Consider the following 57671-nt stretch of genomic DNA (forward strand, 5'->3'; position numbering starts at 1 on the left):
TGGTCGGCAACACTCTATCTACAAATTTAAGTATCTCATAAAAATAGATACTCTTGGGTTTATAGGTACATCCCGTCCCTAAAAAACCTAACTTAATCATACGAGGAGGTGCGGTAATATGAAACGATTTATAAGTACGGAAATAACCACCACCTGCATGACAAAAAAGCAGAGTAAGGTGATTTATAGATGTAACAATTAAACTTTTAGGAGGAGATTAGAAGATGAATAACGTTATAAATGTTGGGGTATTAGGTTTAGGTACGGTCGGAAGTGGTGTTGTTCATATTTTGAAAGAACATTATAAAAAAATCGCACTTGATACAGGATACGAAGTGAAAGTGAAAACAGTCGTTGTACGTGATTTGGAAAAAGAACGCGATGTTTGTATTGATGGAATTGCAGTAACAAGTCATGCAGATGAAGTTCTAAATGATTCAAATATTGATATTGTAGTAGAGGTAATGGGCGGAATTGAAGAAGCAAAACAGCATATTGTTAAGGCTTTACGAAATAAAAAACATGTCGTAACAGCAAATAAAGATTTAATGGCTGTATATGGTGCAGAGCTTCTTCAACTGGCGAACGATAATGATTGTGATTTATGTTACGAAGCGAGTGTAGCGGGCGGTATTCCAGTGTTAAGAGGACTAACTGATGGGTTAGCATCAGATCAAATTGAAAAAATAATGGGAATTGTAAATGGTACAACAAATTATATGTTAACAAAAATGAGTCAAAATGGATGGTCTTATGAAGAGGCTTTACAGGAAGCACAAAAATTAGGCTTTGCAGAATCGGATCCGACAGCAGATGTAGATGGACTAGATGCGGCGAGAAAAGTAGCAATTCTTGCAAACTTAGGTTTTTCGATGAATGTTTCATTAGATGATGTGCAAGTAAGAGGGATTCGAAAGGTCGAAAAAGAAGATTTACAAATGGCTGAAAAGTTAGGATTTACTATGAAGTTAATTGGTAAAGCTGAAAAACAAGGACCAGCCATTCATTTAAGTGTAGAACCGACGCTTTTACCGAGCCAGCATCCATTATCAAATGTGAATAATGAATTTAATGCGGTGTATGTCCATGGCCAAGCGGTAGGAGAAGTGATGTTTTATGGACCCGGAGCTGGGAAGTTACCGACTGGTTCTGCTGTAGTAAGTGATATTATTTCAATCGTTAAAAATATGAATCAAGTTCCGAAAAATAAAAGTGCGTTAAAAGAACCAGTTCCTTATGAATTACAAGGTGATGAAGAAGTAGTTTCGAAATATTTCTTACGCATTTCATTACAAGATGAGCCTGGGATGTTACAAAAAATAACAGAATGTTTCGTTAATTATTCTGTAAGTTTAAAAGAGGTTATTCAATTACCTTTAAACCGTGAACTGGCAGAAGTCGTTGTTGTGACACATCGAACTTCCAAGTATCAATTTGAACGAGTTTTAGAAGCGATAGAAGCTGTCGCAAGTGAAATAAACAGTTACTACATTATTGAGGAGGAAAAACAATATGTATAAAGGACTATTAAAACAATATGCGTCTTATTTACCGGTGAATGAAAATACACCTGATGTCAGCTTAATGGAAGGAAACACACCACTTATTCCATTATTAAATATATCAAAACAATTAGGGATTCAGCTATATGGTAAGTACGAAGGAGCGAATCCGACAGGTTCTTTTAAAGATCGTGGTATGGTCATGGCAGTTGCTAAGGCGAAAGAAGAAGGTTCAGAAGCAATCATTTGTGCATCAACAGGTAATACATCAGCGTCAGCTGCAGCATATGCGGCACGTCTTGGGATGAAATGCATTATCGTAATACCAGAAGGAAAGATTGCACATGGAAAATTAGCGCAAGCGGTCGCTTATGGAGCTGAAATTATTTCAATAGAAGGGAATTTCGATGATGCGCTTAAGGCTGTAAGAAATATTGCTGCAGAAGAGCCGATTACGTTAGTAAACTCAGTAAATCCTTATCGAATTGAAGGGCAAAAAACAGCAGCGTTTGAAATTTGTGACCAATTGCAAAATGCACCAGATGTTCTAGCTATCCCTGTTGGGAATGCAGGGAATATTACAGCGTATTGGAAAGGCTTCTGTGAATATGAGAAAGAAAAAGGTTATAAAAAGCCAAGAATTCATGGCTTTGAAGCGGAAGGAGCAGCTGCAATTGTAAAAGGGCATGTAATTGAAGAGCCTGAAACAATTGCAACAGCGATTCGCATCGGTAACCCAGCAAGTTGGTCGTATGCAGTAGAGGCTGCCGAGCAGTCTCGTGGTGAAATAGATATGGTATCAGATGAAGAAATTTTACATGCGTATAGGTTATTAGCAAAAACTGAAGGAGTTTTCGCTGAACCAGGATCAAATGCTTCATTAGCCGGCGTAATTAAACATGTTCAATCTGGGAAAATCAAAAAGGGAGAAACAGTTGTTGCGGTATTAACTGGAAATGGTTTGAAGGATCCTGATATCGCTATTTCTTCAAATCAACTAGACATCGCAAGTGTGTCAAATGATATAGAACAAATTAAAGATCATATTAAAGGGGTGATTATGTCGTGATACCATTTAGCGTTCGTGTCCCTGCTAGTACGGCGAATGTTGGTCCTGGATTTGATTCAGTTGGAATAGCTTTGTCATTGTATTTAGGTGTGGTGGTTAAAGAAAAAGCTGATAAATGGCAAGTAATCCATTCCTTTGAAGAATCAATTCCGACAGACGATAAAAATTTAATCGTTAGCACGGCATGTAAAGTATGTCCTTCTATATCACCCCATATAATAGAAGTTACTAGTAATATCCCATTAACGAGAGGGCTAGGAAGTAGTGCATCAGCGATTGTAGCTGGGATAGAGCTTGCGAATCAACTAGGCAATTTGAACTTAACTGCTGATCAAAAAGTTCAAATTGCTACAAATTTTGAAGGACATCCTGATAATGTTGCTGCTTCTATATTAGGTGGAACTGTAATTGGAGCACTTGATGGAAAGGATGTTTCCGTCGTAAGAATTGAGAGCAAGGAATTGGGGGTAATTTCTCTCATTCCGAATGCAGAATTAAATACAGATGAAAGTCGATCTGTATTACCAAAGATGTTTCCGTTTCATGAGGCAGTTAAAGCTAGTGCGATAAGTAACGTATTAGTAGCTGCATTATGTCAAAAGCGGTGGGAAGTTGTAGGTGAAATGATGGAGAGAGACCATTTTCACGAACCATATCGTTTAGAACTCGTACCATTATTACCATCTATTCGTAAATGCGCAAAAGAATTTGGTGCGTACGGCACAGCACTTAGTGGTGCGGGGCCATCTATTTTTATATTAACGCCATATGAGAAGCGTCAAGAAATCGCTGAGCAATTAGCGAGAGTATTTACAGATATGAAAGTATGTGAGCTTGAAATCGACCATAAAGGTATTATTGTAAATAAGGAAGAGCATATTGGATCGTAAAGAAAGCTGGCATGGCTAGCTTTCTTTACGTTGCAAACCTATTTTAAATTAGGTTTTTTCGGAAAAATATAAAACAAATGTTGATTTTGAATAATGTAAGTAAAGAGTGCATTCATTTTGGAGGTGATTAAATGAATAAAGAGTCACCAGAAGAAAAAAGAGAGCGTATGAGACAAAGTGAATTAAAAAGTAATCCTACGGGTTCTTTACGTGACGGACTCAATAGAGCGGAAACGGGTAGTCCAGTTGATATAGCAGGCGGTATGAATCGGAAAGGTACAGGAATAATCATTTTAGTACTACTTTTAGGATATATTGTATACACTTATTTTTTCAGTTGAAGAATGCTTGTTAAAATTTTGATTTGTTTAGTTTCATAATTGTTGAGAAAAAATGTAGTTACTGTATTACATATCTTCTAAGCGAATTATAGTTGTTCATATCAACTTTTAATACTCCAAACAGAGCTAGCAAAATGCTAGCTCTATTATTTTTTGCCACATTCCTGTAACAAAGCATCTGTATATTCATTGGTGGAGGTGCAGAGGATGAAAAAAATGATAGCGATATGTCTTCTTACAACTATGTCGTTTTCGACTTTAGTCGGTTGTGACGTAAAAGGTAGTAATGCTGTACAAGAGTCTAAAATAAAGAAAGCGACGTATAAAGATTTTACTTATGATGTAAATCCAGAAACATTCACATTAACTGTAGAACATGAGGGGGCAAAGGAACAGGCATCACAACCCCTACCGAAAATGAAGGTATCGAATGTAAAAAAAGAAAAGGATCGTACATCGTGGGAATATCCAGATCAAAAAGTAAAAATAAAATTAGAAAAGAAAAAAGACCACTTAAACATTGAAGTGGAATCGACTGGTGCAGAAAGCTTTACATGGCCGAAAGTAGAAGCTGAAAATTATACACTTCCGTTATGGGAGGGTAAGCAAATTCCGAGCAATGATGAGAATTGGAAGAAGTTTTTAAAGGATGATGCATATTCATTTGCTGAATCATTTTCTATGAAGTTTTTCGCATTAAATGGTTCGAGATATTCAATTGTATATATTGCAACGAATATGTTTAATAATGAATTGAAATTTCATTCGGATCCGAAAATAGGATTTGATTTTACACATGAATTTCCGAGCATAAATAAAAATAAAACATATGGATTTCAATTATATGTGACAAATAATGATGCGGTAAGCATTGCTAAACTGTATAAGGATGATATTGTTCGAAAAGGTGAATTTAAAACATTACAAGAAAAGGCTAGAAAAAATAAAGAAATCGAAAAGTTATATGGAGCGGCGCATTTTTATTTTTGGAATCAAAATGGTTTATTAGAAAATAATATAAATTGGCCAAAACTAAGGGAGCAAATAAATAGCCCGCTGTTTAGTCATATAAAAGAACTTATTCAAAAGAATAGTTCCGAGCCTGGGGAACTGAATGTATTGGATCAAGTAAGTAAACAAGATTTCATTGATAAGTATCAAAAAAATGTTATTTTACGTTATATAAACGAAGTATTATCGATGAAGGAATTTTATAAAGAGGATATTTTTCAAAACGTTAATCAGGAAGCTAGTGTGCTATTAAAGAAAGGTGTAGGTCACTTAACGAATACAGAATTGTATAGCTTAAATAAGCATTTATTAAAGTCGCTACTTGGTGATGCGGTTGAAGAGGTAAGTAAATGGGGTAATGCAGATGGAACGGATATATTAAAGGAAATGAAAGAGGCAGGAATAGAAAAAGCGTGGATTGGTCTGCCGAACTGGGAACAAGGATTTATGCAACCTAATTTCGTGACAAAAGCTAAGGAAATGGGGTATTTAGTTGGTCCGTATGATTCGTATCATTCCATTCACGAAAAAAGTGATAAAAATTGGAACACAGCATCCTTTAATGACCCGTCATTATACGAAGAGGCTACTGTAACGAAGAAAAACGGAGAAAAGGTGCAAGGCTTTTTAGGAAGAGGTCGCAAGTTAAATCCGACTTTATCGCTGCCTAGTGTAAAGGAACGCATGAATGATATATTACAAAATGGTCCTAAATATAATTCATGGTTTATTGATTGTGATGCGACAGGTGAAATTTACGATGACTATTCAGCGAAACATATAACGACACAAGAGCAAGATTTAAAAGCACGTTTAAAACGAATGGACTACATTGCGCAAGAAAAGGGTATGGTCGTTGGTTCTGAAGGCGGAAATGATTTTGCTAGTAGTACGATTGCATTTGCACACGGAATTGAAACACCTGTTATTAAATGGGACGATGAAGATATGCGGAAAAATAAAACAAGTCCGTATTATGTCGGTGGATATTGGTCACCAAATCAAAATGTGCCTGAAAAATATGCAAAACAAGTACCATTGAAAGAAGAATATAAACAAGTATATTTAAACCCAGTATATTCGGTACCATTATATAAATTAGTATACAATGATTCCGTTATTACAACGCATCATTGGGAATGGGGAAGTTTAAAGGTAAAAGATGAAGTTGGAAATCGAATGCTGTCTGAATTATTGTATAATGTTCCTCCGTTGTACCATTTAGATGAAGTAGAGTGGAATAAGCATAAAAAAGAAATTACAGAGCATCTAAAAGTTTGGAATGAAGTTCATGAAAAAGCAGTAAAAGAAGAGATGACGAATTTTGCGTATTTGTCAGAAGATAAGCTAGTACAATCTGTTTCTTATGGAAAAGATATTAAAATCATTGTGAACTTCTCAAATGAAGACATGGAAGTAGAAAAAACGAAAATAAAAGCAAAGTCGGCTTACATTGATAATCAGGGGAAGAAAAGTGTGTATACGCCGTTTGAGAAATAATAAAGTTAAATATACTGTATTCATAGAGATTTTATAATTAGCTGGATTCTTTATTCATATCGTTTGTTAGGAAAAAGACATTCTAATTTAAAATGAAAGAGTTAATAAATTTGTAAATCCGTATGTTGCGAAGTGCTAAATTTTTGAAATTGGTAAATAGTGACTTGCCAAAAATAAGTACGAGAGTATAATGTGAAATGGAATACGTATTGGGTTTAAGTAGTAACCTTACAAAATTGTAAGGTTAGTGAAAGGAAATTCAATATGAAGATAAATAGACTTACATTATACTTGGTAAAGAGAAAGAGAGGCGAATGGGTATGAGCTCTGAATTAGAACAAAATACGAGAAGTAATAAAAAGCGTTCTAAAAGAAAGTCAATGAAATGGTTCATATTAATTCCATTTTTCCTACTTATTTTTGGAGGAGTAGGATATGGTTCGTTTATATATAATAAAGCAAAAGCTGTTGTAAATGATGCGTATGCAAAAATTGATAAGTCATCAAAGCGTGATAAAGAAGTTGAACCTTTAAAGGATAATATTTCAATATTAATCATGGGTGTAGATGGAAGTGAAATGAGAAAAAGCCAATATGGCGAAGCAGTTCGAACAGATGCACTTTTATTAGCAACAATTAATAAAGATGATAAGTCTGTTAAGCTAGTAAGTATTCCACGTGATTCACGTGTTTACATTCCAACTAGAAAAAAACTAGATAAAATTACTCATGCTCACGTATTTGGTGGCGTAGAAAGCACACGTGATACGGTGGAAAGATTTTTAAATGTCCCTGTTGATTATTATGTGAAGTTTAACTTTGAATCATTCGTACAAATTGTCGATTCAATTGGTGGTATTGATATTGATGTACCAGTTACTTTCACTGAACAAGATAGTAAAGACCAAGCTGGTATGATCCATTTAGAAAAAGGTTACCAACATTTAAATGGAGAACAAGCACTTGCACTTGCAAGAACGCGTAAAATTGATAGTGACGCAATGCGTGGACAGAGACAGCAACTTGTAATAGAAGCAATTGCTAAAAAAGCGATGTCTGTTCAATCAATTAGCAAAATGGGCTCTTTACTGGATGCGGTTGATAAAAACATGAAAACGAACTTAACATTTGACGATATGCTTGCTATTACAAAAAATATGGCAGGATCTAATTTGGAAATGGAAAAAATGCAAATAGAAGGTACAGATAAACGTATCGGTGGTATTTATTATTACATTCCAAATGAAAAAAATGTAAAAGACATTTCCAAAAAATTAAATGATCATTTAGGTGTAACGCCAAAATCAGTCCGAAACGAATAATAAAAAAAGATTGGCTTTTGCCAATCTTTTTTTATGGGAATGTATTTGTAACTTTTCTGTAACGATTTTTTAGTTTAGAAAAATTATACTCATATGTATGAGTATAATGGATAGGTAAAAAAGTAAAAGGACATATTCAAAATTTGTGGTAAGGAAAGATATCATATGCAGAAATGGTTAAGCATGATGGGAATTATCTTTATATTGACTGGATGTAAAATGTCTGAGGCTCCAACAAGTCTAATGGAAGCTCCTACAAATGAAAAATGGATTAATGAATTAAAGGAACAAATTGATAAAGATTTACCTGTTAATTATCGCTTACTTACTCCAATGTCTAACAAAGATAAACAGATGATTTGGTCAATGAATTTTAAACAAGATAATAAGAAAGAAGCCATCTTATTTTATAAATTGCCGAATGAAGATCATAGCGTATATTTAGCCGTATATGAAGAAATCGGAAATGGCTGGAGAATAAAGTCCACACATAAATTTGATGGTGGAGATGTAGATATCGTTGAAGTCGGTGATTTTACAGGGAACGGGAAGAGAGAGTTGTTAATCGGAATCTCTGTAAATCGTGAATCGTTAGAACATGTTATGTATGTTTTTTCGGAAGAAAATGAAGATATGAAGGAAATATATAATCGAAGTTATACGAAGTTATTCATAGAGGATCTAAATGAAAATGGACTGAAAGATATAAGCCTTGTTACATTTGAAAAAGATGAGAAGCTGACAGTTGAGTTCATGGAACAATTTAAGACTTTATCTGAAGTGTCATACGATCCATTTATAAATAGTATTCAAAGAATACAAATGGGTCGTATATCTAAATCACTAAAGGCGGTGGTAATTGATGCAGGAGTTGGCGCTCATTCAGGTATAACTTATGTAGCAAAATTTGATCAGGATCATTATGAAGTATTACCTATAGATGGGAAAGAAGATTTATTTAATGAATATGTTGTAGAAAGTAAAGATGTTAATGAAGACGGCATTATTGAATTTGTTCGTACTGTACGTCCAAAAGGTTGGGAAGATAAATCACATGGTGATAGTCCGCTTTTTGAACGTTACATACAGTGGAGTGAATCTGGAATTAAACCAATTGAAGAACGATATATAGATATAGAAAAAGGGTATTATGTGAAAATTCCTAAAGAGTTAATAGGGAAAATTACAATACCAGATCAGCAAAAAGAATCAAATTCTCAAAAGTTTTTGGATACAAGAACAAATGAAATATGGCTTGAAGTTCATATTTTTAAGCGGAAAGAATGGTTCAATATAAAAGGCTACAGCGCAGCAATTAAAACAGCTTCTCACGTATATGCAGTACCGAAGCAATCGAAATTTGAAAAAGTGAAAGCATATATAAAACCGCTAGCGGATTATCAACAAGAGTAGGAGGTGGGAATTATGTCAAAAATTTTAGTTTTAGAAGATGAATTAACAATCCGTAGCTTTATTGTTTTAAATTTAAAACGTGCTGGATTTTATGTAATAGAAGCTACTACTGGAGAAGAAGCGTTACAGATTTTGAGTGAACAAACTGTTGATATAGCACTGCTGGATGTAATGTTACCGGGGATTGATGGTTTAGAAGTTTGTAAGGCTATCAGGAAAGAAAATAAAAAAATGGGTATTATTATGTTAACCGCACGTGTACAAGATGAAGATAAGGTGCAAGGACTAGGAATAGGTGCAGATGATTATATTGCAAAACCGTTTAGTCCAGTAGTATTAACTGCACGTATACAGTCTTTATTAAGAAGAATAGAAGTACATGAAGAAAAAACGAATATTGTTACGTCAGGTCCATTTTCGTTAAATATTATAGAAGAAAGATTGTATAAAGATGGACAATTAGTCGATTTAACACCTACAGAGTATATGATATTACAGTATTTAATGAATCAGGCTTCAAAGCCAGTTTCGCGTGATGAAATTTTAAATATGATTTGGGGAACTAATTACGTAGGTGAAACGAAAGTAGTAGATGTAAATATGAGACGGTTACGTCAAAAAATAGAATGTAATCCATCAGAACCTGAATTTATTCTTACGGTGTGGGGAAAAGGATATGTGTGGAAGGAAAGTATAAGATGAAACGGAAAGTGACTCTATATTTTATGACGGTCATTACACTTATGCTTGTATTATTTGAAGTTGTATTTTCAGTCTCAATTTATCGATACTATTATAATGGTATTGTGCAATATATAGAGTCTCATGCGAAAACGAGTACACGTTTTTTTTCAGAATACAATTCACTATACTTTATTCGATTACAAGAATATAGTGGTGACATAATTAGTAGCTTTCAATTAGAAGGAACAGAATTACAGTTAATTGATCGTCACGGCTCGGTTATACAATCTTCAAGTGGTGAAAAGGTAGAAGGTAAAGTGAATATTCCACAATCATTATTAGAAGGTGAAATGTATAATCAAGTTACTACGAAAGGTAATAAAAAACAACTAGAGGTGCTAAGCCCACTTATACATCAAGGACAAACTATTGGTGTTTTAAAATACACGACTGTTTTAACAAATGTAAATAAAAAGATTATTGAAATTATTACGTTTACTATTTCTGTAGGTATTGTTATTTCGGGAGTTGCCTTCTTAATTAGTAGACGTTTGGCAAATTCATTTGTTGAGCCAATTGAATCCATTATTCAAGCCTCTTCACAAATTGCAGAAGGCACATTAAAGCAAAAAATTAAAGAAGATTATCCTGGAGAATTAGGTGACTTGGCACATAGTTTAAATTATATGGCCTATAAAATAGATAAGGCTGAGCAGATGAAAAATGAATTCATTGCTTCTATTTCGCACGAAATACGAACGCCTTTAACAGGAATTAAAGGTTGGAGTGAGACGTTAAAAACAGTAGATCATTTAACAGAAGAAGAAATAAAGCAAGGTATGGGCATTATTTCAGGTGAGACAGATAGGTTAATTCATTTAGTAGAAGAATTGCTAGATTTTTCAAGATTACAATCAAATCATTTTAATTTATATAAACAAAAGGTGCAATTGTACGATATACTAGAGGAGACGATTTGGCAATTAACTCCTAAATCGGAAGAGAAGGAAATTCAATTTATTACTACTATAGACCGAATTGAATTGATGGGAGATCGAAATAGGCTAAAGCAAGTTTTCTTGAATATTGTTCAAAATGCAATTAAGTATTCACATGAAAAAAGCACAATACACATTGAAGCGACTAAAATAGAAGGACAAGCAGTGATTAAGGTAAGAGACGAAGGTATTGGAATTGCTAAAGAACATTTACCATATATTGAGCAATCATTTTACCAAATTAATAATCATGCTGCAGGTGCAGGTATTGGTTTAGCTATCGTTAAAAAAATGGTAGAGCTTCATGGCGGTGCGCTTAGTGTTACAAGCAAAGAAGGAATAGGAACAACAATTTTGATAAAACTCCCATTATAATACAAATAAAATCTATTTATATGGTGAAATAAAAATAAATAGATGTATAATTATATTGGGCGATTTATATATAAGATTAATAGGGAGAGGAATTCGATAGAATGGAAAAAGCTTTAAAAATTAAACAAATAGTAGTCGTTTTAATAGCGATTGCCGCAGTAGCTATTGGGTATTACATGTTTCAATCAATTACTTCACCAGCAAAAGCTGTTGCGAAACAAGAAAATGTAGTGCAGCTTGCAAGTGAACAGCCGAAAGTTGAAATGAATAAAACGGCACCAAGTCGTTTTAATGGAAAAGAAAGAAAAGTTGCTTATCTTACATTTGACGATGGGCCAGGGAAATATACGGCTGAATTATTAAATACGCTAAAACAACATGATGCGAAGGCGACGTTCTTTTTAATTGGAGCGAATGTAAAAGAATTTCCTGATTTAGTGAAACGTGAAAATGCTGAGGGTCATTATGTAGGCATGCATAGTATGACACATAATTTCGCAAAGTTATATAAAAATGGCGAGTATGTAAATGAGATGAAAGAAGATCAAGGTTTAATCGCTAATATTATTGGGAAATCACCTAAATTAACACGTCCTCCATATGGTTCGATGCCTGGATTAAATGAAGGTCTTCGAAATAAAGTGGTAGAAGGCGGATTTAAAGTATGGGATTGGACAATTGATTCATTAGATTGGAAATACAATAAAATGCCAGTTGATGCAGCTGCAGCACAAATTGCTCAAAATGTATTAACAAACGCAACAAAACCACAAGAAGTAATTTTAATGCATGATATTCACCCGCAATCAGTTGCTGCTGTGCCAGCAATTTTAAAAGGGCTAAAAGAAAAAGGTTATGAGTTCGAAGCTTATCATGAAGAAAGTCACTTCCCAGTGAACTTCTGGCATGATAACCGTATGTAATGGAGGAATGAACGTTGAAGTATGGAAAAGTAGCAGTAGTTGGAGCATTATCAGTAGGACTTTTAACAGGTTGTTTCGGTGAAAAGCCAGAAGAAAATCTATATACAGCTTTTGAAACAGCAGCAACACAAGAAAAATCTTTAGTGGATGAAGCAAAAAAATTAGAGCAGTTAGAGAAACAAGGGCAAGAATTATATGCTCAAATTTTGCAAGAAGGTAAAGATCATAATGAAGCAGTTGTGAAGAAAATAGAGCAAGCTACTGCAAATGTAGATGATCGTGAAAAAGTATTGAAAAGTGAGAAAGAAATGCTAGAAAAAGCACAGAAGGAAACGAAATCTGTTCAAAGTAATATAGAGAAGATTGAAGATAAGAAGTTACAAAAACAAGCAAAAGCAGTAGAAGAGTCGTATAAGAATCGTTATGATGCATTCCAAAAGATGAATGAAAATTACACGAAAGTGTTAGCGACTGAAAAAGAACTGTATGAAAAATTAAAAGTAAAAGAAACGAAATTAAAAGAAATCGGTGAAAAAGTTAAAACTGTTAATGAATTAAATGTGGAAGCACAAAAGTCGAAAGAGCAGTTTAACAAATTTACAAAAGAGTATAATGACAGTAAATTAGCATTCTACAAAGATGCAGAAATTAAGATTAAAGATCAGAAATAAAGAAGAATCTAAAGTGTAATAAAAAGCCGGAGAAACATCGTTATAAATGTTTTTTCGGTTTTTTACGTTAAATGAATAGAAAAGACTGGAATTGATATCATAAAAGAGTTATAGTGAGTTATTCTAAGGGAAACATTGTAAAGTAAGGAGAATGGGAATATGTCATATGAATTTTTACTCAAATTAGGTTTAGCACTCTTTTTAGGATTATTCATCGGGATAGATAGGCAGCTAAAGAATAAACCACTGGGTGTGAAAACAAGTATGGTTATTTCTGTAGCAAGTTGTTTAATTACGATGGTTTCAATTGAATCTGTGCATGTATATTCTGTTCCAGGACATACAAATATGGATCCGATGCGACTGGCCGCTCAAATTGTTAGTGGAATTGGTTTTCTTGGCGCAGGTGTCATTTTACGAAGAAGTAATGACGTTATTTCTGGATTAACAACAGCTTCTATGGTGTGGGCTGCTTCAGCTTTAGGGATCGCAATTGGTGCAGGATTTTATTTACAAGCGACAGTTGCTATGGTTTTAATTATTTTAGCGATTAATGTACTTCCGCAACTTGTGAAAATTGCAGGACCGTATTCATTAAGACAAAAGGATTTATCTATAAAAATTACTGTTAAAGAGCATCATGAGTTAGATGGTATATTTAAGCAAATTAAAAATTTAGGCATGCATGTGAAACGCGTGAAAATTAAAGATATAGATAGTGGAGCATTTCAGCAACTGGAGATGGTTATTTTAGCTCCAGAAGATTTATATACAACAGAGTTATATAGTTCCCTGAAAGAGATTGATCGAGTAGTTTCAGTTGAAGTGGAAAGTAGATAATTGTGATAAAAAAGAGTGAAGTGAATTCACTCTTTTTTATTTGGATTTTTAAGGAATGAAATTGATATAATGATGAGTAATAAGGGGGGAGAAATGATGGGAATACATATTAGAAGAGCAATAAAGGATGATATACCAGGTATAGCAAAGGTGCATGTTGATAGTTGGAAGACAGCGTATAAAGGGATATTTGCTGACGAAATTCTAGATAATATAGCATATGAGAAACGAGAAAAACAATGGGAAGATATTTTTCAAAAAGAAGGTAATCATCAATTTAGATTTGTAGCAGAGAATTTAAATGGAGAAATAGTTGGATTCATCGATGGGGGAGTAGAAAGAACTGGTACATATAATTGTGATGGAGAATTATATGCAATCTACCTTTTACAACAGTATCAAGGAATGAAAATAGGACAAAAGTTATTTCAAGCTTTATTATCGGATTGTATAAACAATGATATGCAATCACTTTTAGTTTGGGTTGTTACGAATAATCCTTCTAAAAAGTTTTATGAAAAATTTACCCCTGAAAAAATTGATACGAAATTTTTAGAGAGAGTAAGGGTAGAAGAAACAGCGTATTGTTGGAGAGATTTAAATTTGTTACAAAAACAAACAGCTATATAGATTTATACATATAATAATATTATGTAAACATATTATAGGGAAAGGTATACCTCATTTGGTGTACCTTTTTATTAATCCATCAAAAAATGGATTAATAAAAAATAGTAGGTAATTAGTTTGAAAGCAAGAAATTTTCTAGTGTACTTTTAACTAGATTAAAGAAAAGAAAGAAAAAAATAAAAATTTAATTTGATAAAAAAATTCTGAAATATACTCTTGAATTGAATATCATTATCAATTAGAATCATAATTGATAACGATATTCAATTATCAATTATAATATGAAATTCCGATAGCGTTAATATAAAGAGGAGGAACTAACAGTAAGTGAAAACATAAGTAAACGTGGATATGCGTAATGAAAAATATAAGCTCGATGACTGCATGGAGAGAAATGTTTCAACCATCACCATCGCACACAAAGATAGGGTTTTCCGTTTTGATTATGATTGGTTTGATGGATTTCTTCATAAGTTGGGAGTCAAAGTTATCATTGTTACTAATGAAAGGTTGTCTCCACAAGAAGAGTTTGCTTAGTATTTGATATCTGTTATTCACATATTTAGTTGTAGGATATACAGATTGAGGAAATACAAAAAGAGAATGTCGGAGGATGAAGATCTATGAAAAAAGCATATCTAATAGAGATTAAGCCGACAAATGAACAAATAACCAAGATCCATCAAACGATTGGAGTGTGCAGGTATGTTTACAATCTATATCTTTCAAAAAACAAAGAGATATATGAATCCGAGGGGAAATTTCTTAGTGGCTATGAATTTTCTAAATGGCTAAACAACATTCATACAAAAGAATGTGACCAGTGGATAAAAGAAATATCAAGTAAAGCTGTAAAACAAGCGATTATGAACGGAGATAAAGCTTTTAAGCGATTTTTTAAAGGTTTATCTAAGTTTCCACGCTACAAGAAAAAGAAAAATGAAGATGTAAAATGTTATTTCCCTAAAAACAACAAAACAGATTGGATAGTTGAAAGACATAGAGTAAAAATCCCTACGATTGGATGGATGAGATTAAAAGAGTATGGATATATTTCAAAAGATGCGGTTGTAAAAAGCGGAACGATAGCTAAAAGAGCAGGAAAATATTTTGTATCTGTGCTTTGTGAATTGGAAGAAACAAAAGCGAAGCCAACACTCCATTCAACGGGTGTAGGCATTGATTTAGGCGTGAAAGATTTCGCTGTACGTAGCGATGGGAAAATTCACAAAAATATAAACAAAACAGGAAAAGTAAAAAAGATAGAAAAGCGGTTAAAACGTGAACAACGCTCTTTATCACGTAAATTTGAAAATCTAAAAAAGAGAGGTGAACACTCTGTTACTAATAAAAGAGCGAATATAGATAAAAACATTCTTAGGGTGCAAAAACTACATGCCAAGTTAGCAAACATTCGATTAGCGTATGTAAAGTCTGTTGTAAATGGTGTGGTGAAAACCAAGCCAACGTTTATTACAGTAGAAGATTTGAATGTGAAAGGTATGATGAAGAATAAACATCTATCTAAAGCAGTTGCTAAGCAGTACTTTTATACATTTAAAACATGGTTATTGACGAAGTGTGAGGAATATGGAATTGAACTGCGTCAAGTAGACAGGTTCTATTCATCTTCAAAGCTATGTTCATGTTGTGGTCAAAAGAAAGTAGACTTAAAGCTATCCGACCGAGTATATGAATGTGACTGTGGAAATGTAATGGATAGAGATTTGAACGCGTCAATCAACCTTTTACAAGCAAAAGAATATATAATACTAACGTAAATAGATTGTATATATGTACGGTGGGCTACATCGGAATTTACGCCTGTGGAGTGTTACAGCAAACTGTAGTAGCGAGTGATTGGCGAGACAGGACACGTAGAAGCAGGAATACTCTAAGAATGTACATTTATCTATATTTTTAGTAGCAGGACCAACATGCAGCATGCGAAACAAATCGCAGAACATGCAACATTACAAAGCTTTTTAAACTGTTATTTAAGAGAAACAGGGAGTGGAGAATGGATTACAGAGGATGAAAGAATGAAAAGTATCTTCAGTAATACGTTGAATAGAGATACAGTCCCCACATATTTATGTTGTCGGCTATCGGCACAGAACGTTACTTTGTATGGAGAAGTTATATATAAATCATCAACAGATCGCCATTTGTTTGGAGAACAATTTTATTATCAAATTGGAGATAGTAATTCCGTTATTACAGCAGATTACGTTACAGTTATTACGTTTTTAATAAAAGAGATGTCGATCAACTACGGAGAAGGAACGAATCCTGCGGAACTTATGCTTCGAGTTATCCGTAGTTGTCAAAATATTGAGGAATTTACAAAAGAGAGAATAGAAGATACATCCGCATTATACGGTTTCCATACAACTTTTATAGAAGCGGAGCAGTCTTTATTATTTGGGCATTTAACTCATCCTACACCAAAGAGTAGACAGGGGATATTGGATTGGAAAAGTGCAATGTATTCTCCAGAATTAAAAGGGGAATGTCAGCTTCATTATTTTCGGGCACATAAAAGTATAGTAAATGAAAAATCATTATTATCAGATTCTACAACAACGATTATAAAAGAAGAATTAAGTAATGATGAGATGGTTAGTAAGGAATTTATAGCGAAGTACTGTAAGGAAGATCAATATGCATTAATTCCAATTCATCCGCTTCAGGCAGAATGGCTCTTGCATCAAGCTTACGTACAAGATTGGATAATTCAAGAATTGCTTGAGTATATTGGTCCTGTAGGTAAGTATTATATGGCAACATCATCACTAAGGACGCTATATCATCCCAATTCGAAGTATATGCTTAAGTTTTCATTTCCGGTGAAAGTAACGAATTCAATGCGTATTAATAAACTGAAAGAACTTGAGAGTGGTCTTGAAGGGAAGGAAATGTTAAATACGGCTATTGGTGAAGTACGAGAAAGATTTCCAGGATTTGATTTTATTTGTGATCCAGCCTTTATTACATTAAATTATGGAACACAAGAATCTGGATTTGAAGTGATTATTCGTGAGAATCCTTTTTATAGTGAACATGCAAACGACGCAACATTAATTGCTGGGCTAGTTCAAGACGCTATACCTGGGGAGCGTACGCGGTTATCGAATATTATTCATCGCCTAGCAGATTTAGAAAGTAAAAGCTGTGAAGAAGTAAGCTTAGAGTGGTTTAGACGATATATGAATATTTCTTTAAAGCCAATGGTATGGATGTATTTACAGTATGGTGTTGCATTAGAAGCTCATCAGCAAAATAGCGTTGTTCAGCTAAAAGATGGTTATCCGGTCAAATATTATTTCCGTGATAATCAAGGATTTTATTTCTGTAATTCAATGAAAGAGATGCTTAATAATGAATTAGCTGGTATTGGAGAACGTACTGGAAATTTATATGACGACTATATTGTGGATGAGAGATTTCGTTACTACTTAATTTTCAATCATATGTTTGGCCTCATTAATGGTTTTGGCACAGCAGGATTAATTAAGGAGGAAATTCTTCTCTCGGAATTAAGGTCTGTACTTGAATCATTCCTTCCATATAACCGGGAACCTTCTACATTTTTAAGAGAATTATTGGACGAAGATAAGTTAGCGTGTAAAGCAAATTTACTAACGAGATTTTTCGATGTCGATGAGTTAAGTAATCCATTGGAGCAAGCTATTTATGTGCAAGTACATAATCCACTCGTTAGAGAAGTGGCTGTTCGTTCATAAATAACGTTAAAATTTCACGTAATACAAATAATGGTATTTTGTCATAAGGTGGAGGGTTTTATGAGAGTGGACATGTATCATACGAAAGTATTGAAGGCGCTCGAATCAGAAGATTACATTTCAGTACGAAGAAGAGTGCTACGTCAATTAGTAGAATCGTTAATTTATGAGGGGATTATTACACCGGTTCGCATAGAAAAAGAAGAACAACTTCTTTTTCTAATACAAGGACTTGATGAAGAAGGCAAAAGTGTCACGTACAAATGCTATGGCAGGGAACGGATGACATTTGGACGTATTTCGTTAGACTCATTAATAGTAAGAGTTCAAGATGAACAGCAAGAAATACAATCTGTCTCGCAATTTCTAGAAGAAGTTTTTCGGGTTACTAGTGTAGAACAAGCTAAATTAGATTCTTTTATACACGAATTAGAACAAACAATATTTAAAGACACGATTGCACAATATGAAAGAAATAATAAGAGAGAATATACTCAAAAATCTTACGATGAGTTCGAAAGCCATTTAATAGACGGCCATCCATATCATCCTAGTTATAAAGCACGTGTTGGATTTCAATATCGTGACAATTTTCAATATGGTTATGAATTTATGCAGCCAATAAAACTCATATGGATTGCAGCGCATAAGAATTATGCGACTGTAGGTTATGAGAATGAAGTGATGTATAACAACCTTTTAAAAGAGGAGATTGGCGATCGTAAATTAGAAGAGTTTATGGAACGAATTCGTAATAAGGGATGTAATCCAAAACAGTACGTGTTTATACCTGTTCACCCATGGCAGTGGGTGAATTTCATCATTTCAAATTATGCGGATCATATACAGGGGAAATTTATTATTTATTTAGGAACATCTGAGGACGATTATTGCGCGCAACAGTCAATGAGAACATTAAGAAATATTACGAGTCCAAAGAAACCGTACGTTAAATTATCGATGAATTTACTCAACACTTCAACACTTCGTACGCTGAAACCATACTCTGTTGTGAGTGCACCAGCAATATCAAATTGGTTAAATGATGTTGTAAGTAATGACGCCTATTTAATGGATGAAGCACGTTTAATCTTGTTAAATGAGTTTTCCAGTGTAACGTATGACACGAATAAAAAAGCTATATATGGTTCATTAGGATGTATTTGGCGCGAAAGCATTCATAAGTATTTAGATGCACAAGAAGATGCAATTCCTTTTAATGGTTTATACGCTAAAGAGAAAAATGGTACACCAATTATTGATGCGTGGTTGAATAAATATGGAATGAAGGATTGGCTACAATTACTTATTCAAAAAGCGATAATACCAGTTATACATCTTGTTGTAGAGCATGGCATCGCACTGGAATCACATGGACAAAATATGATTCTAGTCCATAAAGAAGGGGTGCCTGTTCGTATTGCGTTAAAGGATTTTCATGAAGGGCTTGAGTTTTATCGTCCATATTTGAAAACGGTTGACAAATGTCCCGACTTTACTAAAATGCATAAAACATATGCGAATGGAAAAATGAATGATTTCTTTGAAATGGATCGCATTGAATGTTTGCAAGAGATGGTGTTAGATGCACTATTCCTGTTTAATTTAGGAGAATTAGCATTCGTACTTGCGGATGAATATGGATTGAAAGAAGAACATTTTTGGATGATGGTTGTTGAAGAAATTGAAAATCATTTAAGAATATATCCACATTTGAAAGGTAGATTTGAAAATATTCAATTATATGCACCTACATTCTATGCTGAACAATTAACGAAACGTCGATTATATATGGATCTGGAATCGCTTGTTCATGAAGTTCCAAATCCATTGTATAGAGTAAGACAACTTATGAAACAAAAATCAGCTGTTACAGGGGGAAATTATGCTAATCGTTAATAAACAAGAGTATAGCAAAAGTGATTTTGAATCGAGATTACAAGTTTATGAGGAAATGGAACAATTTAAAGAAGCAGAAGGAAATAGATTTGCACTTTGTCTGAAAGATCCATTCGATATTATTACGATTGTGTTTTTCTTAAAAGAAAAGAAATCATCAGTATTACTTATACATGAAGATACACCAAAAGAAACAGCTATTGAAATGGCAAAGCGTGCAAATTGTGTAGGAATTTTATATGGAGAATATGGCGATTTTACAAAATTAGAAGTAGGGAACTTTTTACTAGAAGAGCCTTCTTTATTGCAATATAGTTCTGGAACTACAGGGGAACCGAAACTAATTCGTAGAGCATGGACGGAAGTTGATACGGAAATTACCGCTTATAATGAAGCTTTAAACTGTGAAGTAGATGAAGTGCCAATAGTTATGGCTCCTGTTTCACATTCATACGGACTAATATGTGGTACTTTATCAGCAATTAAGAGGGGGAGCCAGCCTGTAATCATTACGAATAAAAATCCTAAATTCGCATTAAATATAGTTCGCAATACAGAGAAACATATTATATATGCAGTACCACTTATGTTACACATTATGGGGAGTTTTCCATTAGGAACGTTCCAGTTTCATAAAATTATGACATCAGGATCGCCCTTGCCAGAAGCACTATTTTATAAACTAAAAGAAATGACAACATATATGATGCAGCAATACGGTTGTTCTGAAGCAGGTTGTATTAGTATATGTCATGATATGAAGAGCCATTTAGATTTAGGAAACCCTCTACCTCATGCGAGTATAAGCATAGGTTCAGATGAAAATGCACCGGAAGAAATCGTCGTGAAAATGAATGATAAGGAAATCTTCACGAAAGATTTAGGGTATAAATCTGAGCGTGGCATTCATTTTATGGGGCGTATGGACGATGTAATTAATGTTTCGGGATTAAAAGTCTTTCCTATAGAGGTAGAAGAAACGATGCTTCGATTGGAAGGTGTTCAAGAGGCAATTGTATATCGAGGGAAACATCCTGTCATGGGCGAAATAGTTAAAGCGAAAGTGATCTCTCATGTTGATCCAGTACAAATAAGAGAATGGTGTATTCAGCACTTACCTTCTTATAAAGTTCCCCATGAAATTGAAAGTGTAAATGAAATTCCTAAAAATAAAACTGGAAAAGTAAGTAGAAAGTTACTAGAGATGGGAGAGGTTACAACATGAGACGGGAAGCGTTAAAGAATGCCGTGTTAAAAATTATGATAGAAAAAATGGAACTGAAAAATGTAACGCATTTAGAAGAAACGATGCGCTTAAATCAAGATTTATATATAGATTCGGTAATGATGTTACAGCTTATCGTATACATAGAAATGGATATAAAGCTATGCGTTCCAGAGGATGAGGTAGATCCAAAGGCATTTCTTACTGTAGGATCTTTGCTTGATTTTATGGAGGAGTTACAAGAAGTAAATGTGAATAACTAACCTTTAGGAAAGTGGATGAGAGTATGACTTCAATAAAAGTGCACTGTTTAGTGAGTTGTTTTTGTGAAATTATAAAAAGGCGTAGCGACATTGATTTTCGTCCATTTTATTTTGGACTATGGGATGGAGATTTTGATATAACAGAAGGCGGAATTATTTCATATCACTCTGAAAACATTAACCATGATCATTATTTACTTTGGTTTGAAAAATTGTACGGTATTAAAGTAAACGAATGGTATGATCATGCAAAAGATAAAGATAGCAATGTAGAAACGTTTTTAGAATTAGTAGAAAACAAGCCGGAAAATCGTTATGTCATTGTAATGGTTGATATGTCTCTATTACCAGAGAGGGAAAATAAATTTCATCAAAAACCGTTTCCACATTATTTAATGATATCAAAAACAGAGAAAGAAGAAGAGTGGTTCATGCTAGATCCTGATTTTCGTTGGGAAGGAAATATGGAAAGAGAAAAAGTACTTCACTCTATTCAAGATAACCCATTTGGTGGAGGTTATTTCATTGATATAGAAGGAATTGGGGAGCCAACGCAAGAAACAGTAGCTAGTTATTTCACAGAAACATTCAAAAAGAACGACAATGAACTGACTATGGAACTGAAAAATTTAATTGTAAAAATGGCAAATGAGGAAGAAGGATATGCGCTTTCTGGTCTTGTAGCAGCAGTAAAACAAATACCAGTACTTGCAATTCGTAAATATAGTTATGAGCATGCCTTTGCATACTTCCGTGAAACGTTGCAATATTCGGAGCAAGAATTTGATTATTGGTGTGATCGGGTAGAGGATATTGTACAAGGATTTACAAATGTACAGTATCGTGCAATTAAAATGGCAATGACGAATAATAAAGGTATGCTAGTATCGATTATTGAAAAACTGGATGAAATGAATGCAATTGAACTGCAAATTAAGAAGGAATTAGAGAGACAGTTTCTATCATGGAAAGGTATGAAAACAAATCAGTCTGTCGCAACTTTTTAATAAGCTAACTGAATTTAAGATAGGGGAGTTTAATGCTATGAAATATTCGCTATGTACCATTTCATTTCGTCATCAATTAATTTCATTTACTGATATTGTTCAATTTGCATATGAAAACGGTTTTGAAGGAATTGAATTGTGGGGGACTCATGCACAAAATTTGTATATACAAGAACGCGAAACGACAGAACGAGAATTGACTTTTCTAAAGGATAAAAACTTAGAAATTACGATGATAAGTGATTACTTAGATATATCATTATCAGTAGATTTTGAAAAAACGATAGAGAAAAGTGAACAACTTGTAGTACTAGCTAATTGGTTTAATACGAATAAAATTCGCACGTTTGCTGGGCAAAAAGGGAGCAAGGACTTCTCGGAACAAGAGAGAAAAGAGTATGTAAAGCGAATACGTAAGATTTGTGATGTGTTTGCTCAGCACAATATGTATGTGCTGTTAGAAACACATCCCAATACACTAACAGACACATTGCCTTCTACTATAGAACTATTAGAAGAAGTAAATCATCCGAATTTAAAAATAAATCTTGATTTTCTCCATATATGGGAGTCTGGCGCAGATCCAATAGACAGTTTCCATCGATTAAAGCCGTTGACACTACATTACCATTTTAAGAATATATCTTCAGCGGATTATTTGCATGTGTTTGAACCTAATAATGTATATGCTGCAGCAGGAAGTCGTATTGGTATGGTTCCGTTATTTGAAGGTATTGTAAATTATGATGAGATTATTCAGGAAGTGAGAGGTACGGATCTTTTTGCTTCCTTAGAATGGTTTGGACATAATGCAAAAGAGATATTAAAAGAAGAAATGAAAGTATTAATAAATAGAAAATTAGAAGTAGTAACTTCGTAATGTGAAATGATGTGAGAGTCTCGTTTTAGAGGCTCTTTTTTTATGGTAAAAAATAACCAAAAATTTCCATGTATTTTAATTTGAATTTAACACAATTTATATATAAATAAGGAGGTGATTGGTAATGGCTAGAAATCGTAATTCTAATCAATTAGCATCACATGGAGCACAAGCAGCTTTAGATCAAATGAAATATGAAATTGCACAAGAGTTTGGTGTACAACTTGGCGCTGATACTTCTTCACGTGCAAACGGTTCTGTAGGCGGTGAAATTACAAAACGCCTTGTAGCGATGGCAGAACAACAACTTGGTGGCGGATATACTCGCTAATTGTAGAAGGTTATAGGAGAAAGGAAGGATTCTTCCTTTCTTTTTTTTCAATTAATTGGTATGGATATATTGTGAACTGGATTCAAAGAATAGGAATAATACTATAATTTCCCCAATTTCTTTTGTTGTGAATGGGAAGTAGTAAAGATGTAATAGCCCTGGTGGAATGAAAAGTTACGTTCCAGCGGGGCTATTATATGGTAAGAAATATATGATGAAAGGTTTCGAAGCCAACATGTTAAAAAAAGAAAACTGTTGTTTAATTGCGCTTGCATCAGTTCCACTTGTTATGACATTAGGGAATTCAATGCTCATCCCAATTCTGCCGACTATTGAAAAGAAATTACATATTTCATCGTTTCAAGTATCCATGATTATTACAATTTACTCTATCGTAGCCATTCTACTTATACCGATTGCTGGTTATTTATCAGATAGATGGGGACGAAAGATGGTAATGGTTCCGAGTTTGCTGATTGCAGCTATAGGAGGAGCGATAACTGGTTGGGTATCTTGGAAAGTTGATAATCCCTACAATTGGATATTGATTGGTAGAGCGATTCAAGGTATTGGTGCTGCTGGTGCAATGCCAGTTGTTATACCGTGTGTTGGTGATTTATACAAAGACGAAAAACAAGTTAGTACAGGTTTAGGAATCATAGAAACATCCAATACATTTGGGAAAGTGCTGAGCCCTATTTTAGGGTCTGCTCTTGCTGCCGTTGTATGGTTCTTACCATTTTGGGCGATTCCAATTTTATGCGTAGTATCAATTGTTTTATTACTTGTTCTAGTAAAGGCAAAGAAACAAGAAGGAGAAGTACCACCACTTAAAGAGTTTATAAAATCTATTCTGTCTACGTTTCGAGAAAAAGGAAGATGGTTAATTGCCATTTTTGCATTAGGTGCAATTATTATGCTTATTTTATTCGGAATTCTCTTTTATTTGTCGACTATACTGGAATCAAAGTATGACATTCATGGTATATGGAAAGGGTGTGTGCTTGCTATCCCGTTACTTGTACTGTCACTTAGTTCATATATGGCCGGTAAAAAAATTGGAGATAATCAAAATGTTATGAAGAAGTGTATCTATATTGGGTTTTTAATGGCAGCTGCATCAGTCATCATTCCTTTATTTATAAAAGGGATTTATTTACTACTTCTTTGTCTCGTTATTATGGGGATAGGGATTGGTATGGCACTCCCATGTTTAGATGCCCTCATTACACAAGGAATTGAAAAGGAGCAAAGGGGAACAGTTACGTCATTTTACAGTTCAATGCGATTTATCGGTGTAGCAGCTGGACCACCTTTATATTCTTTTTTCATGAAAGGGGCGGACCATGAAGTGTTTTATTTGACTAGTATTTTCGCTGCCATTGGTGCTGTCATAGCAATCATTTGGATTAAACCAGCAAAGGATGCAAAGGCGGTAAAACAGAAACCGGAACCTACTTCATAATTTGTAAGAGAATTGCATGATGTTTTGAGTAACATGCAATTCTCTTTCGTTCATTAAGAATAAATAACTTGTTTTAACATATAAAGTGCGACACCCCATATGATGAGACCAGAAAATTTATTTAATAATAAAATTGTCTTTCCGGTTGAGTCTAGTCTTTTTAGAAATTTCCCCGCTAAAGCTAAGCTTATAAACCAAATCCAAGAAACGATAATAGTTGCAAGTGTGAAAGCCCATTTTTCACTTCCTATGTATTGAATAGAATTTGTTCCAATTACACCGATTGTGTCTAAAATAGCATGTGGATTTAATAACGAAACTGATGCTGCGAAAAGGATTTGCTTTTTTAAGGGCATACTTTTTTCTTGTGTTACATCGTTGGAAGGGCTACTTCTCCAAATAACAAAGCCCATGTATAGGAGAAAGAAAAATCCAATTATATATAATGAGTTAGTTAGCCAAGAAAAAGTAAGGAGTACAAGGGAGACACCTTGCACTGCAATCAATATGAGTAACGTATCACATATAGAGGCAGTTAATACTACAGGGGCTGCCCTCCAAATGTTTGGTTGGCTCGCACCTTGGTTAAAGACAAAAACATTTTGTACACCTAATGGAATGATAAGTCCAAATGCAAGAATGATACCATGAATAATTGCTTCACTCATCATATTACCTCCTATTTTAATTCATTATGATAGTGTATATTGTATAGAAGAAATGAAAATTTGTATCCATCCATATGGTTGGGGAGGTTACCAACCAAAAAGAATATAAGGTGATATGATGGAAAGATTCGTTTGGAAACCGGATATGTCTCTAGCGACGCCGCTGTATAAACAAATAGAAACGTATATAAAAGAAAGGATCGTTAATGGAGAATGGACCGTTGGAACGAAATTACCTTCACAAAGAGATTTGGCCCATACATTTGGTGTGAATCGAAGCACAATTGTAATGGCTTTCGATGAACTAGTTGCGAAGGGATATATTGAAGGGAATGGCAGGAAAGGAACAATTGTTGTAAATAATAATGAGAATGTTTCAACTTACGCACCCCCGCCTAATTGGCAGTCTTATGTAGAAACAGGACTTCATTATCCGAATCTCCCAGCTATTCAAGAGATTAATCAAGCTGAATTTTACCCACATGTAATTCGGTTAGGAACAGGTGAGCTCGCGCCGAGTCTCTTACCTGAGAAAAAGATGAAAGAAATTATGAATAACCTTTTAAAGTCAAATGTGACGCTTGGGTATGAAGAGCCGAAAGGAAATCTTTATTTAAGGGAAAAGATTTCCGAATACTTAAAGGAGCATGGCGTATATGTATCTCCTGACTCTATATTAATTGTTTCAGGAGCAATTCAAGCGCTGCAACTTATTTCTATGGGGCTTCTTTCGAAAGGGGCATCAATCTTATTAGAGAAACCATCCTATTTATATTCGCTTAATGTTTTTCAATCAGCAGGAGTACGTTTAATTGGAATCCCAATGGATGAAAGCGGGTTACATACATCATATATTAAGAAATATAAGAAGCAATTTAATGCCTCTATTTTATATACAATCCCGTCTTTTCATAATCCAACGAACTTTAGTATGAATGCGAAGAAACGAATAGAAGTGATGGAAATATGTAATGAAATTGGATTACCTATTATAGAGGACGCAGTGTATCAAGACTTATGGTTTGATGCACCTAGTTCGAAACCTTTAAAGGCCTATGATAAAAATGGAATCGTACTACATATTGGAAGCATGTCCAAAGTAATTAGTCCAGGTTTAAGAATTGGATGGATTGTTGGACCCGAGCCAGTAATTCAAAGATTGTCAGACATAAAGATGCAAACAGATTATGGTTCAAGCACTATATCCCAGCAAATTGCAGCAGAGTGGTTTACAAATGGTCTATATGATGAGCATTTGCGATTTGTAAGAAGTGAATTGAAAAAACGAAGAGATTTTATGTTACTAATGTTAGATAAATATCTTCGTGAAATAGCAACTTGGCATGAACCAACAGGCGGGTTTTATATATGGGTACATATAAAAGTACCCATTTCATATCGCAGTTTATTTGATAAAGCTCTGCAAGAAAAGGTTTTATTAAACCCAGGTACTTTATATGATAGAAGTGCAAATCAATTTTTGCGCCTATCGTATTCATACGCAACGTTAGAAGAAATTGAAATAGGTATAAAAAAACTTGCACAACTAATGAAAAAGTAAGAGGAGAAAGTAATGAAACAATATGTAATTTGCCAAATGATCAATGGAGAAAAATATTTAGCTGCTTATGCGGAGACGAAGCAAGAGGCGATTGAAAAAGCAGAACTGTTAGGATTAAGAACGGGAAATCGTTACATAGTTATACTGCAGAAGAAGCCGAAGGCTTAACGTATCCTTAAACAATGTATGAGATTATATAGGAAGTAAATAAGTCTAGTAATATAAGAATTTACTAGGCTTATTTACTATTAAGTTGTTAAACGTTCTCGTATTTATACGCAAAGTAATAATATTATGAGTCAAGTTGACGAAAAAATCGATTTGTCTTTCGGTCTTGATTTCCTTTTCTATACTCATCAATATATTGCCTAAAGTTCCAAGCTTGTAAAAATTTATTAGCAGAGTTATAACCAGAATTGTAAAGCCAGTCTTTTTCTTCCTTCGTCAGTTCAAAATTAGTACTTGTAATCGTTCCTGTTGGAATTGTAATTGTTCTTGCTTTTGATTCCTTATCTAAATGACGTAAATCATGAGCTTGCATCATTGTTTTAAATAGTCCTTTGAACATAGAAATAGGCTCGTTATAGTGAGCAGGGTCAGCTTGAATCTCATCTTTTACAAAATGAAATCCGAAAGTCGGCCAGCGAGGAGCGGTAGGTGAATCGAAGATCCAAATTGGATAATTACTTAGAATTCCTCCGTCAACCATATAACAAGGCTGCTTCCATTTTGGAGTTCTCCATTTTACGGGTTCAAAGAAGAAGGGGATTGTACTACTCATTCTTACCGCTTTAGCGATAGAGAAGCGATAATTTAAAAATCCATAGTTTGGTAAGTCGTCAGGAAAGACAACCATTTTACCATTACTAATATCAGAAGCGATGATTTTGAGTTTGTTTAGATCCGGTAAATCAGTAAATAAATGAACACCTTTTTTTCGAAGTAATTCTTCAATCCATTCTTCTATAAATACATTAGAGTATATACCTAGAGTAGTCCATGCACTTAGTCCTTTTCCGATAAAGGGGATTTTGTCAATAAAGGTTTTCTTCGTAAATTTATTATAATCGATATCAGTTATAATGGTTTTTAGCTCTGAACAAGAATATCCTGCAGCTAAAAGTGCCGCGATAATTGCACCAGCTGATGTTCCAGCTACACGTTCCCATTCATAACCTTTTTCGGCTAACGCGCAAATTGCCCCAACATGCGCAATACCGCGCACACCGCCTCCTTCAAAAACACCATCAATCTTCATTAAACATACTTCCTTTCAAATAAAAGATTTGGAAATGGCAAAAAAGCACGTATTGTACGTGCTTTTTTACAATGGTTTTTAAGTTTACTAGCAGCCTACAAAGCCGCCCCAACAGCTAGCTCCGATGATGATTAGAAGGATGAATAAAACGATTAATAAAGCGAAACCTCCGTAACCACAACCACCACAGCTACCGCCGTAACCGTAACCGCCGCAACTATATCCGTAACCCATGTGGAATTCCTCCTTATATTAAAAATAAAAATGAACGAGGGGAAAATGTACTGGAAGAACTAAAGAACTATCGTGTTTGTAGGAACAATGTATAGTATGCTTTTTTAAACTTGTTCGCGTACGAAGGATAAGCCCGTTTTTTGGAGGCTTGTTGATTTTGTAAAGAATGAAGTATAATCTTTGTACTATGATATAAATAAGTATGTAAATGTAAGGAGAATTTATGAATAAAAAAATTGAAGTATTAATTGATAAATATGAACTAACACACTTGAAAGAGGAACTTATTAATACTGTATTTCCTTGTATAAAAGTTGTGCCAAAGCAGCAGGAAACTGTTGCGATAGGTAGTTCGAAAATGGGAGGAGTTCCTGATTTACCAGCTTTATTTGAATATCCAAAGCATAAAGGAAATCCACTACAATTTATCGCGCAATTTAACTTAAGTGATTTACAAAACGTTGGTATGGATCACAATCTTCCTAAGACGGGGATGCTGTATTTCTTTTGCATTGAAAATTATTTTGAAGAAAATGTGAAGCTAACAGAGGCTGGGGGTGTACTTTATTATGATGTTCCTGTAGAGCAATTACGAAGAGGAAATGAAGTACAAGCGAAATATAACCAGTGTGCAATTACTTTTGAACTGACATACAAATTACCAGAACTTTTCATTGAAGATGAGGCTGATTCAGATCGTTTCTTGCAATTACTTGAAGAGCTAATTCCGGATAACTACGATAACCATCAAATGTTTGGTGAGCCATTCTCTGTACAAGAAGAAGTGTTATATGAGACGGGAGAATATATGGGAGTAGACCCGCAGCAAATGACTCTTTTATTCCAAATTGATTCAGATCATAAAAATTGTAATATGGTTTGGGGAGAACTAGGGATGCTATATTTCTGTATTAGTAATGAAGATTTGAAAAATCAACGTTTTGAAAATACATGCTGCGTATTACAAACATGCTAATGAAAAAAGGTTGTTCTTTTAAAAAGAACAACCTTTTTATGTGAATTAGTTAATATGCATAATCTCATATGACCTATACGAAAAAGTATTGTATACTCTGAAACTATACGATACTTTTTCGTATAGTTATAGAATATAAGGAGTGACAAGATGGGAAAGACAAGTAAGTATGTGACAGCTGCCGCACTTTGTTCAACTATAGTAATGGGAGGCTTACAAGCGTCATCTGTATCTTATGCAGCTACAAATCCGACTACAGTGACAGCACAATCAGATGTAAAGTTATTAGATGATTTCAGAAAAGAATTAAAAAAACAGATTGATAATCGAGAAGAGAATATTACAATCACATATAAAACAAAAGATAGAAATGCTAGAAATATTATGGATCAATTGTATGGTGAGTTTAATAAAATTGTAGATGCTGATGAGTATGTAAAATATAATGTAGCGTCTACTAGATATTCTATTAAAGGAATGCCAGGGGACTATACGTTTACACTGCAAGTAAAATACCGTGAATCAAAAGAACAAACTCAATATGTAAAAGCTCAGGCGAAATCAATTGTTGGATCAATTGTAAAACTAGGGATGGATGAGCATGAGAAAGTAAAAGCTATTCACGATTACGTTGTTAAGCATGTGTCTTATGATACGTCTTATCAAGCGTATACAGCATATGAAGCATTAGCGAATCGTTCTGCCGTTTGCCAAGGATATACATTATTAACGTATGAGTTGTTAAAAGAGGCAGGTATTCAAAATCATATTGTAACAGGCACAGGAAATGGACAAGCTCACGCGTGGAATTTAGTGAACATTGAAAACAAATGGTATCACCTAGATACTACATTTGATGATCCAGTACCAGATAAAGCAGGGCGTGTAACTTACTCATATTTTAATATGTCTGACGAACAGTTAAGTAAAGATCATGAATGGGATCGTAGCAAATATCCAGCGGCAACTACAAGTTATTTTGGTGAATTAACAAATAAAATAAAAGCTGGTAGCTCAAAAACTGTCGTATATGAGCAGATGTTAAAAGAAACAAATTTACAATACTTATCTGCAGAATACGGAGCAGAAAATTATAATGAATTTAAGAAAAAGTTGCAGCAACAGTTTGCAGCCAAGCCAGAAAAAGTAGAAGTGCGATATAAGCAGTCCATGGATGGAACGATGCAAGATATAAAGAAAGTATTAAATGAAATAAATTGGCCAAAAGGTGCAAAGCGTGTGTCTTATCAAGTAGCGCCTTACAGTGCATTGGCGGGTTATTCATTAGCGACAATTACATTTACGTATTAAGCAATGGGAAAAAGCATCTGTAAAAGGTGCTTTTTTTATTAATTGATTGCTTTTGAATATTAAGAATTGTGTGATAGAATAAATGGATAAGGATGTAAATGTGGAATGAACTTGTTCGAAAGTAATATTTTTACATTGATATATACTTGTTTAGTAATCGGACTTATCGTTTTGTTTTTCATATCATTTACTTTGTTTATTAGAAGAGTATTACAAAGCAGTGCTGCAAAGAAACACCACGTGATTAATATGAACCAGAAGCTAGATCGAATCATTGAATTGCTTGAAAAAGATAAGAAATAGCGATAGAAGAGGTATGAAAAGGGGAAAGAGAATGGCCAATTATATAAAAGAATTACGTGAAAAAGTAGGACATGATTATGTTTTCTTAAACTTTGCCGGTGGTTGTGTATTTAATAAAGAAGGAGAAGTATTACTGCAAAAAAGAGGAGACTTTAACGCTTGGGGATTTCCAGGTGGTGCAATGGAGATAGGAGAATCAGCTGCGGAAACTGCAATCCGAGAAATCAAAGAAGAAACCGGGTATGATGTAGAAATAAATGAGCTTATTGGAGTGTATACAAAATATTTTCAATCATATCCAAATGGAGACAAGGCTCAGTCAATTGTGATGTTCTTTTCATTCTCAATAGTTGGAGGTGACAAAAAAGTAGATGGTGATGAAACGCTGGATTTGAAGTTTTTCCCATTAGACGACATGCCACCGTTATTTTGTAAACAACATGAAGATTGCCTGCAAGATTTATTGGAGAAAAGAGTAGGGGTATATCGTTAACATATAAAAAAGAAGCTAAATGAAGATTAGCTTCTTTTTTATGTTTAATTTATTTCCACCAATCATCAAACATTGACGCTGGTACTTGTCTTTTATGCTCACTCACTGTGTAACGTTTTTCAATTTTCTCTGCAACGTCAGCTGGAACTGCTTTACCTTCTAAATAATCATCTAATTGATCATAAGTAATACCTAACTCTGTTTCATCAGCTTGACCTGGTTTTTCATCTAATAAATCAGCTGTTGGCATTTTTAAGTAAAGTCGCTCGTCTGCACCTAACTCTTGTAATAATGCACGTCCTTGGCGCTTCGTTAATCCCGTTAATGGTAATAAATCTGCACCACCATCTCCGAATTTTGTAAAGAACCCTGTTACAGCTTCTGCAGCGTGATCTGTTCCGATAACAAGTAGCCCTTTTTGTCCACCAATTGCATATTGAGTAACCATACGGATACGTGCTTTCACGTTACCTTTATTGAAATCTGTTAATGATTCACCCAATAAGTTTTCATATTGATTTGAAAAAGCATCAACAGTTGAAGCAATATCAAATGCAACAGATTGATCTGCTTGAATGAATTGTAATGCTAATTGTGCATCATCTTCATCTTTTTGTACTTTATAAGGAAGACGCACGGCGATAAACGTTGCATTACCACCTTCGTTACGAATTTCTTCAACTGCAAGTTGTGCTAAGCGTCCTGCTAATGTAGAGTCTTGTCCGCCGCTAATACCAAGTACAAATCCTTTTGCACCTGTTTTTTTTACATAATCCTTTAAGAAATCAACTCGTTTACGAATTTCAACTTTTGGATCAATTACAGGCTGAACATGTAATGCTTTCATAATCTGTTCTTGTAATGTCATTATGTTTCCTCCTATTCATATTAAAGCGGTAATTAAGTTTATATGTATAATGGTACATACTTCTATCCTTTATTATTTCGCAAAATTAACGAATATACAATAGGATGTGTGTATGAATATGAATGTAGTCATTATAAATAAAGTACTACGTATAAGCAATTTTTTTAAACCTTTCAAAAATGTAAGGTTTTTGTCATTTGAATCGATGGAAGGTATTTCCGCACTTTACTAATATAAAAACATAGATAGTAGAAGGGCGGAGAAGTAATATGAACATTAGAGAACTAGCATATCGGAATGTAACCCGAAATAGACGGACATACTCAGCCTATTTTTTGAGTAGTGCATTTGCAATTATGGCCTTTTTTGTGTATTCATTTTTTGCGTTTCATCCGGCATTAAGTGCAGGAGAATTAGGTCAGTACGTATTCGTAAGTATGTCTTTTGCACAGTCTATTATTTACTTATTTACATTCTTCTTTATTTTATATTCGATGGGAATGTTTTTAAAAACGAGAAAGCGTGAACTAGGGATTTTAATGATGTTAGGTATGACGAAATATCAATTAAAGCGTCTAATCTTTTTTGAAAATATTATGATTGGAATAGGGGCAATTATTTTTGGTATTCTTTCAGGTATGTTATTTTCAGGGGTATTACTATTTGTCGCTCCGATGATATTGAAACTAGATATCTCCTTATCCTATTACATACCGATGAAAGCAATTGTTGTAACGAGTATTATGTTTTTTATTTTATTTATGATCATATCATTGTTTAGTGCAGGAATGATTCGTAAAAATAAGATTATGAAGTTGTTTAGAGGATCGGCAGAGGCGAAACCTGAACCGAAAGCATCAATCATTTCTTCCATATTAGCAGTAGTATTGCTTAGTGCTGGCTATGTAGGAGCTCTTCTATCACATGGAGCAATGGTATTTATTATGATGATTCCTGTTACAACGGTAGTTATTATTGGGACGTATTTGTTGTACAAGCAGCTGAGTGTCTTTATTATTCGATTATGTAAAAAAAGTAAACGTTTTTATTGGACACAGACTAATATTATTACGTTATCAGATTTAGCGTATCGCATGAGAGATAACGCAAGAATGTTCTTTATTGTAACCATTATTTCTACTGTAGCATTTTCCGCAATAGGGACATTAGTTGGCTTCGCATCCATGACGAAAGGGATAATGGAGAGACCGATTTCGTTTCATTACCATTCTAAGCAAGGGAATAGTAACGAATCACAGCATATACAAATGATTGACAAAGGATTAAAGAAACATAGTATAGCAGCTTCAAAAACTAATATTTCGACAAAGAAAACGGAGGAACAGTCGTTAAGAAGCGCCATTTTTATAAAAGAATCAGACTATAAGAAATATGCAAAGTTAACAGGAGAACCATTTAATACTGTAGCAAATAAAGAAGTTGTATTTTTGTCAGCTAATATACCAGGGCCAACGATGAAAGAAAGAAAAGAAATTACTTTACCTAATATGAATGAAAATTTAAAAGTGAAAAAAGTTACTTCATCTTCATTGGGGAAAATATTAAGAGGAAATGTTTATGTAATCTCTAATAATCAATATGATTCATTACAAGATGGGTTTATAGAGACAAAAGATTATATGTATAAAACTGAAAGAACGAAAGATGAGATTGAAATTGGTAAAGAGCTTACGCATCAAATTAAACCGTATCAAGAATATTCAACGTTTAGTGCGGAAGAGTACGAGCAAAACCAAAGTTTACAAATTGCAGGACCGATTTTATTTGTAGGTTTCTTTATTGGTATAGTATTTTTCGTTTGCGCAGGAAGTTTCCTTTACTTCCGTTTATTCTCCGATTTGGAGGATGATGTTCGTTTGTTCGAAATGATTCGTAAAGTTGGATTGACAAGTAGGGAATTATCGAAGGTAGTTACAATTCGATTGGCGCTTTTATTCTTCGTTCCAATTGGTGTTGCAACATTACATGGAGCAGTAGCCTTAACGGCGTTAGGGCAAATGTTTGAGTACTCATTGTTTAAAGAAAATACAGTTGTATTAAGTATTTTCATAGTTATTCAAGTTGTATACTTCTTACTTATAAGATCCCGTTATGTAAAACAATTGAAAGAGAGATTACGTATGCATTAAATGTGTTTTTTTAACTCGAGTACAAAATTTTCTAAAAAGAGGCAAGTATTGTCAAAAAGTGATAAAATGGAAAAAGCGAGGTGAAAAAATTAATAGAGAGTAAGGGGGGAGAAATATGAAAGCAACAGGAGTTATTCGAAAAGTAGACGAATTAGGACGAATTGTTATCCCTAAAGAATTACGCGATGTATTGGGAATACAAATCAAATCACCGCTTGAAATTTTTGTAGAAGCAGATAAAATCATTTTACAAAAATATCAACCTTACAATGCTTGCCAAATCACAGGTGATGTTTCAGGGCAGAATATTACATTAGCAAATGGAAATATTACAGTTGGTATAGAGGGAGCGGAATATTTAGTAAAAGAAATAGAAAAGTTTTTAAACAAGAGTGAGGTTTAGTCTTAATTTATATTATTTTTCAAATACATATCATTCTTTTAAAAGACTGTAAGAGGACCATTAATTGGTCCTCTTATTTTGGTTATTAGTTGAACGACTCGGGTTGTTACTTCCTACAAATCATAGGGAAAATAAAGAAGTATTATAGAGGTAGTAAATGATGTTGAGAAATATTTGAAAAGAAGGAAAACAAAAAGAATAAAACGAATGTTACATTTACACGTATTCAAAAGTGGTCTGAAATGAAAATAATACATTTTCAGGAGGGATTACGATGAGTAGTACAGTGAATAAACAAAAAGGTATACAATTGATTCCGTTTACCGTAAATAAGGTGGTAGAACAAGTAAATGAAATTCCACCAGGTGTACAACTGATTCACGCTCCGCAAGTATGGGAAAAGAGTATGAAGGGGCAAGATGTAGTCGTTGCCGTATTAGATACAGGGTGTGATACTAATCATATAGATTTAAAAGATCGTATTATCGGCGGAAGAAATTTCACAAAAGATTATGAAGCTGATCCAAATGTGTATCTTGATAATAACGGACATGGTACTCATGTTGCGGGAACGATTGCCGCGACTGAAAATGGTGTCGGTGTATTAGGAGTTGCACCACTTGCTAAAATGTTAGTATTAAAAGTTTTAGCGGGAGATGGTTCTGGAAGTTATGAGCAAATTATTGAGGCAATTCATTATGCTGTAAATTGGAGAGGGCCGAATCAAGAGAAAGTGAGAATTATTTCAATGTCACTTGGTGGTCCGCAAGATGTTCCAGAATTACATGAAGCAATTCAAAATGCGGTAAAGCAGGATGTTCTCGTTGTATGTGCTGCTGGAAATAATGGAGATTGCGATGATGAAACAGAGGAACTAGACTTTCCGGGTGCGTACTCCGAGGTAATTGAAGTTGGTGCCGTTAATTTAGAGCGGAAGATTGCATGTTTTAGTAATTCAAATCAAGAAATTGATCTAGTAGCGCCAGGTGATGAAATATTATCTACGTATCCAGAAGGAAAATATGCTGTGTTAAGTGGAACTTCCATGGCGACGCCGCATGTTGCTGGAGCGCTCGCCTTGCTCATTAAACAGTGTGAGAAAGAATACGGTCGAAAGTTATCCGAGCCGGAAATATATGCACAACTCATTAAAAGAACTGTACCTTTAGGGTACGAACGTACATCTGAAGGGAATGGATTAATAGATTTATTAAAAGAATAGCCATATTAAAAAAACATCTCATATGAATATGAGATGTTTTTTTAATATGGCTCTGTCGCATGTAATACAACTTGTAATAAACCTGGGAATCTAGCATTTAAATCTTCTTCACGAATTGAAATGAAACGTTGTGTTCCTTCAAGGCGCGTGTACATAACACCTGACTCACGTAAAACTTTGAAATGGTGAGATAAAGTTGATTTTGCAACAGGGATGTTTAAAGCACCGCAAGATTGTTCATTTTTCTCTAGTAACATATTTACAATTTGTAAACGAATTTGATCGCTAAGTGCATATAAGACAGAAGAAAATTGAATTTCTTCTCGATTTGGATGATAGAGTGTACGCATATTTCACCTACTTGTATAAGTTAAGATATTTGCACTATAACATATAAAGTGGTATATTTCTATTGTTCGAATATATTCGAACAATAGAAATATAGGGGGAGAAAAAATGAAGTATATAAAATTGCAAAAGGCAGGATTAAATATTTCAAAGTTGGGTTTAGGTACAAATGCAGTAGGGGGACATAATTTATATGCTGATGTGAATGAAGAAGAAGGAAAGCGATTAGTAGAAGAAGCTATTCAGCAAGGGATTACATTTTTTGATACAGCAGATTCATATGGTTTCGGTAGATCAGAGGAATTAGTAGGAGAAGTATTAAAGGGAAAACGTCATGAGTTTATACTTGCTACAAAAGGTGGAATTCAACCGTTGTTAAATGGAGAAACTTATATTAACAATGAACCAAGTTATTTAAGGAATGCTGTGGAAAATAGCTTAAGAAGATTACAGACTGATTATATTGATTTATATTATTTACATTTTACAAATCCTGAAACAAGTTACATAGATTCAATCGGAGAGCTTACTCATTTAAAAGAAGAAGGGAAAATTCGTTCAATTGGAATATCGAACGTAAACATAGAACAATTAAAAGAGGCGAATCAACATGGTCATATAGATGTTGTACAATCTCCATATAATATGTTAGAACGTACAGCTGAGGAAGAACTGTTGCCGTATTGTATAGAAGCGGGTATTTCATTTATTCCATATGGGCCTCTTGCTTTTGGAATATTAGGCGGAAAATATACAGAAGATTTTAAATTAAATGAAGTCGATTGGCGTCAAAATGTAAATCTATTTGAAGAAAATACATATAAGAGTAATTTTAAGAAAGTGAATAAGTTAAAAGGGCTAGCTAAAGAAAATGATATTGAAGTGTCTCATTTAGCGTTAGCATGGTTATTAAATAAAGAAGGGATTGATACTGTTATACCTGGTGGAAAGCGGGCAGAGCAGGTAAGAGAAAGTGTGAAAGCGGTAGGTGTTGCATTGAATGAAAGAGTCATGAAAGAAATCCAATCTATTTTAGAAGATTAGTTAAACAGAGGGAGGAGAGTACCCTCTGTTTATATAAGGAGAAGGTCTAAATGAACAGAGTACTAGCTGTATTTTTTATGATAATGTTTATGATCGGTACAGATACTTTCTTAATTTCACCACTGTTGCCGACATTGCAACAGGTGTATCATGTTTCAACTGAGTTGTCAGGATGGATGGTGAGTTCGTATGCTTTAGGGTATGCTGGATTTGCGCTTGTGGCTGGTCCTATATCAGATGGATTAAACAGAAAAAAAGTAATGGTACTAGGTATGAGTTTTTTTGCAATAAGTACGTTTTTTTGTGGAATTGCACCGAGTTTTTTATGGATACTAACATTTAGATTTTTAGCAGGTGTAAGTGCAGCTTTTGTATCTCCACAAGTGTGGGCATCTATTCCGCTCCTTATAGAGAAGAAGCAAATTGTGAAAGCAATTGGGGTTGCAACAGCAGGGTTATCAATCTCTCAAATTTTAGGGCTGCCACTGGGAGCTTATTTAGCAACGATACATTATACAATTCCATTCTATTTCATTGGTATATTATCAGCACTACTTGTCATTCTTATTTATGTTGTATTACCAGAAATACAGTCGGTTCATATAGGTGGAAATAAAAAAGCGATTTTACAGCGTTATAAACAATTACTTACAGATTCAAGGGTTTCACTTTCTTATTTTGCATACTTTGTTTTTCAAACCGGAAATTTTGCTGCATTTTCATTTTTTGGTGTATGGCTTTCCATTCAATTTGGCTTACAAGTTCATGAAGTAGGTACAGCTATGCTCGTATTAGGATTAGGAAATTTAATTGGTAATATTTTTGGTCCTAGAATCGTAAATAAAATTGGTTATAACCTTTCTTTCTATGGTGGAATTATATTTACAGCAGTGCTATATGTATTACTTCCTCATGTAAAGAACATTGTATTGGTGGAGTTATTGTTCTTTGCTTTATTTTTTGTGACAGGAATTTTGTTTGTATTAATGATGAGGCACTTACAAAACATATCTAGTGTAGCAAGAGGAACAGGAGCCGCGCTTGCAAATGCTTCTATGTACATTGGTCAAATGATTGGTGCGGCAATAGCTGGAATGTTATTTGCAATATCTCACAATTTTATACTAGTAGGTAGTTTTACTGCTTTACTATATATAGGAGCTTTATTTTTGTTTAGAAAAAGTGAAAAACTTACTGAAAGTAGTGAAACAGGAATTGCATCATAAAGCTTGTATAAATATTTCGCAAATCAGAATTAATAAGAGTGTGAATACATGAATGTGCTTTTAATTAAAGTGGTTACTAAAAGTATAGAAATAGTAGAAGAAATGTATTGTAACAAAGTTATGAGGAATCAAAAAATAAAAATCCCTATAAAGATAGGGATTTATATATCGGCATATAGTTCCTTGGAAAAGGATATACTTAGTTTAGCATATCGGACTACTTATATTTGTGAAATAGATGTGAAAGTAATGTGAAAAATGCCGAAGGAAAAAACTATTTAAATAGAGGGCAATTTAGATGGGGATATGGATTTTACATAAATGTTGTGTTATATTTCTACTTATCTGTTAATAATTACATATTTTAATTTTATTGGGGATAAAAGGGAGAGGTTTAAATGCAATGGTATTTGAAAGCTCTAAAGAATTATGGGAATTTTAGTGGTAGAGCTACGCGAAAAGAGTACTGGATTTTTAGTTTATCCAATATCGTAATTTTTTGGCTACTGTTATTTTTATCATCATTTTCAGAGGTGTTAGTTGCTATTATTGCGTTGCTATTTATGTTAGTAATGATTATACCAAGTTTTTCGGTTGGTGCACGACGATTACATGATATTGGGAAAACGGGATGGTGGCAACTATTAAATTTTGTACCGTTTGGTAGCATTGTTTTACTTGTATTTTTTATCATTGAAAGTGAAGAAAATGACAATCAATACGGACCAAATCCGCATTCAGATTTAAAAGAAGCGATTTAATAAACTTATTTAGTTTGTAGCATTACTAGTTCAATTATTTTATCTATTATTAAAATGGTTTGCGTGGGCTAATATTATTAGGTTGATCTTTAGGTCTAGATGACTTTTGAAACTGTAAAAATGGAAAGATAAAGGCAGAGAGAATATAGCATGGAAAGAAAAAAATTCTAAATAAAAAGCACTGTTTTAGCTAAAACAGTGCTTTTCTCTTTGATTGAACAGTTGCAGCATTTTCATCATGTATACCTACATCTTTAATAATTCGTTGTTTTGCTTTATTTAATAGATGGTTTACTGCTTCGCCAAAATAGTTAGCTTCGCTTTTTGTGCGGGCTTCTCGTAAACATTTATAGTTTTCTAGCAGTTCCTCTTTTTCGGAGTTTGTTAAGAAATCTTCTATTTTCTTTTTTGTCATACGAAACACCCTTTCTCCTGACAAACGACGCAATAGAAAATATTTATTTCTCATTATAACAATAATTTTAAAAGAAAGTATACACTAACGTCGCAATAATTTGTCAATTTCTTGAATCTTCTCATCAGCTTTCCCAATTTGCGTATTTTTAGCCTGTTCGCCACCAAGAGCTTGATGTAGTAAAAAAGTTTGGCCGGAAATAGCAGTTACAATGGATACTTTTATAATTTCTTTTATTGCGGTGACATCGAATAAAACGAGCCCAAGAAGTGCGGCTAGGCTACCAGTAAAAATATCAGTTAAAAATCCAAAATGAAAAAATGTTTTCAAACGGCGTGGAAGCAATAACTTACCTTGGTTATTGATTAGATGGGAAACGAAGCCGGTAATGCCACCAACGAGAACAGCGGTTAGCCATTGATACATTTCCATCGAATCCACTCCTTTTAGTGAATAAGATTCGATTATTTTATATTGATTCCTTTTAATATTTCATATAAGCATATTGAGAAAGTTTGTTTGGGTATATTTTTTATTCAAATTAATTATAACAGAAAATTTAGATATATTTCAGTCTATTATATGAATCATTTTTACAATAATATGAATGCAGAAAGGGGTGCGTGATATAAATATAGATTATCGAATAAGAAGTGTAGATGGTTATACAAAAAAAATAGGGGAATTAGTAAGCCTGCTTGAGCATACGAGAGCTGTAACATTAGGCGAAGTAAAAAATTTATCAGTTGAGCAATTAGATTTAATTATGCAAAGCAGCGGAAATTCAATTGGCGCCTTATTAAAGCATATAGCAGCTATTGAAAAAGTTCATCAGCTTATTTCATTTCAAGATCGTGACTTTACAAAAGAAGAATTAGAAATATGGGAAGATGCACTGTATTTAGGGGAAGCGGGTAGAGCAATCCGTGGTCATGAAATAAAGTATTATGTACAACTTCTACAAAGTGTTCGAGAAGAATCTCTGAAGTATTTAAGTGAACAAGGTGATGAGTGGCTCATGTCAGAAAGAAAGTGGCCTAACGGTGTAGCATATAACCAGCACTATCTATGGTTTCATGTGCTAGAAGATGAAATTAGTCATCGAGGACAAATTAGAATGCTCAAAAACAAGTTATTTGAAAATTACGTAAAATAATGTAGCTTTTTATAGGAGAATTCCATATAATGAGAATAATTAAAATAAGAACGGGGTGATGTATTATGGCGAAAATAACTTATATGAATAATCAACCAAATACAAAGGTGGATGGAAAGGGCGATATTATATAAGGTAATTCGCAATCCTTCCACTTAGTACAAACTAGGGAGGATATTTATTTGAATCAAAATATTTTAGAATCTTTCGGCTGGGATTCATTTTTTGAAGAACAAGTTACAGAGAAAAATTATGAAGTAGGTCGTATTTTACTTGAGCATAAGCATGTATATCGCATTATTTGTAATGATGGTGAATATATGGCAGAACTGTCTGGGAAGTTTCGGCATGAAGCGATTACGAAAGGCGATTATCCAGCAGTTGGTGATTGGGTGTATATAAAGAAAATAGAAGATGAAAAGAAAGCGATTATTCATCGTATTTTCCAGCGAAGAAGCTCTTTCTCAAGACAAGAGGCTGGAACAAGAACAGAAGAACAGATTATAGCAGCAAATGTAGATTATTTATTTTTAGTGAATGCACTTAATCATGATTTTAATGTTAGAAGGATGGAACGTTATTTATTATTAGCGTATGAAAGCGGCGCTATGCCAGTTATTGTTTTAACAAAGAGTAGTATATGTAATGATGTGGAAGAGAAAATTGTAGAAACGGAAGCTATAGCAATTGGTGTTCCTATTTTCGTTGTTGATAGTTTAGAGCATACAGGTATAGATTCGTTGAAACAATTCGTTTCTTCAGGGAAAACAATTGCTTTAGTTGGATCATCAGGGGTAGGAAAGTCAACTTTGTTAAATGCTCTAATAGGAATTGATGTAGCAAAAACGGGAGATATACGTGAAGAGGATAGTAGGGGGAGGCATACGACAACGCATCGAGAATTATTCCAATTGCCTAGTGGCGCTCTCGTGATTGATACGCCTGGCATGAGGGAATTGCAACTTTGGGAAGGCAGCGAAGCGATTCAAACAGCATTCTCTGATATTGAAGAACTTGCGACAACATGTCGTTTCCGTGATTGTAAGCATGAGAATGAACCAGGATGCGCGGTGTATAGTGCAATTGAAAACGGACTTATTACGATAGATCGTTTGAAAAGCTATAAAAAATTACAAAGAGAACTGGCGTATTTTATGAGGAAACAAGATGCAATCCTTGCCAGAGCAGAGCGTGATAAATGGAAGAAAATTTCTAAACAACATAAAAAAATGTAAAAACCAAAGGGGCCCCTTTGGTTTTTTCTATTTGTAAATTTTATAATAATATTATTCATATATATAGACAAAGGGAAATTAATTGTTTAAACTTTACAAAGTATTCACCATAATAGGTTATGAAAATAATAATTAAGGAATGGGAAATATTTATAATTAACTCAATTTAACTTTTAAATTTGAAAATTAGGAGGTTCATAATGGGTAAACTATTAAATTTGTTTCGTGATATGAAAGTAGCAAAAAAGCTATTAATTTCATTCTTTGTAATTTTAATTGCAGCCGTTTCTATAATCGGGGGCATGTCTTATCAAACTGCTAAAAAGAATTTTGAATCACAAATTACGAGTAGTGCTAACGATAATATAAAAATATTAGATAATTTAATCAATCAAATGATTGAAGCAAAATTTAACGATGTGAATAACTTTGCACGAGTAATTCAAGGGAATATGTATCAAGGGGATAATCAGGATGAGCTAAGAAAGACATTATCTCAGTATATCAATTTAAATATAGATGTTGAACAAGTGTATGTTGCCGGTAATGATAAGAAATTTGTACAGGAACCAAATATACAAATGGCAGCAGATTATGATCCAACAACACGACCTTGGTATAAAGATGCAGTGGCAAAACAAGGTGGTATTGTTGTTAGCGAGCCATATAAGGCAAAAGGAAATGGACATATTGTCGTAACGATTGCAAAACAAACAGAAGATAAAAATGGGGTTGTTGCGCTAGATTTAAGTTTAGACAATTTATTAAAAACAACAAAGTTAATCAATATTGGTAAAAAAGGATATGCCTTCATTTTAGATGGAAAGCAAAAAATCATTGCTCATCCACAAGAAAAATCAGGGGATAAAGCAGCTGATTCTTGGGCAAAGAAAATTTATGAAGATAATCATGGTGCTTTTACATATTCTTATGGTGGTAGTGAAAAGAATATGGTATTTGCTACAAACGTAAAAACAGGTTGGAAAATTGGTGGGACGATGTACGCAACTGAAGTAATTGAAGCTGCTCAACCTGTATTTTATAATATGTTAATTGTTATGCTTATTTCGTTAGTAGTAGGTGGAGTACTTATTTATTTTGTGACACTTTCAATTACGAAGCCTTTAAAGAGACTAGTTATCACTTCTAAAGAAATAAGTGAAGGGGATTTAACGCAAACAATTGAAATTCATTCTAATGATGAAATTGGTCAACTTGCGAAAGGTTTTAACGAGATGACAAATTCATTACGGACGTTAATTGGAAGGATTAACACTTCGGCAGGACATGTTGCAGCAGCATCAGAAGAACTAACTGCAAGTGTAAGACAAGCGAGTGAAGCAACTGAGCAAATTACAACAGCAATGGATGAAATATCAAGTGGGGCAACGACGCAAACAACAAGTGTAGAAAATGGTGCTATGTTACTGTTTGATGTAACGGAAGGAATTCAGCATGTAGCAAATAGTTCATCATCTATTAATATCGCTTCTGCTCATACTCGTGAAAAAGCAGAAGATGGTGGGAAACTAGTAGGAAGAACAGTAAACCAGATGCAGTCTATTGCAGAATCGGTTTCACAATCAGATGCTGTTATACAGTTATTAAATAATAAATCAAAACAAATTGGTGATATATTGGAAGTAATTCAAAACATTGCAGATCAAACAAATCTTCTAGCTTTAAATGCGGCAATTGAAGCGGCAAGAGCTGGTGAACATGGAAGAGGTTTTGCAATTGTTGCAGATGAAGTACGTAAATTGGCAGAGCAGTCTAGCATATCTTCCAGTGAAATTAGTAAATTAATAGGCGAAATACAAGACGATATGGGTAAGACAGTCAAATCAATGAATCATGTAAATGAAGAAGTTCAATCTGGACTTGTTATTGCAAATGAAACGAAGCAAAATTTTGCTGAAATTTTACAATCTACAAATGAAATAGCTAATCAAATTAAGACGATGGTTGAAACGGCTAATGGAATGTCAAAAGGGGCAAATGAAGTATCTATTTCAGTAGGACAAATTGCAATGACAGCACAAAAAAATGCGACAAGCACACAAAATGTTGCGGCTTCAGCTGAAGAACAGCTAGCTTCGATGGAGGAAATTGGATCAGCGGCGGGTACGCTATCTCAAATGGCTGAAGAATTGCAAGTATTAATTGAGAGATTTAAAGTTTAATAGAGAACAGACTCCCCCTAGTAGCATTATGACACTAGAGGGTAGTCTGTTTTATTATGTAAAATCAAATGGAGATGTAAACTTCCTTTATGACGTTTAAAATGGTATTTTGCATAATATTTGTCGAAAAATAGAGGTGTTTGTTAGCTTTGTGTATAATTATTAACCTATAGAATACAAATAAAAGGAGAGTATTATGGGAGTGTATTGGGGGACAAAAAGACATTCTTGGCTTAGTTACGTCTCATTTTGGCTAAGTATTTCATTTTTTATTGTTTTTCTAATTGAAGTGTTTATATTAAAAACACTTTCGAATAGCTCGGTGCAAATTGTTAAATATTTTTATTTTATACTTGTACCAGTAAATATTTTTCTTAGTTTAAAGTTACTATTTAAGAAGAATGAAAAGAAAGCGTTACCTATTTTTAGTTTCATTGTCTCATTATTATTTGCAATTTTAATAATCGTATTAGTTTTAGCAGCTATAGGGAAGTTCTTTTAAGGGGAGTGGTATAAGTCACTCTCCTTTTTTATTTGTGGTAGTCTTACTATATGTAAAAGTGTGAATGCTGTGAGCTAATAAAAGCGGAGAGTAGACAATATTTGCATGGATTAAAGTCTGTCGTTATTTGAACTTGTAAGAGTGTATGGAGTAATGAGGTAATATACATAATAATGGAGATAGAATTAGTTATTTTATAAGTGTGTATGAAGCAAATGAATACGGTAAGAACGGTGATATATGGTACAATAGCTATGGATAGTGATAGAGATAAAGGGTATATAAAATACTCATCGTTTTTTAGTAAGAGAGGGGTTATCTTATGCTATACGAGGATTTGGAGACATTATTTCAAACAGCTCCGAAAGAAGATAGAGGCGGATGGAAATATATAATCCAAGAACAAAATGATACATTTAAAATTGGTGATGAAATACTGAAAAATCAAATGAGTGTCGAATTGTATTTTAATGAATACGATGAGGTGAAAATCACTTTATATAAAGATGGAATTCCCATTACGACTATGCAAAAAATTACGATTTCAAAAGTTGAATTAGACGAAGATGAAGAAGGTATTCAATTTGTTTTAGAACGCATGCCTAGTCGAATGATTCGGTTGCAGTTAAAGCCGTATTTAGCATTAGAAATGGGACCGTACTGGGAAGTATGTGATGATTGTGAATGAACATAAAAAAGCATCCAATAACATGGATGCTTTTTTATGTTTTTTGAAGTTGTTTAAACGCAATGATTGGAAGTATAACAATACTTACCCATCCGATGATAGGATATAGAATGTGAAGTAAGTCACTGTAACCGATGTAACTAAAGCAATAACTAATTAGTAAAATGAAGAAAATAATATTGTGATTTTTCCACCCAGTAATAGATTGCATCTGTTTTGTCATTCCGAACACATTACCAACTAAAGTTGTGAAAACTTCACCGAAAATAATGAGAACGAAGAAGAAGTGAAAAGTTGCATTAAATCTTCTTATGACTTCAGCCATTGGGATGTTATATTGATAAAATTGATCGACTGATAAGATTGCTAAATGGCTGCATAATAAAATTAAAGAAAGTCCAGCACCACCTAAAATCCCACCCCAAAAAATGGCTTTTCGATCCTTTACTTCACTGGCTAATGGGACGAGAACACTTTGGGCGAGAGAAAGGTTTAAGGCGACATATGTAATAGGGCTAGTAATCCATTTCATATTCCAGCTCTCTGCAGGAATAGTGTTATTAATAGGAGGTGTACCGTGAAAAAAGGTTGTAATAGCAAGTCCGATAATAAAAATCATCATAATAGGTACGACAAGTGTATTTACTTCAAAAACACCTTGTAACCCGCGGCTACTTATAATGAGACAAGCGATAACTGTAATGAGAATACCGAGTTGTCTTGGTAAGCGAAGTTGCTCTTCAAATACTGCACCAGCCCCTGATAACATAACGCTCGTTACGCCGAATAAAACGAGTAATAATAATGTGTTTACAACATTCCCAAATACATCCCCAAATAAATATTTGTTAAATTCTTGCGCTGAAAATGCCCCGATTTGTGATGAAAGTAACATCATCTTTGTGCCAAGCCAAATAAAAAAAAATCCACTTACACATATGCCAATTGTCCCGTATAATCCATTCACTGTGAAAAATTCAACAATTTCTCGTCCAGTAGCAAATCCAGCTCCAACGACAGTTCCGATATAAGTAGCAGCTACTTTCTTTGCTACTTGCCATTGTTGATTGTCCATGTTATCCCTCTTTCTACTATGATGAGCTTGATGTACTATTATGCATATGTATGAGCTTGGACAATTAGACGTATGAAGTGGTTGAAAAAATACATGAATTAAATGATATTAGGGAAGCATTAAAGGTGTTAAAACTTTGTTACATATAAGCCAATTGTTCGAAAGGAAAGGGAATGTATGGTAAAATGTAATTAAGTTATTAAAAGATAAACATTACAAAATGATAAGAGGAGTGATTGTATGAGTACGAAAACAAATGTTGTTGAAGTATTAAACAAGCAGGTAGCAAACTGGAATGTGTTATATGTTAAATTACATAATTATCACTGGTATGTGACAGGGCCACACTTCTTTACATTACATGAGAAATTTGAAGAGTTTTATAATGAGGCTGGAACGTATATTGATGAGTTAGCAGAACGTATTTTAGCTTTAGAAGGTAAACCATTAGCGACAATGAAAGAATATCTCGCAACATCTAGTGTCAGTGAAGGGACAAGCAAAGAATCTGCAGAAGAAATGGTGCAAACATTAGTGAATGATTATTCTGCACTTATTCAAGAATTAAAAGAAGGTATGGAAGTTGCGGGTGAAGCTGGCGATGAAACATCAGCTGACATGCTGTTAGCAATTCATACAACATTAGAACAGCATGTATGGATGCTAAGTGCATTCTTAAAATAACGATAAATATATAGAAACCCATTGAAAAATTATTTCAATGGGTTTTTTTATGATTTTTCAGTTTTCTTTTATGCTATAATATAGTAAAAAGGAGGCGATGCGATGTTTCGCTTTTTCAGAACTGGAAAAGAAGAGCGGGAAATTACGAAAGATGAATTAGAACAAGCGATGGCTCAGTTTTTAGAAACGAATGCTAATATCGTTTATACAGTATTAGTAAATGATGATTATACAGTAAATTATGATTTGTTAAAACCATATTTACCTGCATTTCCAACAAATGTTTTTCTCATAACGAAGGAAACGCTTGAGGTATTTGAACATACAGCAGAAAATTTAAACCTAGTGAAAGAAATTGATGTCGTACAAAAAGCAGTAGATCAATACGTAACAGAAAAAGAAATGTTCCCAATTGTTGAAGGTAGCGAAGATCGCCTCATATGTGGAATGAAATTAGGACCTTACTTAAATCGTAGCTTAAAAAGAGACTTATATATTTCAGAAAAACATTATTTAGTTTCAAGTAAACCAGATAGAAAAAAACAAAAGAGTGGGTAGACGTAATGAAAACAACAATACATATATTGTTGTCTTTTTTTGTTTGTTAAAATATTGATTTTTCAGTCTATTCTTATTTATACTAAATGTATTGGACAGGGAAGAGCAACTATTAAGCATCATTTTGAGAATAAGGTATTGTTAGCGTGGGTTATACAAAGTGGTATAAAGATTCGCAAAATAAATATTATAAAAAGTTGCGGGGAAATTGGTACATGAAAAATAGTATGACTTACATTCAATTATTAAATGAAACGTTACGTTGTTATGCAAATAAAGGAAGTTTTGAAGCGTACAATTATATAATGGAAAACGCTACAGGTGTAATAGGGAATGAGGCGCAAATATATAATTTTAAGTATGCACTCGCAAGTGCATCGGGACTTGAAAAAGAAGCATTACATTTAATGAGAGAGGCCATTATAGAAAAGGGATTCTGGTATGGAAATGAGTATTTAATTTCCGATGAAGATTTAAAATCACTACATAAATTTGAAGAATTTCATACAATGGTGCAATTATGTAAAGAAAGAGAAGAATTAGCACATAAAAAGGAAAGACCAGATGTGAAATATATATACAGTAAGAAAGAGGGAAATCTACTACTTACATTGCATGGTAACCAAGAAAATATACAAATAGTAGAACCATATTGGAAATCTGTTTTGATACAAGATTATATGTTAGCTTTACCACAGTCTTCACAAATTGAGTTTTCAGATGGATTTGTTTGGGAGGACATAGAGAGAGGGAAAGAGGAATTAAAAGAGCATTACAATAAGTTTATAGAAAATCATACAGTAGAAAGTGTAATCATTGGTGGTTTTTCTGCAGGGGCGAGAGTAGCTTTATATACGATTTTACAACAAGATATAAATGTAGATGGTTTTGTTTTTATGGCACCATGGCTTCCCGAGATTGAAGAATGGGATGAGTTGCTAAGAGTGCTGAAGGATAAACATATAAAAGGATATATAGTATGCGGGAATCAAGATGAAGATTGTTTCGAATCCACGCAGCAATTTGTACAACTATTAAGAGAGAAAAATATAGAACATAAGTATAAAGTTGTGCCTGACTTAGATCATGATTATCCTATTAACTTTGAAGAGCTATTAAAAGAAACTATTGAATATATAGGAAATGAAAACAATAAGTAGTAAGAAAAAGAGATGCATCACATGTGATGCATCTCTTTTTAGAATTATAAATTAAAAGCATTTGCTAGTAAGCGATAAGAATTTAATTTATGTTCAAATTGATGAGTAATCGTGACAATCATAAATTCGTCAGTATTGTATGCTTTGCTTAAGTTTATTATTTTTTCTTTTACAGAAGACGGATCACCAACAATCATACGTTGACGATTTTCTTTTATACGGAATAAATCATAAGCGCTGTATGAATAATTTTGAGCAGTTTCAATAGAAGGTGTACCAGTAGTTCGTTTTCCTTGCTCTAATAATAAGATTGATAGATCTAAACTAGAAGCAATTTTTTCCGCTTCTTCATTTGTTTCTCCGCATATAACAAAGATGGCAACGATTGAATTAGGCTTATCTCCTAAAAATGAAGGCTCATATTGTTCTTGGTAAGCCCTCATAACTTCAGGGCCTCCGAAGCCGTTAATAAATTGTGCAAATGCGAAAGAAGCTCCGTTGTTTGCAGCAATTTTAGCGCTCTCTCCGCTAGAACCGAGCATCCACATTTCAGGAGACGTTGGGATAACTGGAGTGGCTTTTAAGTTTGCATAGTGATGGTTTTCTGGTACTTGATCATGTAAGTACATTGCAACGTCTGCAATTTGTTCTGGATATTGATCAAGTGAGACCATTTTCCCTTCTTGAAGTGCGCGAGTTGCTATTGGCATACCACCAGGTGCTCTACCAACACCGAGATCGATGCGGTTCGGATACAATGCTTCTAGAACACGGAAATTCTCAGCAACTTTATATGGGCTATAATGCGGTAACATAACACCACCTGAACCGACTCTAATACGGTCCGTTTTTGCGGCAATATGAGAAATAAGAATTTCTGGACTTGAACCAGCTAAGCTTACGGAATTATGATGTTCGGATACCCAAAAACGTGTGAATCCGAGTTTTTCAACTTCTTGTGCAAGCGTAACTGTATGTGAAAAAGCTTGGGCTGCTGTGCTACCATCTGAAATAGGTGATTGGTCTAATACACTTAACTTGATCATAGAATATACCTCTCAATCTTAATGTACATCCTATTATATATTTACTTATGAAAAATGCGTAGTGAAATGCTCAAAATGAAAAGCGGATAATCTTATTTCCGCTTTTAACGAGAAAATCCGCGTTCATAATGATTCATTTCGACTAGATTTAAAATATATTCATAGTTGTCAATTTCATGCTTTAGTTGTTCACGTTCTTTTTCAGATAGTGTCATATTGCTAAGTTTTTTACATAAGTTTTGTTTCTTTAATTCTAAATGTTTTTTTGTAGCATCGTAGTCATAAGTATGTTTCATTTTTAACCACTCCTTCTTTGTAGTTGCTATATTATACGAAGTATAAAGAAAAGTGAGATCTGTCTCTTATGTACTTTTAGTGAATATTCAAATTGCAATGGTGTTATGTTTATGGGGATTTATGAATAAAATGCACTAAACCACTAACGTCCATTTGATGAAGTAAGGGGTGGAATTGTGCAGAAAGATATAATGTATAACACTGAAATGGATGAAGCGTTAAAAGTTATAGATAAAGGATTGAAGAAGACGATAAGCCCAAAACAGATTATTGTAGTGGGAGCTGGTATGGCTGGGTTAGTTTCAGCATCTTTATTAAAGGCTGCAGGACATGATGTGAAAATTTTTGAAGCAAATAACCGGGTAGGTGGCCGTATAGAAACAGTGAGAATGGAAGATACCGGATTATATTTAGATGTTGGAGCAATGAGAATTCCGTATTCGCATACATTAACGATGGCATATATAAGAAAATTTGGGCTACAGGTGAGTCCTTTTATTAATAGGAATGAGACGGATATTATATACGTAAATGGACGGAAAACGACGTTAAAACAATATGAAAAAGATCCAAGTATTCTAAGATATCCTGTGGAAATGAATGAAGTTGGAAAAACGTCAGAGGAATTATTATTGTTAGCGGTACAGCCCATTATAAATTTTATAAAAAAGAACCCAGAAAAAAATTGGGATATTGTTGTAAAGGATTTTGGGAGATACTCTACTGGACAATTTTTAAAGTATCATCCTTATCAGTATAATACTTACTTTTCGCCAGTAACAATTGAGATGATTGGTGTTTTATTAGATTTAGAAGGTTTTTTGGAACGGTCGTTTGTAGAGACTTTACGCTTTCTATACATTATGCAAGAGGAGAGCGGATTTTGTGAAATTGTGGGCGGGAATGATAGATTGCCAAAGTCATTTTTACCGCAATTAGAAGAGAATATTATATATAATCAAAAATTAATGAAGTTACATCAACACGATAATGGTGTGACAGCTTTCTATCGGAACGAGGAAACTTTTGAATATAGTAGTATTACAGGAGATTTAGTTATTGTTACCATTCCGTTTTCGACAATGCGTTTTGTAGAAGTAGATCCGTTTGATTCTATATCTCATGAAAAATGGAAAGCAATTCGTGAATTACATTATATGCCTGCGACGAAAATAGGAATTCAATTTAAAAGCCGATTTTGGGAAGAACAAGGACAATTAGGTGGCAGAATTATAACAGATTTGCCAATTCGTTATGCCTATTATCCAAGTTATGGAATTGGGGAGAAAGGACCGGCTATGATGTTAGGTAGCTATACATGGTCTTATGACGCGTTGTTATGGGATGGTTTATCAAAAGGGGATCGTATTTATTACGCATTACACAACTTAGCAACAATATTAGGTGGTCAAGTGTATGATGAGTTCATATCTGGAATTTCAAAAAGCTGGACATTGGATCCGTATGCGCTTGGAGGATTTGCACTTTTTCAAGCAGGTCAAGAATCTGAGCTGCAACCAGCGATTGTCAAACCAGAGGGGAGAATATTCTTCGCTGGAGATCATACAACGCTATATCACGGATGGATTCAAGGTGCGATTGAATCTGGAATTCGTGTAGCGGTGGAAGTGAATGAGTAAAAGGTTTTCAATTCAGAAAATTCTTTACTATATAACTTCAGATGGATATTATTATATATAAAAGAAATATAGGGAGTGTTTACAGTGAATCCGTTATTATTCGATTTTCCTTCTGAATTTTATACTGACAGACTTTTTATTCGAATGCCGAAACCAGGAGATGGTAAAGTTGTATATGATGCAATTCAGGCTTCAATACAAGAACTAAAACCTTGGATGGTGTTTGCACAAAAAGAGCAAACAGAGCAAGAAGTAGAAGAAAGTATTAGAAAATCACATATTCAATTTTTGCAACGTGAGGATTTAAGATTACTAGTATTTTCGAAAGAAACAGGTGAATTTATTGCTTCAGCCGGATTACATCGTATTAATTGGGATATACCTCAATTTGAAATCGGATATTGGATTGATACAAGGTTTAGCGGAAAAGGCTATATGGTAGAGGCTGCGAAAGGTATAACGGATTACGCTTTTTCTGAATTAAAAGCAAATCGTGTAGAAATTCGTTGTGATTCTTTCAATAAGAAGAGTAGAGCGATACCTGAGAAATTAGGTTTTAAGTTAGAAGGTACGTTAGAAAGTGCGAGTGTTGCGGTAGATGGAAACGGATTAAGAGATATGTGTGTATTTGCCATGACTAGAAATACATATGAAAAAGAAGAGCTGTAAGAAAACAGCTCTTCTTTTTATGCATTATGGTACAGGATGTCCATTAGAGCTTTCGAAAATTGTAAACCATTGTTGACGGTCTAAGTTAACTTTTGTAGCAAGAGCGGCAGTTTTTACGCGATCTAATTTACCAGAGCCAACGATTGGTATCATATTAGCTGGATGAGCAAGTAACCAAGCATACATAACCGTATCTATACTAGAAACACCTAGCTCAGTAGCAACTTTTTGCACAGTTTCACGTACACGTACGGCGCGTTCTGATTGACCAGTAAAGATCTCCCCACCAGCAAGAGGTGACCAAATCATTGGATTGATTCGTTTTTCTTGGCATAAATCAATTGTCCCTTTTTCAAAATGCTCAAGCTGCAATGCAGAAACTTCAATCTGGTTCGTAATAAGCGGGAAATCTAAGTACGAACTTAACATATTAAATTGTGAAGGTAAGAAGTTAGATACACCGAAGTGACGAACTTTCCCTTCTTGTTTTAATTGTGAAAATGCTTTTGCCACTTCATTTGGATCCATAAAAGGATCGGGACGATGAATAAGTAATACGTCAATATAATCTGTATGTAAATTTTTAAGTGATGCTTCTACACTTTGCATAATATGCTCTGCACTAGTATTGTAGTGAGCAACATATCGCTCTGGAAATTTCGGTGATGGGGGAGCGATTCCACACTTTGTAATAATTTGCATGTTTTCTCGTAAGGAAGGCTTTAATTGTAAAGCTTCGCCAAATAACCCTTCACACGTATATGCGCCGTAAATATCAGCGTGATCAAAAGTAGTGATTCCCATATCCATACAATCTTCAATGAAAGAAAGTAATTCTTGTTTCGTCATATTCCATTCTGCTAAACGCCAAAATCCTTGAATAATACGAGAAAATTCTAGCGTTTCAGCCATTTGAACTCGATCCATTATAAGTACCCCCTTGATGAATAATAATGTTTTGAAAAGGCTTTCTTACTACATGTTATTATATAGTTAATTAGGTGTACAGACAATAAATATGTTTTGCTATAAAAACGATTTTTTCTATCATGCCTTTCGAGAGGACTCCCATCTCTAAACGTAAATGAAGGTGGTGAGGTGAATCGAAAGGAATATTTTATTTTTGAGAAAAAAACGGAAACGTATGTTCTTTTTTGCTATAATATCCTTAACAAGGAGGTGAATAAAATGGCAAAAGAAAATCCATCAAACTATAAAACTCTTCAAATCTGGATAAAAAAAGGGCATCGTATGTATTCTTATTTTCAAGAATGTTGTCATAACGCTAAGAATATGTACAACACCACAAACTTTTATATACGCCAGGTGTACACTGGATTAACACAAGAAAAAGAGTTGCAGCCTTTGCAAAAAGAAGTTCTGGATAATATTCATAAAAATATTGGGAAGATGAATGACACACAACGTCTTGTCTATCGGAAGAAATTGGAAAAAGAGAAAGTAAAGCCTAAAGAAGAACAGAAAGAGATTACATGTAATTTGTTTTCAGAACCTAATTTTGAAAAACCTTATGTAGATTACAACTTTCTAGATGCACTATTTAAGGCTATGATTCAAAATGATTATCGAGCTTTGCCTACGCAATGTAGCCAGTCCATCATGAAAGGTTTGTTCCAAAATTGGAAATCTTTTTTTGCTAGTTTAAAAGACTATAAAAAGAATCCAAACAAATATGATGGAATGCCTAGGATTCCAAAGTATATTCGTTCTTCTGAAAAAGAGATTCTGTATACAAACCAAGATTGCATCATTAAAAACGGTAGATTTTTAAAATTTCCAAAGACGAAATTGCAATTAAATATTGGGAAACTAGGTTTCACTGAAGGTAAACTGAAACAAGTTCGTGTGATTCCAAAATACAATGAATATGTAGTGGAATTGGTAATTGATGTTCCTTCTGAACAACAAATGATTGAAGAGAATGCTCGTTATATGAGTATTGATTTAGGGATTGATAACCTTGCAACCATCGTAACAAACACAGGTATGAAACCTGTCCTTGTTAAGGGCAAACATGTCAAAAGCATAAATCAATATTACAACAAAATGAAGAGTCATTTTACAAGCATTCTTAGAAATGGAAAACAAACGAATGAAGGACCTTTTACTTCTAAAAGGATAGAAAAACTTCATCAAAAACGTTACTTGAAAATAAAAGACGTCTTCCATAAAGTTAGTCACCACATCGTAAAACTAGCTCAAGAAGAAGAAGTTTGTAAAATCGTTATTGGTCAAAACAAAAGTTGGAAACAAGAAACGAATATGGGAAAAAGAAATAACCAATCGTTTTGTCATATCCCGCATAATTTACTGATTCAAATGATTACATACAAAGCAAATGCTGTAGGCATTCAAGTTGTTGTAACTGAAGAATCATATACATCGAAAGCAAGTTTTCTGGATAACGACTTCATTCCAACGTATGGAGAAAATGACCAAAATACAACTTTTTCAGGAAAACGAATAAAGCGCGGTATATATCGTTCAGCAAATAAAACTTTAATTAATGCAGATGTAAATGCTGCGGCTAACATTTTACGAAAAGTAATCCCAAATGCATGGACAAATGGGATAGAGGGGTTAGGCGTGAAACAGCTCGCTAATGTGTTAACTCCCCTGACGTTAATCGTCCGTTAGGTCGAAACGTTAGAAACCCCCACTTCAAGCTTTGTTAAGTGGGGGAGTGTTCATATGCTATAATGTAGAAACATATAGCTATAAGGAGATGTACGAAATGATTCCAGTAACAATATTAACTGGTTTTCTTGGATCTGGGAAAACGACATTATTAAATCGTATTTTATCAGAAAATCACGGTAAGAAATTAGCGGTGATTGTAAATGAAATAGGGCAAATTGGCATTGATAATCAGTTGATTATGAATGTGGAAGAAGAAATTATGGAAATGACAAATGGCTGTTTATGCTGTACTGTACGTGAAGATTTACTCGTTGCTTTAAAACAGTTACTGGACGTAAAAGCGGAAGGGAAAATGGATTTTGATGGTTTAGTAATTGAAACGACTGGCCTTGCAAATCCAGGCCCGATTATTCAAACATTCTTTTTAGATCCAGTCATTCAATCTGCTTACCAAATTAACGGTGTTGTAACGGTAGTAGATAGTTATCATATACATAAACATTTTGAAAAAGGATTAGAAGCAAAAGAGCAAATTGCGTTTGCTGATGTCGTTTTAGTAAATAAATTAGATTTAATTGAAGAGAATGAGAAAGAAAATCTCTTGCATGAAATTCAAGGAATTAACCCGACTGCAAAGTTAATTGAGGCGACTAACTGTGAGGTAGATATACCATCTTTATTACAAATCCAAACGTTTAAAATGAAAGATACGTTGCAAATTTACCCTCATAAAGAACATAACCACTTAGAAGGTGTGAAATCATTTGTATTACGTGAAGAACGTCCGCTGGATTTACAAAAGCTTAATGAGTGGATGTCAGCTGTCGTTCAAGAGCTAGGGGAATATTTATATCGTTACAAAGGAATTTTATCGATAGATGGAGTAGATAAACGTATCGTTTTCCAAGGTGTACATACGTTATTTGCTGCTTCGTACGATAGAGAGTGGCAAGAGGGCGAAGAGCGAGTAAGTGAAGTAGTTTTTATCGGAAGAGATATTAATAAAGAGTGGTTCCAAGAACATTTCGAGGAGTGTGTGAAATAAGTCTGCGTAAATTGCAGGCTTATTTTTTATGAGCATTCTATTAGATTGCAAAACAGAATTAAATAAGGGAGAGAAACTAAAAATTGATAAATGTATAATAAAAAGCCTGTTTTCACAGGCTTATATTTTCGTCTATTAGTAACTCCATTACAACACCTACAACTGGACCTTCATCATCAATATCCCCATTTAAGCGGAAACCAAATGATTCATACAGTCCCATTGCAAGTTTGTTGTCTGGATGTAAACTTAAGTAAATTATTTTGCATTCAAATTTTTCTTGTAAGAATTGAATGAGTAAGCGAAGGAAACGTTTTGCGTATCCTTTTCCTTGATATTGTTGGTCAATCATAAAGCGATCGAGCCATACACTTTTATGTTTTACTGAATACCATCCATACATTGCGTATCCTACAAGTGTTTCTCCATCATATAAACCTACTGACGTTCCGTTTCCTTCATATAATGATTCTGCTAAAGAAAACGCGTTACTTTCAATAAATTGTTGCTGATCTTTTGCGACGTCTAAAGCAACTACTGAACGCCAATTTTTTGCTGTTACTTCACAAATGTGAAGATTCATAATTCCAACTCACCTTCTAAATTAATATAGCTTTAAAGCTAATATGGATAATTTTACTTGTTATTTTGGTCAAGTCAAGGATAAATACATAAAAAGGCAGCTGAATAACAAATTCAGCTGCCTAGAAAGTGTAATGGATTAGTTTGTTGCTTCTTTCAATGTGTTTACGTTTTCTTCCATTAAAGTAAAGTAATCTTTATTATTTTTTGCATCATCTTCAGAAATAGTAGCTAAGTGATTTAAGCGTAAAACTTTTGTACCAG

59 protein-coding genes and 2 pseudogenes (1 of these 61 running past the window's edge) are annotated in these 57671 nt (G+C 33.9%); 48 read left to right on the plus strand and 13 right to left on the minus strand.

Features of this window, described 5'->3' with window-relative positions:
• Positions 1–224 precede the first annotated feature (224 nt).
• From ACS2CR_RS19890 to ACS2CR_RS19995, 22 genes are all read left to right on the plus strand, one after another.
• Positions 225–1520 (plus strand): homoserine dehydrogenase, encoded by a 1296-nt coding sequence (locus ACS2CR_RS19890; protein ID WP_001066899.1) that lies wholly within the window; start codon positions 225–227, stop codon positions 1518–1520.
• The gene (gene thrC, locus ACS2CR_RS19895) at positions 1513–2571 is read left to right on the plus strand and encodes a threonine synthase (RefSeq protein WP_000276439.1); all 1059 of its coding nucleotides are present in this window, start codon (positions 1513–1515) and stop codon (positions 2569–2571) included. The genes ACS2CR_RS19890 and thrC overlap by 8 nt, the downstream gene beginning before the upstream one ends.
• Positions 2568–3461, plus strand: a complete 894-nt coding sequence (thrB, locus tag ACS2CR_RS19900) for a homoserine kinase (RefSeq protein ID WP_000612105.1) — start codon at positions 2568–2570, stop codon at positions 3459–3461. The genes thrC and thrB overlap by 4 nt, the downstream gene beginning before the upstream one ends.
• Positions 3462–3592: 131 nt before the next feature.
• Entirely contained in the window at positions 3593–3802 is a 210-nt protein-coding gene (locus ACS2CR_RS19905) for a DUF6366 family protein (RefSeq protein WP_001031481.1), read from the plus strand.
• A gap of 207 nt (positions 3803–4009) precedes the next feature.
• Positions 4010–6313: a glycoside hydrolase gene (locus tag ACS2CR_RS19910; RefSeq protein WP_000738151.1), complete on the plus strand. Its 2304-nt coding sequence runs from the start codon at positions 4010–4012 to the stop codon at positions 6311–6313.
• A 320-nt stretch (positions 6314–6633) separates the two neighbouring features.
• The gene (locus tag ACS2CR_RS19915) at positions 6634–7635 is read left to right on the plus strand and encodes an LCP family protein (RefSeq protein WP_002100920.1); all 1002 of its coding nucleotides are present in this window, start codon (positions 6634–6636) and stop codon (positions 7633–7635) included.
• A 165-nt stretch (positions 7636–7800) separates the two neighbouring features.
• A complete protein-coding gene (locus ACS2CR_RS19920) occupies positions 7801–9048 on the plus strand; it encodes a hypothetical protein (protein WP_001174860.1) in 1248 nt (415 codons plus the stop codon).
• Between the two features lie 12 nt (positions 9049–9060).
• On the plus strand, positions 9061–9750 hold the full coding sequence (locus ACS2CR_RS19925) for a response regulator transcription factor (RefSeq protein ID WP_000036070.1): 690 nt from the start codon (positions 9061–9063) through the stop codon (positions 9748–9750).
• Positions 9747–11105: a sensor histidine kinase gene (locus ACS2CR_RS19930; protein WP_000824531.1), complete on the plus strand. Its 1359-nt coding sequence runs from the start codon at positions 9747–9749 to the stop codon at positions 11103–11105. The genes ACS2CR_RS19925 and ACS2CR_RS19930 overlap by 4 nt, the downstream gene beginning before the upstream one ends.
• A gap of 101 nt (positions 11106–11206) precedes the next feature.
• On the plus strand, positions 11207–12028 hold the full coding sequence (locus ACS2CR_RS19935; RefSeq protein ID WP_000409482.1) for a peptidoglycan-N-acetylglucosamine deacetylase: 822 nt from the start codon (positions 11207–11209) through the stop codon (positions 12026–12028).
• Between the two features lie 14 nt (positions 12029–12042).
• Positions 12043–12699 (plus strand): YkyA family protein, encoded by a 657-nt coding sequence (locus ACS2CR_RS19940; protein WP_000873565.1) that lies wholly within the window; start codon positions 12043–12045, stop codon positions 12697–12699.
• A 159-nt stretch (positions 12700–12858) separates the two neighbouring features.
• Positions 12859–13539: an MgtC/SapB family protein gene (locus ACS2CR_RS19945; protein WP_000119510.1), complete on the plus strand. Its 681-nt coding sequence runs from the start codon at positions 12859–12861 to the stop codon at positions 13537–13539.
• A 93-nt stretch (positions 13540–13632) separates the two neighbouring features.
• Positions 13633–14169 carry a GNAT family N-acetyltransferase gene (locus ACS2CR_RS19950; RefSeq protein ID WP_002100922.1) on the plus strand — a complete coding sequence of 179 codons (537 nt, stop codon included), beginning with the start codon at positions 13633–13635 and terminating at the stop codon, positions 14167–14169.
• A 623-nt stretch (positions 14170–14792) separates the two neighbouring features.
• The gene (locus ACS2CR_RS19955) at positions 14793–15950 is read left to right on the plus strand and encodes an RNA-guided endonuclease InsQ/TnpB family protein (RefSeq protein WP_000710470.1); all 1158 of its coding nucleotides are present in this window, start codon (positions 14793–14795) and stop codon (positions 15948–15950) included.
• A gap of 156 nt (positions 15951–16106) precedes the next feature.
• On the plus strand, positions 16107–17915 hold the full coding sequence (locus ACS2CR_RS19960) for an IucA/IucC family protein (RefSeq protein WP_001163356.1): 1809 nt from the start codon (positions 16107–16109) through the stop codon (positions 17913–17915).
• Between the two features lie 60 nt (positions 17916–17975).
• On the plus strand, positions 17976–19814 hold the full coding sequence (locus tag ACS2CR_RS19965; RefSeq protein WP_001261836.1) for an IucA/IucC family protein: 1839 nt from the start codon (positions 17976–17978) through the stop codon (positions 19812–19814).
• The gene (locus ACS2CR_RS19970) at positions 19801–21039 is read left to right on the plus strand and encodes an AMP-binding protein (protein WP_000909579.1); all 1239 of its coding nucleotides are present in this window, start codon (positions 19801–19803) and stop codon (positions 21037–21039) included. Before ACS2CR_RS19965 ends, ACS2CR_RS19970 begins: the two co-directional genes overlap by 14 nt.
• Positions 21036–21302, plus strand: coding sequence for a petrobactin biosynthesis protein AsbD (gene asbD / locus ACS2CR_RS19975; RefSeq protein WP_001250558.1), 267 nt, complete (start codon positions 21036–21038; stop codon positions 21300–21302). Before ACS2CR_RS19970 ends, asbD begins: the two co-directional genes overlap by 4 nt.
• A gap of 23 nt (positions 21303–21325) precedes the next feature.
• Positions 21326–22309, plus strand: a complete 984-nt coding sequence (locus tag ACS2CR_RS19980; protein ID WP_000200704.1) for a DUF6005 family protein — start codon at positions 21326–21328, stop codon at positions 22307–22309.
• 37 nt (positions 22310–22346) lie between these two features.
• Positions 22347–23189, plus strand: a complete 843-nt coding sequence (locus ACS2CR_RS19985) for a sugar phosphate isomerase/epimerase family protein (protein WP_153602620.1) — start codon at positions 22347–22349, stop codon at positions 23187–23189.
• A 124-nt stretch (positions 23190–23313) separates the two neighbouring features.
• Entirely contained in the window at positions 23314–23520 is a 207-nt protein-coding gene (locus ACS2CR_RS19990; protein ID WP_000113545.1) for an alpha/beta-type small acid-soluble spore protein, read from the plus strand.
• A 235-nt stretch (positions 23521–23755) separates the two neighbouring features.
• Complete coding sequence (locus ACS2CR_RS19995; protein ID WP_033667350.1) at positions 23756–24985, plus strand: MFS transporter; 1230 nt, start codon at positions 23756–23758, stop codon at positions 24983–24985.
• A 53-nt stretch (positions 24986–25038) separates the two neighbouring features.
• On the opposite strand, the gene ACS2CR_RS20000 is transcribed toward ACS2CR_RS19995, so the two are convergent.
• On the minus strand, positions 25039–25653 hold the full coding sequence (locus ACS2CR_RS20000) for a LysE/ArgO family amino acid transporter (RefSeq protein WP_001287305.1): 615 nt from the start codon (positions 25651–25653) through the stop codon (positions 25039–25041).
• 118 nt (positions 25654–25771) lie between these two features.
• Between ACS2CR_RS20000 and ACS2CR_RS20005 the strand changes: the two genes are divergently transcribed.
• Both ACS2CR_RS20005 and ACS2CR_RS20010 read left to right on the plus strand, forming a co-directional pair.
• Positions 25772–27214 carry a PLP-dependent aminotransferase family protein gene (locus ACS2CR_RS20005; RefSeq protein ID WP_000439399.1) on the plus strand — a complete coding sequence of 481 codons (1443 nt, stop codon included), beginning with the start codon at positions 25772–25774 and terminating at the stop codon, positions 27212–27214.
• A gap of 12 nt (positions 27215–27226) precedes the next feature.
• Positions 27227–27393: pseudogene (locus ACS2CR_RS20010) on the plus strand (DUF3933 family protein).
• Between the two features lie 113 nt (positions 27394–27506).
• Here the strand turns inward: ACS2CR_RS20010 and ACS2CR_RS20015 are convergent.
• Positions 27507–28472, minus strand: a complete 966-nt coding sequence (locus ACS2CR_RS20015; RefSeq protein WP_000686789.1) for a patatin-like phospholipase family protein — start codon at positions 28470–28472, stop codon at positions 27507–27509.
• Positions 28473–28559: 87 nt separating this feature from the next.
• A complete protein-coding gene (locus ACS2CR_RS20020; protein ID WP_000540425.1) occupies positions 28560–28706 on the minus strand; it encodes a YjcZ family sporulation protein in 147 nt (48 codons plus the stop codon).
• Positions 28707–28929: 223 nt separating this feature from the next.
• Here ACS2CR_RS20020 and ACS2CR_RS20025 point away from each other — a divergent pair, with 223 nt between their 5' ends.
• The 4 genes from ACS2CR_RS20025 (at position 28930) to ACS2CR_RS20040 (ending at position 31789) form a co-directional block, all read left to right on the plus strand.
• Complete coding sequence (locus ACS2CR_RS20025; protein ID WP_001034835.1) at positions 28930–29682, plus strand: YwqG family protein; 753 nt, start codon at positions 28930–28932, stop codon at positions 29680–29682.
• A 150-nt stretch (positions 29683–29832) separates the two neighbouring features.
• Positions 29833–30993 carry a transglutaminase domain-containing protein gene (locus tag ACS2CR_RS20030; RefSeq protein ID WP_000520856.1) on the plus strand — a complete coding sequence of 387 codons (1161 nt, stop codon included), beginning with the start codon at positions 29833–29835 and terminating at the stop codon, positions 30991–30993.
• 105 nt (positions 30994–31098) lie between these two features.
• The gene (locus ACS2CR_RS20035; RefSeq protein ID WP_001048102.1) at positions 31099–31296 is read left to right on the plus strand and encodes a DUF4083 domain-containing protein; all 198 of its coding nucleotides are present in this window, start codon (positions 31099–31101) and stop codon (positions 31294–31296) included.
• Between the two features lie 31 nt (positions 31297–31327).
• A complete protein-coding gene (locus tag ACS2CR_RS20040) occupies positions 31328–31789 on the plus strand; it encodes an NUDIX hydrolase (RefSeq protein WP_000024999.1) in 462 nt (153 codons plus the stop codon).
• Positions 31790–31838: 49 nt separating this feature from the next.
• On the opposite strand, the gene nadE is transcribed toward ACS2CR_RS20040, so the two are convergent.
• On the minus strand, positions 31839–32657 hold the full coding sequence (gene nadE / locus ACS2CR_RS20045; protein ID WP_000174901.1) for an ammonia-dependent NAD(+) synthetase: 819 nt from the start codon (positions 32655–32657) through the stop codon (positions 31839–31841).
• Between the two features lie 269 nt (positions 32658–32926).
• On the opposite strand from nadE, the gene ACS2CR_RS20050 reads away from it, so the two are divergent.
• The 3 genes from ACS2CR_RS20050 to ACS2CR_RS20060 all read left to right on the plus strand — a co-directional run bounded on the left by ACS2CR_RS20050 (position 32927) and on the right by ACS2CR_RS20060 (position 36432).
• Positions 32927–34807, plus strand: coding sequence for an FtsX-like permease family protein (locus tag ACS2CR_RS20050; RefSeq protein WP_001026002.1), 1881 nt, complete (start codon positions 32927–32929; stop codon positions 34805–34807).
• 115 nt (positions 34808–34922) lie between these two features.
• Positions 34923–35210 carry an AbrB/MazE/SpoVT family DNA-binding domain-containing protein gene (locus tag ACS2CR_RS20055; RefSeq protein WP_000648325.1) on the plus strand — a complete coding sequence of 96 codons (288 nt, stop codon included), beginning with the start codon at positions 34923–34925 and terminating at the stop codon, positions 35208–35210.
• 274 nt (positions 35211–35484) lie between these two features.
• Positions 35485–36432, plus strand: a complete 948-nt coding sequence (locus tag ACS2CR_RS20060) for a serine protease (RefSeq protein ID WP_000099753.1) — start codon at positions 35485–35487, stop codon at positions 36430–36432.
• A gap of 41 nt (positions 36433–36473) precedes the next feature.
• Here ACS2CR_RS20060 and ACS2CR_RS20065 read toward each other — a convergent pair whose 3' ends face one another.
• On the minus strand, positions 36474–36782 hold the full coding sequence (locus ACS2CR_RS20065; RefSeq protein WP_001259906.1) for an ArsR/SmtB family transcription factor: 309 nt from the start codon (positions 36780–36782) through the stop codon (positions 36474–36476).
• A 106-nt stretch (positions 36783–36888) separates the two neighbouring features.
• Between ACS2CR_RS20065 and ACS2CR_RS20070 the strand changes: the two genes are divergently transcribed.
• The 4 genes from ACS2CR_RS20070 (at position 36889) to ACS2CR_RS20085 (ending at position 39811) form a co-directional block, all read left to right on the plus strand.
• Positions 36889–37824, plus strand: coding sequence for an aldo/keto reductase (locus tag ACS2CR_RS20070; protein WP_053512685.1), 936 nt, complete (start codon positions 36889–36891; stop codon positions 37822–37824).
• A 50-nt stretch (positions 37825–37874) separates the two neighbouring features.
• Positions 37875–39050, plus strand: coding sequence for an MFS transporter (locus ACS2CR_RS20075; protein ID WP_053512686.1), 1176 nt, complete (start codon positions 37875–37877; stop codon positions 39048–39050).
• Between the two features lie 48 nt (positions 39051–39098).
• On the plus strand, positions 39099–39305 hold the full coding sequence (locus ACS2CR_RS20080) for a hypothetical protein (protein WP_001101741.1): 207 nt from the start codon (positions 39099–39101) through the stop codon (positions 39303–39305).
• A gap of 143 nt (positions 39306–39448) precedes the next feature.
• A complete protein-coding gene (locus ACS2CR_RS20085; protein WP_001198794.1) occupies positions 39449–39811 on the plus strand; it encodes a DUF805 domain-containing protein in 363 nt (120 codons plus the stop codon).
• A gap of 190 nt (positions 39812–40001) precedes the next feature.
• On the opposite strand, the gene ACS2CR_RS20090 is transcribed toward ACS2CR_RS20085, so the two are convergent.
• Positions 40002–40226, minus strand: coding sequence for a hypothetical protein (locus tag ACS2CR_RS20090; RefSeq protein WP_000162603.1), 225 nt, complete (start codon positions 40224–40226; stop codon positions 40002–40004).
• Between the two features lie 84 nt (positions 40227–40310).
• A complete protein-coding gene (locus ACS2CR_RS20095; protein WP_000426317.1) occupies positions 40311–40658 on the minus strand; it encodes a DUF4257 domain-containing protein in 348 nt (115 codons plus the stop codon).
• Positions 40659–40854: 196 nt separating this feature from the next.
• Here ACS2CR_RS20095 and ACS2CR_RS20100 point away from each other — a divergent pair, with 196 nt between their 5' ends.
• The 6 genes and pseudogenes from ACS2CR_RS20100 to ACS2CR_RS20125 all read left to right on the plus strand — a co-directional run bounded on the left by ACS2CR_RS20100 (position 40855) and on the right by ACS2CR_RS20125 (position 45990).
• Positions 40855–41382 carry a DinB family protein gene (locus ACS2CR_RS20100; RefSeq protein ID WP_001018100.1) on the plus strand — a complete coding sequence of 176 codons (528 nt, stop codon included), beginning with the start codon at positions 40855–40857 and terminating at the stop codon, positions 41380–41382.
• 182 nt (positions 41383–41564) lie between these two features.
• Positions 41565–42617: a ribosome small subunit-dependent GTPase A gene (gene rsgA, locus ACS2CR_RS20105; RefSeq protein ID WP_053512687.1), complete on the plus strand. Its 1053-nt coding sequence runs from the start codon at positions 41565–41567 to the stop codon at positions 42615–42617.
• Between the two features lie 302 nt (positions 42618–42919).
• Positions 42920–43858: pseudogene (locus tag ACS2CR_RS20110) on the plus strand (HAMP domain-containing protein); the annotation flags it as partial.
• Between the two features lie 123 nt (positions 43859–43981).
• Entirely contained in the window at positions 43982–44800 is an 819-nt protein-coding gene (locus ACS2CR_RS20115; RefSeq protein WP_423249202.1) for a methyl-accepting chemotaxis protein, read from the plus strand.
• A gap of 196 nt (positions 44801–44996) precedes the next feature.
• The gene (locus ACS2CR_RS20120) at positions 44997–45302 is read left to right on the plus strand and encodes a hypothetical protein (RefSeq protein ID WP_000539571.1); all 306 of its coding nucleotides are present in this window, start codon (positions 44997–44999) and stop codon (positions 45300–45302) included.
• 322 nt (positions 45303–45624) lie between these two features.
• Positions 45625–45990, plus strand: a complete 366-nt coding sequence (locus tag ACS2CR_RS20125) for a DUF3979 family protein (protein WP_000965059.1) — start codon at positions 45625–45627, stop codon at positions 45988–45990.
• 34 nt (positions 45991–46024) lie between these two features.
• On the opposite strand, the gene ACS2CR_RS20130 is transcribed toward ACS2CR_RS20125, so the two are convergent.
• The gene (locus ACS2CR_RS20130) at positions 46025–47065 is read right to left on the minus strand and encodes a YkvI family membrane protein (protein ID WP_000370203.1); all 1041 of its coding nucleotides are present in this window, start codon (positions 47063–47065) and stop codon (positions 46025–46027) included.
• A gap of 240 nt (positions 47066–47305) precedes the next feature.
• Here ACS2CR_RS20130 and ACS2CR_RS20135 point away from each other — a divergent pair, with 240 nt between their 5' ends.
• The 3 genes from ACS2CR_RS20135 (at position 47306) to ACS2CR_RS20145 (ending at position 49467) form a co-directional block, all read left to right on the plus strand.
• Positions 47306–47749: a Dps family protein gene (locus ACS2CR_RS20135; protein WP_000105199.1), complete on the plus strand. Its 444-nt coding sequence runs from the start codon at positions 47306–47308 to the stop codon at positions 47747–47749.
• A 102-nt stretch (positions 47750–47851) separates the two neighbouring features.
• Positions 47852–48307 (plus strand): DUF3939 domain-containing protein, encoded by a 456-nt coding sequence (locus ACS2CR_RS20140; RefSeq protein WP_000488206.1) that lies wholly within the window; start codon positions 47852–47854, stop codon positions 48305–48307.
• A gap of 215 nt (positions 48308–48522) precedes the next feature.
• On the plus strand, positions 48523–49467 hold the full coding sequence (locus ACS2CR_RS20145) for an alpha/beta hydrolase (RefSeq protein ID WP_000798320.1): 945 nt from the start codon (positions 48523–48525) through the stop codon (positions 49465–49467).
• Positions 49468–49511: 44 nt separating this feature from the next.
• On the opposite strand, the gene ACS2CR_RS20150 is transcribed toward ACS2CR_RS20145, so the two are convergent.
• Entirely contained in the window at positions 49512–50513 is a 1002-nt protein-coding gene (locus tag ACS2CR_RS20150) for an LLM class flavin-dependent oxidoreductase (protein ID WP_000594042.1), read from the minus strand.
• 104 nt (positions 50514–50617) lie between these two features.
• A complete protein-coding gene (locus ACS2CR_RS20155; protein WP_000683357.1) occupies positions 50618–50809 on the minus strand; it encodes a DUF3896 family protein in 192 nt (63 codons plus the stop codon).
• Between the two features lie 177 nt (positions 50810–50986).
• On the opposite strand from ACS2CR_RS20155, the gene ACS2CR_RS20160 reads away from it, so the two are divergent.
• Together ACS2CR_RS20160 and ACS2CR_RS20165 are read left to right on the plus strand one after the other, a co-directional pair.
• Complete coding sequence (locus ACS2CR_RS20160) at positions 50987–52450, plus strand: flavin monoamine oxidase family protein (protein ID WP_048568920.1); 1464 nt, start codon at positions 50987–50989, stop codon at positions 52448–52450.
• Positions 52451–52534: 84 nt separating this feature from the next.
• Entirely contained in the window at positions 52535–53119 is a 585-nt protein-coding gene (locus ACS2CR_RS20165) for a GNAT family N-acetyltransferase (protein WP_001068749.1), read from the plus strand.
• A gap of 24 nt (positions 53120–53143) precedes the next feature.
• Here the strand turns inward: ACS2CR_RS20165 and ACS2CR_RS20170 are convergent, their stop codons facing one another.
• A complete protein-coding gene (locus ACS2CR_RS20170) occupies positions 53144–54046 on the minus strand; it encodes an aldo/keto reductase (protein ID WP_000376357.1) in 903 nt (300 codons plus the stop codon).
• Between the two features lie 261 nt (positions 54047–54307).
• Between ACS2CR_RS20170 and ACS2CR_RS20175 the strand changes: the two genes are divergently transcribed.
• The gene (locus ACS2CR_RS20175) at positions 54308–55777 is read left to right on the plus strand and encodes an RNA-guided endonuclease InsQ/TnpB family protein (protein ID WP_001040871.1); all 1470 of its coding nucleotides are present in this window, start codon (positions 54308–54310) and stop codon (positions 55775–55777) included.
• A 97-nt stretch (positions 55778–55874) separates the two neighbouring features.
• On the plus strand, positions 55875–56825 hold the full coding sequence (locus tag ACS2CR_RS20180; protein WP_000613420.1) for a CobW family GTP-binding protein: 951 nt from the start codon (positions 55875–55877) through the stop codon (positions 56823–56825).
• A 112-nt stretch (positions 56826–56937) separates the two neighbouring features.
• Here ACS2CR_RS20180 and ACS2CR_RS20185 read toward each other — a convergent pair whose 3' ends face one another.
• Both ACS2CR_RS20185 and ACS2CR_RS20190 read right to left on the minus strand, forming a co-directional pair.
• Positions 56938–57408, minus strand: a complete 471-nt coding sequence (locus ACS2CR_RS20185; RefSeq protein ID WP_001048676.1) for a GNAT family N-acetyltransferase — start codon at positions 57406–57408, stop codon at positions 56938–56940.
• 138 nt (positions 57409–57546) lie between these two features.
• A protein-coding gene (locus ACS2CR_RS20190) for a metal ABC transporter substrate-binding protein (protein WP_001126151.1) crosses the window boundary here: on the minus strand, positions 57547–57671 show its final stretch. 826 nt of this gene lie beyond the right edge of the window; only the last 125 of its 951 coding nucleotides appear in the window; its start codon lies off the right edge, out of view — the gene reads right to left on this strand; its stop codon occupies positions 57547–57549.

Source organism: Bacillus cereus group sp. BceL291, assembly GCF_051776705.1.
Lineage (GTDB): Bacteria > Bacillota > Bacilli > Bacillales > Bacillaceae_G > Bacillus_A > Bacillus_A cereus.

Coding starts and splice junctions, on each gene's coding strand:
- ACS2CR_RS19930 (WP_000824531.1), top strand. CDS start 9,747: ATGAAACGGAAAGTGACTCTATATTTTATGACGGTCATTACACTTATG.
- ACS2CR_RS20060 (WP_000099753.1), top strand. CDS start 35,485: ATGAGTAGTACAGTGAATAAACAAAAAGGTATACAATTGATTCCGTTT.
- ACS2CR_RS20095 (WP_000426317.1), bottom strand. CDS start 40,658: ATGGAAATGTATCAATGGCTAACCGCTGTTCTCGTTGGTGGCATTACC.
- ACS2CR_RS19920 (WP_001174860.1), top strand. CDS start 7,801: ATGCAGAAATGGTTAAGCATGATGGGAATTATCTTTATATTGACTGGA.
- ACS2CR_RS19935 (WP_000409482.1), top strand. CDS start 11,207: ATGGAAAAAGCTTTAAAAATTAAACAAATAGTAGTCGTTTTAATAGCG.
- ACS2CR_RS19905 (WP_001031481.1), top strand. CDS start 3,593: ATGAATAAAGAGTCACCAGAAGAAAAAAGAGAGCGTATGAGACAAAGT.
- ACS2CR_RS20000 (WP_001287305.1), bottom strand. CDS start 25,653: ATGAGTGAAGCAATTATTCATGGTATCATTCTTGCATTTGGACTTATC.
- ACS2CR_RS20030 (WP_000520856.1), top strand. CDS start 29,833: ATGGGAAAGACAAGTAAGTATGTGACAGCTGCCGCACTTTGTTCAACT.
- ACS2CR_RS19960 (WP_001163356.1), top strand. CDS start 16,107: ATGCAGCATGCGAAACAAATCGCAGAACATGCAACATTACAAAGCTTT.
- nadE (WP_000174901.1), bottom strand. CDS start 32,657: ATGACATTACAAGAACAGATTATGAAAGCATTACATGTTCAGCCTGTA.
- ACS2CR_RS20020 (WP_000540425.1), bottom strand. CDS start 28,706: ATGGGTTACGGATATAGTTGCGGCGGTTACGGTTACGGCGGTAGCTGT.
- ACS2CR_RS20005 (WP_000439399.1), top strand. CDS start 25,772: ATGGAAAGATTCGTTTGGAAACCGGATATGTCTCTAGCGACGCCGCTG.
- ACS2CR_RS20125 (WP_000965059.1), top strand. CDS start 45,625: ATGCTATACGAGGATTTGGAGACATTATTTCAAACAGCTCCGAAAGAA.
- ACS2CR_RS20185 (WP_001048676.1), bottom strand. CDS start 57,408: ATGAATCTTCACATTTGTGAAGTAACAGCAAAAAATTGGCGTTCAGTA.
- ACS2CR_RS20120 (WP_000539571.1), top strand. CDS start 44,997: ATGGGAGTGTATTGGGGGACAAAAAGACATTCTTGGCTTAGTTACGTC.
- ACS2CR_RS20140 (WP_000488206.1), top strand. CDS start 47,852: ATGTTTCGCTTTTTCAGAACTGGAAAAGAAGAGCGGGAAATTACGAAA.
- ACS2CR_RS20180 (WP_000613420.1), top strand. CDS start 55,875: ATGATTCCAGTAACAATATTAACTGGTTTTCTTGGATCTGGGAAAACG.
- ACS2CR_RS20080 (WP_001101741.1), top strand. CDS start 39,099: ATGAATGTGCTTTTAATTAAAGTGGTTACTAAAAGTATAGAAATAGTA.
- ACS2CR_RS20150 (WP_000594042.1), bottom strand. CDS start 50,513: ATGATCAAGTTAAGTGTATTAGACCAATCACCTATTTCAGATGGTAGC.
- ACS2CR_RS19990 (WP_000113545.1), top strand. CDS start 23,314: ATGGCTAGAAATCGTAATTCTAATCAATTAGCATCACATGGAGCACAA.
- ACS2CR_RS20075 (WP_053512686.1), top strand. CDS start 37,875: ATGAACAGAGTACTAGCTGTATTTTTTATGATAATGTTTATGATCGGT.
- ACS2CR_RS20130 (WP_000370203.1), bottom strand. CDS start 47,065: ATGGACAATCAACAATGGCAAGTAGCAAAGAAAGTAGCTGCTACTTAT.
- ACS2CR_RS19890 (WP_001066899.1), top strand. CDS start 225: ATGAATAACGTTATAAATGTTGGGGTATTAGGTTTAGGTACGGTCGGA.
- asbD (WP_001250558.1), top strand. CDS start 21,036: ATGAGACGGGAAGCGTTAAAGAATGCCGTGTTAAAAATTATGATAGAA.
- ACS2CR_RS20015 (WP_000686789.1), bottom strand. CDS start 28,472: ATGAAGATTGATGGTGTTTTTGAAGGAGGCGGTGTGCGCGGTATTGCG.
- ACS2CR_RS19985 (WP_153602620.1), top strand. CDS start 22,347: ATGAAATATTCGCTATGTACCATTTCATTTCGTCATCAATTAATTTCA.
- ACS2CR_RS20050 (WP_001026002.1), top strand. CDS start 32,927: ATGAACATTAGAGAACTAGCATATCGGAATGTAACCCGAAATAGACGG.
- ACS2CR_RS19980 (WP_000200704.1), top strand. CDS start 21,326: ATGACTTCAATAAAAGTGCACTGTTTAGTGAGTTGTTTTTGTGAAATT.
- ACS2CR_RS20070 (WP_053512685.1), top strand. CDS start 36,889: ATGAAGTATATAAAATTGCAAAAGGCAGGATTAAATATTTCAAAGTTG.
- ACS2CR_RS20040 (WP_000024999.1), top strand. CDS start 31,328: ATGGCCAATTATATAAAAGAATTACGTGAAAAAGTAGGACATGATTAT.
- ACS2CR_RS20065 (WP_001259906.1), bottom strand. CDS start 36,782: ATGCGTACACTCTATCATCCAAATCGAGAAGAAATTCAATTTTCTTCT.
- ACS2CR_RS19970 (WP_000909579.1), top strand. CDS start 19,801: ATGCTAATCGTTAATAAACAAGAGTATAGCAAAAGTGATTTTGAATCG.
- ACS2CR_RS19915 (WP_002100920.1), top strand. CDS start 6,634: ATGAGCTCTGAATTAGAACAAAATACGAGAAGTAATAAAAAGCGTTCT.
- ACS2CR_RS20155 (WP_000683357.1), bottom strand. CDS start 50,809: ATGAAACATACTTATGACTACGATGCTACAAAAAAACATTTAGAATTA.
- ACS2CR_RS20115 (WP_423249202.1), top strand. CDS start 43,982: ATGGATGAAATATCAAGTGGGGCAACGACGCAAACAACAAGTGTAGAA.
- ACS2CR_RS19945 (WP_000119510.1), top strand. CDS start 12,859: ATGTCATATGAATTTTTACTCAAATTAGGTTTAGCACTCTTTTTAGGA.
- ACS2CR_RS20135 (WP_000105199.1), top strand. CDS start 47,306: ATGAGTACGAAAACAAATGTTGTTGAAGTATTAAACAAGCAGGTAGCA.
- ACS2CR_RS20175 (WP_001040871.1), top strand. CDS start 54,308: ATGGCAAAAGAAAATCCATCAAACTATAAAACTCTTCAAATCTGGATA.
- ACS2CR_RS19910 (WP_000738151.1), top strand. CDS start 4,010: ATGAAAAAAATGATAGCGATATGTCTTCTTACAACTATGTCGTTTTCG.
- ACS2CR_RS20055 (WP_000648325.1), top strand. CDS start 34,923: ATGAAAGCAACAGGAGTTATTCGAAAAGTAGACGAATTAGGACGAATT.
- thrC (WP_000276439.1), top strand. CDS start 1,513: ATGTATAAAGGACTATTAAAACAATATGCGTCTTATTTACCGGTGAAT.
- ACS2CR_RS19955 (WP_000710470.1), top strand. CDS start 14,793: ATGAAAAAAGCATATCTAATAGAGATTAAGCCGACAAATGAACAAATA.
- ACS2CR_RS20035 (WP_001048102.1), top strand. CDS start 31,099: ATGAACTTGTTCGAAAGTAATATTTTTACATTGATATATACTTGTTTA.
- ACS2CR_RS19965 (WP_001261836.1), top strand. CDS start 17,976: ATGAGAGTGGACATGTATCATACGAAAGTATTGAAGGCGCTCGAATCA.
- ACS2CR_RS20025 (WP_001034835.1), top strand. CDS start 28,930: ATGAATAAAAAAATTGAAGTATTAATTGATAAATATGAACTAACACAC.
- ACS2CR_RS19995 (WP_033667350.1), top strand. CDS start 23,756: ATGTTAAAAAAAGAAAACTGTTGTTTAATTGCGCTTGCATCAGTTCCA.
- ACS2CR_RS20145 (WP_000798320.1), top strand. CDS start 48,523: ATGAAAAATAGTATGACTTACATTCAATTATTAAATGAAACGTTACGT.
- ACS2CR_RS20085 (WP_001198794.1), top strand. CDS start 39,449: ATGCAATGGTATTTGAAAGCTCTAAAGAATTATGGGAATTTTAGTGGT.
- ACS2CR_RS20170 (WP_000376357.1), bottom strand. CDS start 54,046: ATGGATCGAGTTCAAATGGCTGAAACGCTAGAATTTTCTCGTATTATT.
- ACS2CR_RS19950 (WP_002100922.1), top strand. CDS start 13,633: ATGATGGGAATACATATTAGAAGAGCAATAAAGGATGATATACCAGGT.
- ACS2CR_RS19925 (WP_000036070.1), top strand. CDS start 9,061: ATGTCAAAAATTTTAGTTTTAGAAGATGAATTAACAATCCGTAGCTTT.
- ACS2CR_RS20090 (WP_000162603.1), bottom strand. CDS start 40,226: ATGACAAAAAAGAAAATAGAAGATTTCTTAACAAACTCCGAAAAAGAG.